The 56,082-nt window shown below is 50.3% G+C and carries 41 protein-coding genes; 19 read left to right on the plus strand and 22 right to left on the minus strand.

The features are described from left to right. The coding region (locus HOK28_02495; protein MBT6431931.1) for a hypothetical protein at window positions 1–3,523 on the plus strand (3,523 nt) is incomplete at its 5' end. A 61-nt stretch (window positions 3,524–3,584) separates the two neighbouring features. Here HOK28_02495 and HOK28_02500 read toward each other — a convergent pair. After that, window positions 3,585–4,667 carry a PA0069 family radical SAM protein gene (locus HOK28_02500; protein MBT6431932.1) on the minus strand — a complete coding sequence of 361 codons (1,083 nt, stop codon included), beginning with the start codon at window positions 4,665–4,667 and terminating at the stop codon, window positions 3,585–3,587. A 223-nt stretch (window positions 4,668–4,890) separates the two neighbouring features. Here HOK28_02500 and HOK28_02505 point away from each other — a divergent pair, with 223 nt between their 5' ends. After that, window positions 4,891–7,311 carry an MMPL family transporter gene (locus HOK28_02505; protein ID MBT6431933.1) on the plus strand — a complete coding sequence of 807 codons (2,421 nt, stop codon included), beginning with the start codon at window positions 4,891–4,893 and terminating at the stop codon, window positions 7,309–7,311. A 148-nt stretch (window positions 7,312–7,459) separates the two neighbouring features. Then, on the plus strand, window positions 7,460–7,906 hold the full coding sequence (locus tag HOK28_02510) for a MarR family transcriptional regulator (GenBank protein MBT6431934.1): 447 nt from the start codon (window positions 7,460–7,462) through the stop codon (window positions 7,904–7,906). Here HOK28_02510 and HOK28_02515 read toward each other — a convergent pair. Next, the gene (locus tag HOK28_02515; GenBank protein MBT6431935.1) at window positions 7,895–8,809 is read right to left on the minus strand and encodes an ROK family protein; all 915 of its coding nucleotides are present in this window, start codon (window positions 8,807–8,809) and stop codon (window positions 7,895–7,897) included. The two genes, HOK28_02510 and HOK28_02515, sit on opposite strands and share 12 nt — an antisense overlap. Window positions 8,810–8,886: 77 nt before the next feature. Between HOK28_02515 and HOK28_02520 the strand changes: the two genes are divergently transcribed. Genes HOK28_02520 through HOK28_02535 form a run of 4 tightly spaced genes read left to right on the plus strand, consistent with a single transcriptional unit; the run spans window position 8,887 to window position 14,732 of the window. Continuing rightward, window positions 8,887–9,624: a hypothetical protein gene (locus HOK28_02520; protein ID MBT6431936.1), complete on the plus strand. Its 738-nt coding sequence runs from the start codon at window positions 8,887–8,889 to the stop codon at window positions 9,622–9,624. A gap of 31 nt (window positions 9,625–9,655) precedes the next feature. Beyond that, window positions 9,656–10,639 carry a hypothetical protein gene (locus tag HOK28_02525; GenBank protein ID MBT6431937.1) on the plus strand — a complete coding sequence of 328 codons (984 nt, stop codon included), beginning with the start codon at window positions 9,656–9,658 and terminating at the stop codon, window positions 10,637–10,639. Between the two features lie 2 nt (window positions 10,640–10,641). Next, complete coding sequence (locus HOK28_02530) at window positions 10,642–13,782, plus strand: hypothetical protein (GenBank protein MBT6431938.1); 3,141 nt, start codon at window positions 10,642–10,644, stop codon at window positions 13,780–13,782. Then, entirely contained in the window at window positions 13,782–14,732 is a 951-nt protein-coding gene (locus tag HOK28_02535) for a hypothetical protein (GenBank protein MBT6431939.1), read from the plus strand. The genes HOK28_02530 and HOK28_02535 overlap by 1 nt, the downstream gene beginning before the upstream one ends. 5 nt (window positions 14,733–14,737) lie before the next feature. On the opposite strand, the gene HOK28_02540 is transcribed toward HOK28_02535, so the two are convergent. Genes HOK28_02540 through HOK28_02550 form a run of 3 tightly spaced genes read right to left on the minus strand, consistent with a single transcriptional unit; the run spans window position 14,738 to window position 18,784 of the window. Beyond that, a complete protein-coding gene (locus tag HOK28_02540) occupies window positions 14,738–15,439 on the minus strand; it encodes a hypothetical protein (protein ID MBT6431940.1) in 702 nt (233 codons plus the stop codon). 44 nt (window positions 15,440–15,483) lie between these two features. Further along, entirely contained in the window at window positions 15,484–16,554 is a 1,071-nt protein-coding gene (locus tag HOK28_02545) for a HEAT repeat domain-containing protein (protein ID MBT6431941.1), read from the minus strand. 4 nt (window positions 16,555–16,558) lie between these two features. Continuing rightward, window positions 16,559–18,784 carry a hypothetical protein gene (locus tag HOK28_02550; GenBank protein ID MBT6431942.1) on the minus strand — a complete coding sequence of 742 codons (2,226 nt, stop codon included), beginning with the start codon at window positions 18,782–18,784 and terminating at the stop codon, window positions 16,559–16,561. A 180-nt stretch (window positions 18,785–18,964) separates the two neighbouring features. Here HOK28_02550 and HOK28_02555 point away from each other — a divergent pair, with 180 nt between their 5' ends. Then, on the plus strand, window positions 18,965–19,702 hold the full coding sequence (locus tag HOK28_02555) for a nuclease (GenBank protein ID MBT6431943.1): 738 nt from the start codon (window positions 18,965–18,967) through the stop codon (window positions 19,700–19,702). On the opposite strand, the gene HOK28_02560 is transcribed toward HOK28_02555, so the two are convergent. From HOK28_02560 to HOK28_02590, 7 genes are all read right to left on the minus strand, one after another. Next, on the minus strand, window positions 19,689–21,425 hold the full coding sequence (locus HOK28_02560) for an acyl-CoA dehydrogenase (protein MBT6431944.1): 1,737 nt from the start codon (window positions 21,423–21,425) through the stop codon (window positions 19,689–19,691). The two genes, HOK28_02555 and HOK28_02560, sit on opposite strands and share 14 nt — an antisense overlap. Before the next feature lie 141 nt (window positions 21,426–21,566). Next, window positions 21,567–22,541, minus strand: coding sequence for a DUF72 domain-containing protein (locus tag HOK28_02565; GenBank protein MBT6431945.1), 975 nt, complete (start codon window positions 22,539–22,541; stop codon window positions 21,567–21,569). Next, the gene (gene msrB, locus HOK28_02570; GenBank protein ID MBT6431946.1) at window positions 22,528–22,935 is read right to left on the minus strand and encodes a peptide-methionine (R)-S-oxide reductase MsrB; all 408 of its coding nucleotides are present in this window, start codon (window positions 22,933–22,935) and stop codon (window positions 22,528–22,530) included. The genes HOK28_02565 and msrB overlap by 14 nt, the downstream gene beginning before the upstream one ends. Before the next feature lie 160 nt (window positions 22,936–23,095). Then, on the minus strand, window positions 23,096–24,367 hold the full coding sequence (gene fabF, locus HOK28_02575; GenBank protein MBT6431947.1) for a beta-ketoacyl-ACP synthase II: 1,272 nt from the start codon (window positions 24,365–24,367) through the stop codon (window positions 23,096–23,098). Between the two features lie 57 nt (window positions 24,368–24,424). After that, window positions 24,425–25,372: a heme A synthase gene (locus HOK28_02580; GenBank protein ID MBT6431948.1), complete on the minus strand. Its 948-nt coding sequence runs from the start codon at window positions 25,370–25,372 to the stop codon at window positions 24,425–24,427. Window position 25,373: 1 nt separating this feature from the next. Further along, a complete protein-coding gene (locus tag HOK28_02585) occupies window positions 25,374–26,036 on the minus strand; it encodes a thiopurine S-methyltransferase (protein MBT6431949.1) in 663 nt (220 codons plus the stop codon). Window positions 26,037–26,120: 84 nt separating this feature from the next. Next, a complete protein-coding gene (locus tag HOK28_02590) occupies window positions 26,121–26,960 on the minus strand; it encodes a response regulator (GenBank protein MBT6431950.1) in 840 nt (279 codons plus the stop codon). A 209-nt stretch (window positions 26,961–27,169) separates the two neighbouring features. Here HOK28_02590 and HOK28_02595 point away from each other — a divergent pair, with 209 nt between their 5' ends. Continuing rightward, window positions 27,170–27,628, plus strand: a complete 459-nt coding sequence (locus HOK28_02595; protein MBT6431951.1) for a hotdog fold thioesterase — start codon at window positions 27,170–27,172, stop codon at window positions 27,626–27,628. 24 nt (window positions 27,629–27,652) lie between these two features. Here the strand turns inward: HOK28_02595 and HOK28_02600 are convergent, their stop codons facing one another. Then, a complete protein-coding gene (locus HOK28_02600; GenBank protein ID MBT6431952.1) occupies window positions 27,653–29,371 on the minus strand; it encodes a serine/threonine protein kinase in 1,719 nt (572 codons plus the stop codon). Window positions 29,372–29,656: 285 nt separating this feature from the next. Between HOK28_02600 and HOK28_02605 the strand changes: the two genes are divergently transcribed. From HOK28_02605 to HOK28_02625, 5 genes are all read left to right on the plus strand, one after another. Then, entirely contained in the window at window positions 29,657–30,355 is a 699-nt protein-coding gene (locus HOK28_02605) for a histidine phosphatase family protein (protein ID MBT6431953.1), read from the plus strand. Window positions 30,356–30,428: 73 nt separating this feature from the next. Beyond that, a complete protein-coding gene (locus HOK28_02610; protein MBT6431954.1) occupies window positions 30,429–31,391 on the plus strand; it encodes an isopenicillin N synthase family oxygenase in 963 nt (320 codons plus the stop codon). A gap of 31 nt (window positions 31,392–31,422) precedes the next feature. Then, on the plus strand, window positions 31,423–32,655 hold the full coding sequence (locus HOK28_02615; protein MBT6431955.1) for a hypothetical protein: 1,233 nt from the start codon (window positions 31,423–31,425) through the stop codon (window positions 32,653–32,655). 38 nt (window positions 32,656–32,693) lie between these two features. Beyond that, window positions 32,694–32,954 (plus strand): acyl-CoA-binding protein, encoded by a 261-nt coding sequence (locus HOK28_02620; GenBank protein ID MBT6431956.1) that lies wholly within the window; start codon window positions 32,694–32,696, stop codon window positions 32,952–32,954. Window positions 32,955–32,965: 11 nt separating this feature from the next. Then, a complete protein-coding gene (locus tag HOK28_02625; GenBank protein MBT6431957.1) occupies window positions 32,966–34,465 on the plus strand; it encodes a DUF2779 domain-containing protein in 1,500 nt (499 codons plus the stop codon). Here the strand turns inward: HOK28_02625 and HOK28_02630 are convergent. The 3 genes from HOK28_02630 to HOK28_02640 all read right to left on the minus strand — a co-directional run bounded on the left by HOK28_02630 (window position 34,450) and on the right by HOK28_02640 (window position 38,340). Next, a complete protein-coding gene (locus tag HOK28_02630; protein MBT6431958.1) occupies window positions 34,450–35,262 on the minus strand; it encodes a hypothetical protein in 813 nt (270 codons plus the stop codon). The genes HOK28_02625 and HOK28_02630 overlap by 16 nt on opposite strands. Before the next feature lie 103 nt (window positions 35,263–35,365). Further along, a complete protein-coding gene (locus tag HOK28_02635; protein ID MBT6431959.1) occupies window positions 35,366–37,258 on the minus strand; it encodes a S9 family peptidase in 1,893 nt (630 codons plus the stop codon). A gap of 59 nt (window positions 37,259–37,317) precedes the next feature. Further along, window positions 37,318–38,340: a glycosyltransferase gene (locus tag HOK28_02640; protein MBT6431960.1), complete on the minus strand. Its 1,023-nt coding sequence runs from the start codon at window positions 38,338–38,340 to the stop codon at window positions 37,318–37,320. A gap of 87 nt (window positions 38,341–38,427) precedes the next feature. On the opposite strand from HOK28_02640, the gene HOK28_02645 reads away from it, so the two are divergent. Both HOK28_02645 and HOK28_02650 read left to right on the plus strand, forming a co-directional pair. Further along, a complete protein-coding gene (locus HOK28_02645) occupies window positions 38,428–39,642 on the plus strand; it encodes an aminotransferase class V-fold PLP-dependent enzyme (GenBank protein MBT6431961.1) in 1,215 nt (404 codons plus the stop codon). After that, window positions 39,635–40,180, plus strand: a complete 546-nt coding sequence (locus HOK28_02650) for an NUDIX hydrolase (GenBank protein ID MBT6431962.1) — start codon at window positions 39,635–39,637, stop codon at window positions 40,178–40,180. The genes HOK28_02645 and HOK28_02650 overlap by 8 nt, the downstream gene beginning before the upstream one ends. A gap of 40 nt (window positions 40,181–40,220) precedes the next feature. On the opposite strand, the gene HOK28_02655 is transcribed toward HOK28_02650, so the two are convergent. From HOK28_02655 to HOK28_02670, 4 genes are all read right to left on the minus strand, one after another. Continuing rightward, entirely contained in the window at window positions 40,221–42,761 is a 2,541-nt protein-coding gene (locus HOK28_02655; GenBank protein MBT6431963.1) for a DUF4215 domain-containing protein, read from the minus strand. Window positions 42,762–42,936: 175 nt separating this feature from the next. After that, window positions 42,937–43,464 carry a hypothetical protein gene (locus HOK28_02660; GenBank protein MBT6431964.1) on the minus strand — a complete coding sequence of 176 codons (528 nt, stop codon included), beginning with the start codon at window positions 43,462–43,464 and terminating at the stop codon, window positions 42,937–42,939. Window position 43,465: 1 nt separating this feature from the next. Further along, window positions 43,466–44,272 carry an SDR family NAD(P)-dependent oxidoreductase gene (locus HOK28_02665; GenBank protein ID MBT6431965.1) on the minus strand — a complete coding sequence of 269 codons (807 nt, stop codon included), beginning with the start codon at window positions 44,270–44,272 and terminating at the stop codon, window positions 43,466–43,468. 80 nt (window positions 44,273–44,352) lie between these two features. Continuing rightward, entirely contained in the window at window positions 44,353–50,733 is a 6,381-nt protein-coding gene (locus HOK28_02670) for a response regulator (GenBank protein ID MBT6431966.1), read from the minus strand. Window positions 50,734–50,990: 257 nt separating this feature from the next. On the opposite strand from HOK28_02670, the gene HOK28_02675 reads away from it, so the two are divergent. Together HOK28_02675 and sppA are read left to right on the plus strand one after the other, a co-directional pair. Continuing rightward, window positions 50,991–51,458 (plus strand): hypothetical protein, encoded by a 468-nt coding sequence (locus HOK28_02675; GenBank protein ID MBT6431967.1) that lies wholly within the window; start codon window positions 50,991–50,993, stop codon window positions 51,456–51,458. After that, complete coding sequence (gene sppA / locus HOK28_02680) at window positions 51,455–53,140, plus strand: signal peptide peptidase SppA (GenBank protein MBT6431968.1); 1,686 nt, start codon at window positions 51,455–51,457, stop codon at window positions 53,138–53,140. The genes HOK28_02675 and sppA overlap by 4 nt, the downstream gene beginning before the upstream one ends. Window positions 53,141–53,145: 5 nt before the next feature. On the opposite strand, the gene HOK28_02685 is transcribed toward sppA, so the two are convergent. Then, entirely contained in the window at window positions 53,146–54,288 is a 1,143-nt protein-coding gene (locus tag HOK28_02685) for an aminotransferase class V-fold PLP-dependent enzyme (GenBank protein ID MBT6431969.1), read from the minus strand. A 123-nt stretch (window positions 54,289–54,411) separates the two neighbouring features. Between HOK28_02685 and HOK28_02690 the strand changes: the two genes are divergently transcribed. Then, window positions 54,412–54,708 carry an oxidative damage protection protein gene (locus tag HOK28_02690; protein MBT6431970.1) on the plus strand — a complete coding sequence of 99 codons (297 nt, stop codon included), beginning with the start codon at window positions 54,412–54,414 and terminating at the stop codon, window positions 54,706–54,708. Window position 54,709: 1 nt separating this feature from the next. Here the strand turns inward: HOK28_02690 and HOK28_02695 are convergent, their stop codons facing one another. Further along, window positions 54,710–55,897, minus strand: coding sequence for a glycosyltransferase (locus tag HOK28_02695; protein MBT6431971.1), 1,188 nt, complete (start codon window positions 55,895–55,897; stop codon window positions 54,710–54,712). Window positions 55,898–56,082 lie beyond the last annotated feature (185 nt).

Consider the following 56,082-nt stretch of genomic DNA (forward strand, 5'->3'; position numbering starts at 1 on the left):
AGACGCAAGTGATGCGGCAGACGCAAGTGATGCGGCAGACGCAAGTGATGCGGCAGACGCAAGTGATGCGGCAGACGCAAGTGATGTCACAGACCCACTCGACGACTGCGACGGCAACGTGGCCTGGGTTGGTGATGGGTATTGCGACTCCACAAACAATACTGAGCAGTGTTTTTACGATGGTGGTGACTGCTGTGAAAGCACCTGCGTAGACGGTTCTTTTAGCTGCGGCGCTACAAGCTTCGATTGCGTTGACCCGAACGCACCAGAGGGAGATCCTTGCTTTGATGTTGTGTGCGAAGAGCCACCCGCTCCAAGCTGCGATGGCAACTCCATCATCGATTCGGCGTCATCTGGTGAATGCATTGAAGGTGATTGCTACTACATGGAAACCGCAACAGATTGCGGTGATGACACATGCTGGGATGGCGTGTGCTTAGACGGCTCTGATCCTTGCGTTGGCGTACTTTGCGAAGCGCCGCCCGAGCCTTATTGCGATGGTAACACCGCTTATACTTACGGGCCTCAGGGTTATTGCGATGAGTCCGGAGAATGCGTTTATGGGTTAACCGATATCGAAGAATGTGCCGAAGGCTTCAGTTGCGAAGCAGGTGCATGCGTTGACGACGACCCCTTCGCTAACTGCGGCGGTAACACCACCTGGATTGGAGATGGCTTCTGCGATAGCTCCACCAACAATTCAGAGTGCGGATGGGACGGCGGAGATTGTTGTGAAACAACATGTGTGGACGGCCCTCAATATACCTGCGGACAAGTTGGCTTTGACTGCCTCGACCCAAGCACCCCCGACAGCGACCCATGCTTTGAAGTTGCTTGCGAAGAGCCACCCGCTCCAAGCTGCGATGGCAATGAAGTCCTAAGCTTTGATGCTTCCGGAGCGTGTTTTGAGGGTGTATGCGAGTACCTTGAGTACAGAACAGATTGCGGAGACGAGGCACTGTGTACCAACGGCGAGTGCGTTGATGCAGCAGACCCTTGTGCGGGCGTTGAATGTAACGAAATCCCTGCAAACTATTGTGATGGAAACACCGCGGTGACTTACGGCGAGACCGGAGCTTGCTACGACGGCGTGTGCGATTTCGGTGAAACCATCACAGCTTGCGACGCAGGGTTCACATGTACCGACGGAGCATGCATCGAAGACGATCCATTCCCTGATTGCGGTGGCAACCTAACATGGCTTGGTGATGGTTATTGCGACTCAAGTAATAACAACGAAGGCTGTGGTTTTGACGGAGGCGATTGCTGCGAATCCACCTGCGTAAACGGAACCTATACCTGCGGCGTCATGGGCTTTACATGTCTTGACCCGGGAGCATCCGAGAACGACCCATGCGTGGGTGTGGACTGTACTGAAGCACCCGCAGATATTTGCGATGGGAATGAAGTGGTTAGCTTTGCTCCCGGCGGAACCTGCGATGCAGGAGACTGTTCATTCGAGGAAGCCAGTCGTACCGATTGCGGTGAGGATGCACTGTGCACCAACGGTGAATGTGTTGATGCAGCGGACCCGTGCGCCGGTGTTGAATGCTTCGAGCCACCTGCTTCGTATTGCGATGGCAACACACTCGTATCGTACCTCGCCGCAGGATCCTGTGTTGACGGAACTTGCGAATACACCACAGAAGAATCAGATTGCGGCGATGTTGCATTCTGCAACATGGGTGTTTGTGAGCCGTTTAACAATGTTCAGGTTTTGGTGAGTTCGGATACATACGGCTCAGAAATCAGTTGGTTTATTGAAGACTCTGAAGGCAACCCGATAACCGAAACCTACGGCATTACAAGTAACACCGACGAGGAATACATCTACAGCTTAACGCCGGGTTCTTACTGCGTGATGGTAAGTGACAGTTACGGCGACGGCGGTCTTTCGGGCACGGTCACCGTGGACGATGGCGAAGGCGTTTCTTGGGAGTCCGGTTCAGGTGCCGCTACCCAGGATTACACAACAGCTGGAGAATTTTGCTTTACTGTCGGCGAGGCTCAACCTCCCGTCGACTTAAGTGAGTGCGAAAACAATGGCGGCAACCTCGGATGGGTTGGCGATGGCTACTGTGATGGTACCAATAATATTCCTTCATGTGGTTTCGATGGCGGTGATTGCTGCGCAGACACGAACCCAAGTTGTGCGGAGTCCTCTGTCTATCCATGTGACTGTCAGACTGATGATGGTGATGGCGGTGACGGTGGTGACGGTGGTGACGGCGGTGACGGCGGTGATGGCGGCGATGGCGGCGATGGCGGTGATGGCGGCGATGAATTGACGTGTACAGATACCGATAACGGTGCTACGGATTCCTACGGTGATGCTTGCGCGGCCTACAACGATTTCCCAAGCTGGTGCGGTGGCTATGACGATGATGACTTCGACTCCACGGCCATGTGCTGTATCTGCGGTGGTGGTGAGACAAGCGGCGGTGATGGCGGTGATGGTGGTGATGGCGGTGATGGTGGTGATGGTGGTGATGGTGGTGATGGTGGTGATGGTGGTGACGGCGACGCCTTCGATCAAGCGGAGTGTGAGGCTGCCGGAGGTAACCTCTCATACCTGGGCGATGGTTGGTGCGATAGCGGGGCTAATAATACAGATGCCTGCGGATTTGACGGAGGAGATTGCTGCGAATCAACATGTAACCCTGAAGCTTCCTACACTTGTGGCTCAGCCGGTTACGAATGCGCAGATCCTAACGCCTCAGAAAACAGCGGCGGTGGTGGCGAGCTTGCTCAGTGCGGAGAAGGTCTCTATTGCAGCCCATTAACGGGGCTCAACGATGGCGGCTCCAACGGCTGTGTGACTGAAGCAGGTGATCCACCAGACGACGCTATCCTTTGCGATGACGACAGCCCTTGTGAAGACGCCAACTCAGTGTGCGTCCCACTGACTGAAAACTTCGGAGCCTGTATTCAGCTCTGCGAAGCCGATGACAATGAGAGCAGCTGTGAAGCGCAAGGCCTGATGGAGGACTGCTCTGGTATGTGTTTCTCAGAAGACACTTGCGATGGTGGATGCTCAACTTGGCTAGGCGATGAGTTTTGCGATGATGGAACTTTTGGCGTGAATTTTAACTGCGAAGCATGGAACTTCGATGGAGGAGCCTGCGAGCCAGCAGACTACCCTGCCTGCGCAGATGGCTTGCAATGTGCCGCGGCAGGTACTGGCAATGGCGCTGGATTTTGCATCACTGAAGATTCCGATCCACCAGCAGATGCCGCTGCTTGTGATACCGATAATCCATGTGCAGACGGCTACAACTGCGACACAATCTACAACGTGTGCCTCCAGTGGTGTACGGAAGATGGCGGTGGTGACGGCGGCGATACCGGAGGTGACGGTGGCGACGAACTAACTTGCTCCGACACCGACAACGGTGCGGAGGATGCTTATGGCGATGCGTGTGCGGCCTACAACGACTTCCCAAGCTGGTGCGGCGGCTACGACGATGATGACTTCGACTCTGTGGCCATGTGCTGCGTATGTGGTGGTGGTCAAAGTGGTTAACACACTTCGGGTCTAGAAAAAATCAGGAACTCTAAGGTGCGCCAAGCGGCGCACCTTTTTTTTATCCAGCGAATAAAGACATCTGGTGACCCGATTTTTCGGGGCGCTCAAACAAATCAGTTCTTAGATTTCGTTGTGTCTTATTCAAGCCAAAGCGCTTAACTCCAGCGGCAAACCTTTTCCCAATAAGTTCAGCGTAAGGTCCACTGCCGTGCATCCTTGAATCATACTCCGCAGTATTGAGCGCCCCTCCCCTAATTCCTCGAATGCCATTCAACACTTTCTGAGCGCGCTCAGGATAATTGGCATCGAGCCAGCTCTCAAAAAGACCTTTGAGTTCATGGGGTAGACGCAGCATTGTATAACCGGCATGGGTTGCGCCAGCTTCGGAGGCGGCTTCAAGAATCCGCTCCATCTCCCAATCATTTAATCCTGGTATCATTGGCGAGGTCAGTACTCCTGTTGATACACCAATCTCACTCAGAACTCCCAGTACTCTCAATCTTCCACCAGGAGAAGATGCTCTCGGCTCCATCCGGCGTGCAAGTTCTGAGTCCAAAGTGGTTACCGATAAATAAACATGAACCAGATCTTGCTTAGCCAAAGCTTCAAGTAAATCTGAATCGCGGAGTATTGTTGTGGACTTCGTAATAATGCTGACTGGGTGGCGATACTCTAAAAATACCTCGAGTAAATCACGTGTGATCCACAGCTTTTTCTCAGTGGGCTGGTAGGGATCGGTATTGGCTCCCAGTGCAATCACTTCTGGTACATACGAGGGGTGTTCAAAGGCCTCTCGCAACAAATCACCAGCGTCCGGCTTGCTAAATATCTGGGTCTCAAAATCAAGACCGGGGCTCAGCCCGAGGTAACTGTGGCTCGGCCTCGCGAAGCAATAAACGCAGCCATGCTCGCAGCCCTTATACGGGTTAACCGAACGACCAAAGGGTATATCCGGCGAGTCATTTGTGGAGATAATCCTGCAAGTTTTTTCGGGCCGAACGACAGTATCCAGCCGCGGCTCCGGCTCATCACAGGTCGACCAACCGTCATCTACTGGCACAGTCTGTAGTTTTTCAAATCGCCCTGCGGGGTTGGTCACGGCGCCCCTTCCCTTGATACGTGTTTGGCTGATGCGTTCCATGGTCCCTCCTGGCACTGAACACATTTACAGTATCACCTTTATAAGTTCGCGCAAGTGATTAAAATCACAGAGTTGTAGGTAAGCTCCACACATTCTCCACATCCAAGCCTTAAGTCAGTAAGGGCAAGAGGAAAGCAGTGGGTTTCCTCCTCCCCATCGCAACAAAACAATAACTTCAGGTCGCCTTCTAGATATTCGGCGACTGATGATATGGACCCGAGCCATGGCACCAAAAACGCAAGATTCTCCAGTGGAACAATTCTTTCGCAACATGACCGCGAAAATTTTGGAACATCGTCTACTGACCCTCACGGCTTTGGCCATTATCAGTGGTGTATTCATCAGCGGATTTCCACAAATCACCATCAATAACTCCAACAGCCAGTGGTTTGAAGACAGTGATCCCACGATTACGCGGTACGAAAAATTTCAAGAATACTACGGAACCGACAAGTTTATCTACCTTCTCCTCGACACGCCCGGCGGTAAAGCCTTCAGCCCGGAGACTCTCAGTCAACTCCGAGACATTGAAAGCATGCTGCGCACCATTACCTTCAAGGATGCTGAAGTCTTCGAAGAGGTTGTTCACATCGCCAACGTAAAATTCATCGATGGGGATGCATCAGGTATTGAGGTCATTGAGCTTGCCGACGGCCTCGGTCAGTCCGAGGAAGATCTCCAACTCTTTCAAGAACGCGCCGAATCCAATCCAAATTATGAGGGACTCTTATTTTCTCCCGACAAGAATGCAGTGGGTATCCTCGCTGAGGTCCGTGTTGTTATGGACGATGATAAATACCATACAGCCATCGTCACCGAACTTAGAAAAAATCTAAACCAAGCACCCTTCAAAGATTCCTCGATTCACATTGGGGGCGGGCCCATCGTCGACACTGAAATGGATGCCCTGACCATTGGGGAATCACAATTGTTTGGTGTGTTGGCAGCGATTCTAAATATGCTCGTAACACTCTTTCTCTTCAGGAGATGGCCTGGTGTTGTCATCCCCATGCTCACGGTTGCACTCACTATCGGTTGGACATTTGGTTTAATCGGCTTTGGAGGACAACCTCTCGGAGTGGTTCACGTTATGCTACCGATGATGCTCCTCGTGGTTGGCGTAAGTGATTCTGTCCATATTCTTAGCGAATACCAACGTGAATATACTCATGTAAACAACAGACGTGAGGCCATTCTCAACACGATGGCTGAGGTCTCTTTACCATGCCTTTTAACCAGCCTGACCACGGCTGCTGGTATGCTTAGCTTGAGCCTCGCTCCTATTCCACCCATTCGAACCATGGGTATCTATGCGGCGGTTGGAGTAATCTTTGCGTACATCATCAGCGTCTTTCTTGTACCGGTCGTACTTAGCTATACGGGCCTGGAAAGCTCACAAGCCAAAAACAGCGACCGCTTTGAGGGCATCCTCGCATCGATAAGCTCTTTCACCACACGGCGAGCCAAAATCATAACAGCGGCGACTGCGGTACTGATTGGTCTCTCTATCTGGGGAGCAACCTACATCAACATCGAAAGTAATTTTATGGAGAGCTTTAAAAAAGACTCTCAAATTAGGATATCGGCCAGCCACATTGACTCAACCCTCGGTGGAACGGCCAGTCTTCAAGGTATGATCGATACCGGTAAAGAAGGCGGTGCCAAAGAGCCTGAATTTTTGCGTAAACTCGAAGAGTTCGAAAACTATCTCGCCGAAAGTGAAAGCGTGGTTAAAGTGGTCAGCATGACCAGCTTGGTCAAAGAGCTCAACCAAGTCATGATGGACGGCGCACCAGAAGAGTACCGTATTCCAGATAATAGAAACATCATCGCTCAAGAACTGATGCTTTACGAAAACTCCGATCCCGACGGGCTCTTTAAAATGGTTACGGACGATTACCAGATGGTTCGTCTCGATGTGAAAACAAAAAGCGGAGGAACTCATCAAGCCAGTTTGATGATGGAAGACGCGGCAGAAAAATTTGAAGAGCTTTTCGGTGATACGGCCACGCTCCAATACTCGGGCATATCCCACCTCTTTGTACGCATGACTGAAAACCTGAGCCGGGGACAAATATACAGCTATGGTGCTGCTTTTATCATGGTTTTTATTATGATGATTGCCGTCTTGAAGAGCTTTAAGCTGGGGCTTCTAAGTATGATTCCCAATCTACTCCCAATCTTAGTGACCTTGGGACTTATGGGTTTCTTAAAAATAAACCTCGACTTCATCACTTTGCTCATCGCCTGTATCGCCATCGGTATTGCCGTAGATGATACCATTCACTTTCTCGTACGATTCAAACGTGAATTTGAAAAAAGCGGCGACTATGAAACCGCTTCAAGAAGAACGCTACAAAGCTCCGGACGCGCCATGCTCTTTACCACGCTGATTCTTTGCGGTGGCTTCTTGATGTTTCTTCCAAGTAAAATGGTAAGCATCGCCCTCTTCGGTGGTCTCGTCGCATTCACTGTATTCATGGCCTTGGTTTCCGACTTCATCATTTTACCGGCCATACTTGAGCTCACACGGCCCTTGGGCGCTGTAAACCGTGGTCAAACGCAATCCGTTGAGAACGCCCCGGACACATCGAGTTCTGGTCCTCTCAATTTTTCTGCCCAGATTGAAGCCGCCAAAAGCTAAGCCTGTCGCAAAGGCAACTTGTCCGTGTCGCATATATGGACACGCTGCTTTCTGAACTCAGTGACAGGCCAACGAGGCCTGCTAAATCCCTAATATTGTTAAGCCTCAATCATGAGACCTCTGGCATGTGGCATGCATTACAACTGCCATGAACACACAAATCTACAATACAAAACCAGACAGCAACGACGACCAGAGTTCTTTTGCCCTTTACGCAGCCGCACGATTGGTCGTCCAATCTTACAGGCCCTACCTCGATAGACTCGGAGTCACATATCCACAGTATATGGTGATCCGGCATCTCCACCGCTTTGGGGCACAAACCGTCACCCAAATCGCTGACCAACTTTATTTAGATGCGGGGACCGTTACACCCATTCTTAAAAGGTTAGAAAAGCGAGACTGGCTAACAAGAGAGAGAAGCGGAGAAGACGAACGCATGGTCTTTAATCGACTTACGCCCAACGGCCATACTCTGGCCCTCGAAGCCAGTCAGGTAAGCAGAGCGGCGCTAAACCGCGGAAGAATGCGGGAGGACTGGGTGAAACCATTGGTGAGCGAGGCCAAAACGCTATTGAAGCACCTAGCTGCCTGAGGCCTTCATATCCTCAACCGACCAAAGGAGGGCGGCGCCTCGGACGCCGCCTGAGTCGCCCCACTTGTTTTTAACGACCGGAGTTTTAAATTCATCGTTGAAAATATTAGCCAACACCGCCTCAGGGAGTCTCTCGTAAATCTCATCTACGTTAGACAGTCCGCCACCAAGCACAATCGCATCCGGATCAACAATGTGGAGCAGTGGGCAAATTGCCTGACCAAAGCGCCGAATGTATTCATCAAATGCTTTATTGGCCGCGGTATCACCCGCCCTCATTTTTTCAATGACCGTTTTACCGTTGGCTCCAGCTTCGCCGCCATTATTCTCATAGAGAAGAGCTAAGCCGCCGCCGCAGAGATAAGCTTCAACTGGGCCATGTTGACCGTCAAACCACTTTGGGCCTGTGCCATCTAGAACGTTATGCCCCCATTCCCCGGCGATACCATGTAAGCCTTCACGGACTCGTCCATTGATGACCAAACCACCGCCAACGCCGGTACCAATGATCACTCCAAATACAATGGGCTTACCCGCTGCCGCCCCATCAATCGCTTCAGAAAGTGCGAAACAATTGGCATCGTTCGCCATACGAACAGTTTTACCGAGACGCTCTTCAATGGCCTCTTTAAGAGGCATATCGTTTAAGCAAAGCGTGTTGCTGTTTTTCATCCGGCCCGTCACTTGAGAAATGGCGCCGGGTGTACCAATGCCTACATAGCAAGACTCGCCGCATTCTTTTTCAAGATCTTCAATCAGACCACAGATTCCAGCCACAACAGCTTCGTAACCGTCCTCTTTAGGGGTTGGCCTGCGCATCCGATGAAGCTCTTTCATCTGTGGATCAACCACAACAGCTTCCATCTTGGTCCCACCTAGATCAAACCCAATCCTTAACGACATATTGCACCTCGTGTTTATACCGTTATCGGATATCGAGCCTGGGCCTTCGGAGCAACCCGCGGTAATAATATCAGTGTATGTGCTCCATTATTCTCATCCACAACGTCCTACCGGGTATACCGCTTTTGGTGGCTGCCAACCGGGACGAGAACAAAGACCGTCCAGCCGCCGGCCCCGCTCAAGGCCTTCAGGGCGAACGCCGAATTTTAGCGCCCAAAGACCTGAAAGCTGGAGGAACCTGGCTAGGAATAAATGACGCGGGGCTCTTCGTCGGTATTACCAATCGATTCGCTGCCCCCAGAGACGACACACGCCGCTCTCGAGGTGACATTCCCCTCTTGGCCCTCCGACAACTCGGCCCTCAACAAGCAGTAGAAGCGCTCCAAGCTTTCAAACCCACAATGTTCAATGCTTTTCACCTCCTGGTGGCGAACCGCGATGAGGCCCGAATCCTCTGGAGTGATGGTCAGAGCTTTCATCATCAACTTCTGGAGCCAGGGGTTCACACCCTAACCGAGAGCAGCTTCGAGGCAGGTCCGCCCGACCGGGAGCAATGGGTTGGAGAAACCGTCAACCACCTCATACAAACCCAATCTCTGACCGCTACCGCCCTTCAAAAGCTTCTCGGCCAGAAAAAAGACCCCTCTTTTCACGGTCTCTGCGTGGATATCCCGGAGATTAACTACGCCACCCGATCGGCGGCAGTTTACGGTCACCACGCCAATGGCGAACAAGAGTTTTTATATTCTGAAAGACCACCTGACACCGGCCCATGGGAAGAACTCAGTCATCTAATACCCACCCACCCTTTTTGAAACCCCCATCATCGGGTAAGGTGCAGCCGTTATGACTAAGCCGATTGTTTCACTGATAGTAAGTATGCTTCTCGCCAGTTCTGTGGCGCATGCCAGCCCTTATGAAAATCGATTTGAAAAAGTAGCAGCCACCTACACCTTTAAAATCGAAACATCCCTTCACAGTAAAACCAGAACGCGGTTTTATAGGCCGGTATTTCTATTTGCGAATCGGCTGGAAAAAGTTCGCGCAGAAACAATGCTCACCTCGATGACCCTTGACGTTCATTGGACAAATCAGCTGGCGCTGCAGTTCAAACTGCCCTTGGTTGCTCGAAAAGTATTCGCAAAATTCTCGCCGGTTAAAATATCAGAAACTCAAATTTTACCCAGCCAAACCCGGGACTATCTAGACTTTGGCCCTGGAGATCCTACTTTGAGCCTGTCTTGGTTGGCCTGGGAAAAATCCAGCTTTAACTTCTACACCGAAATCGGAACCACGCTGCCGCTAGACGACAATTCCGGTTCTACAATCTTACCTACAAAAATTCCGGCGAGTACGGGCCAGAATTCAATATTTGCAACACTTGGTACCAATATCTCTTGGTCTTCGCTGCGAATGAACCTCCAATACCAAGCCCACTACTTTCCAGGAAATGCCGCCAGCTACCTCATCCACCAAGCGGCCACCCAAACCTGGCTAAGCGGTGCGCTCAGTGCTTTTCAAAAACATCATATTCACGCTAGGTTTCACGCATCCCCCACGAAGCAACTCACCTTAGAGCTCACGCCGGGCTGGACAGTCACCCAAGTACCAAAGCTAATTATCCGCGGCGCAGCGGTAGAGGACACCAATGTCCAATTCCTAGAAGACCTATACCTCACGGGTGCGTTGGTCTGGAATCTATCAAAGCGCTACTCACTCAAGGTTTGGTACCGAAGCACCCTCATCGACTCAACCGACGTCAATCCATTTTTTCCAATCGATGTGCCCCTCCAAGGTGGTGGTCTCAGCTTCACAGCAAAGAGGTGGTGAAAATGAAATATTCTATCATCATCACGCTTATTCTTTGCAGCCTTACTGCCGTGTTGGACCCAGCTGTGGGTCACGCCACACCTTACGGAAAATATAACCAAGGCCATCTTGAATGGCAGGTGACTGAAACTAAACACTTCCGGTTCTACTCAACTCCCGAGAGCCAAAATACGCTGGCCTACCTAACACAAATTGCAGATGACACCTTCGAACGACTCAATGTGTTTTACGGCTGGCAACCTAAAGATAAAATCAAGGTGACCGTTCTCGGCTATACTTCTTATGCAAATGGATTCGCTGAGTATTCCAAAGAGCGTATCACCATCTTCCCTACCGCTCCCGACTTCCACAACCGAAGCCGTAAACCATGGCTGGAAGGCGTTTTCACCCACGAACTCAGTCACATCATTTCGTTAAACGTATCAACCCACTGGCTCAGCCAAATGCCCCTCTTTCTGATGAATGGGCTGTCCCGCGCTGGCGACCATGTACAAATGTCTTTCAAGCTTCCACTATTCGGGCCCAACCACCCGCACTGGTATAAAGAAGGCATTGCTCAATTTGATACATGGCTCTTAGATCGCGACGACTACGATGAAAATCGCCGAGCCTACCAGCGAGCCTCCATCGAAGACGACACCTTTTACCCCATGGCAAAATTGGCATTCTTTGGCGGAGAGAAGTGGTACAACACAGGCTTTGGTTTTCTCATCTACTTAGAAAAGCGCTTTGGTGCAGGTACGGTGCATAAGGTCGCTAAAGAGCTGGGTGAAAGTTATTACTTCGTATTTGAAAATGTCTTTGAGAAAGTAACCGGCGTACCCTTTGAGGAGCTGGAGAAAGATTTTCGGACACGCGCTCAAGCCAGCTACACCGCTCACCGCATGAGCACCGAAGACGGCGCCTACGATGGTCAGCCACTTCGTATCGAAAAACAAAATACCCGCTATACAGAGCTCAGCGCCGACGAAAAAGAATACGAAGGCAAACACTATAGATTAACGCCGCTTCGATACTCCCGTGGGAAGCTTTTCTTTAAACGGTACGGTGCGGTTCATCATGCCGAATTCAATCAAGAAACGCTCGAACTCACCAACATCAAACGCATTGGCTCCGCAAAAAGCTTTGGCCCGCGCACCAACGATAGCTATTTGATTTTAAAGAATGAAGGAAGTTCGCCTTCACTTATTCCGAGCTTCCACCGTCAAGACTTTGAGAGTGCCTCAATCTTCGCAGTGGATGAAGACGGCGCTGAGACCCTCCTACTTTCCGAGTCTCGCCTGATGGCCATCGATACCTGCGCCTCTCGAAAAGAAATAGCCGGCGTTTACAACGACGGCGATGCCAGCCTTAAGCTCGCCTTGATCCCTGTTGAAGGATTTGATGAAGCCGACCACCGGAATATAAGCATCAAGCATGAGGCCATGACCTTTCCTCTCACGGCCAGACCTCTCGATGAAGTTCGCAACCCCCGCTACAGCCCGGATTGCAAACGGCTCTATTACTCAAGGCGTATGGGCGACGACCACGACATCTATTACTACGATTTCACCACGCGCCAAGAGGTAGCCGTCAGCACAGAAGAGTCCTTTGAACTCTACCCCGAGCCAACCAACCACGGCGTCTATTACGTGTCGGCCCGAGATGGCTCGATGAATATCTACTATCAAGAAAACGAAAAACAACCTGTCAACATCACGCAGGCAATAACCTCTCACCACCATATCGTGCACACGCCGGCCGGTCTCTTGTTTGGAAGGTTCTACAGCACCGGATTGCAAACGCACTTCTTGAGCAATCAGGCTGCTGCCAATGAAGCGCTTCGTTCCACGCATCCAAAAGAGCAAACGCCTCCGCTCACAATTGAGGCTGCACCAAAAGATGGCAAGCCTTACACCGGACTTCTAGAATGGGTCCCACCTACTTTTGTCCCCATTATTTCATGGGAGTTCGACACATCTAGAGCCGGCGCGCAGTCACTGCGCCTACAGGGCGGCCTCGAGTTCACAGTAGAGGACCAACTCAAGCAACACTGGTTGTTGGTACGTGCTTTCGCCGGAAACCGCAGTAATCTTCATGCATCGTATTGGAATCGAACTCTTCCGGTAAACCTTTCTATATGGGGCGGTATCTCAAAGATTAAGAGTCTTTACACATGGACCAACAACGACTCGGTTTATGACCGCGTCAGCACCTATCACTGGGCCTATGCCGGCGCCCTTGCAGAACTACCGCTCAACCTCTTTTACGACATCCAATTTTCAGCCAGCACCATTCGAGATACCGGAACGATTTATGGAGCGGGCGAGCTTCCCGCAACCTGGCTCAAGCCACGGTTTGGACGCGACCTCGTGGGGCTGACCATAGAGTATGCGGGTATAGACCAAAGCAGCCCACTCTACAGTCCGCGGACCATCAATCGGCAAGGCTATCGAAAATTCGAATTGGAACTCTACTTTGGTCAAGAATATATCAATCCATGGCTTGGTGAGTTTGACTCTACCCTGCCTCTGGGCAATTCACCGTTTTTTAAAGGTGAGTTCAATTACACGGAATACATTACACTTCCCAAACTGGCTCATGGATTTTTCGACCATACCCTGCAGATCGATTTCCAGTTGGGCTATATAAGCCGCGACGTGCGCTTCTTGCCCTTCATAGGCGGCGGACGCCTCTACTCGATGTCTCTCCCAGAACTTAATACGTCGGTGGGTTTTGTAGGCTACCGTTACTTTTCTCTACGCGGCGAAACCGCGCTCAACCTTGGCCTGACGTACCGTTTTCCTATTATGAGAAAGATAAGTAAAGACGTCGCCAATTTCTTCATCGAAGATATCTACGGCCAAGTATTTACCTCTTGGGGCAACATCTGGGGCTATAACGAAGACGGCACCCGGCAGATACCATTTAAAGATAAGGCCTCCAACGGCCAACATATTTTAGGTGATATCGGCTTTGATTTACGAATCAATCACTTTACCGGTGAGCTCAATGGTAACTTTGGAACAACCATTCGCACCGCTTATAGAATCATGCCCTTTCTCGATTGCTCAGGGGATGACAAAGACGCCGAGGGTTTATGCCCTCTTGAAGATGGCAAACGAGCCCTTAGTTTTTATTTGATGTTCGGAGGTGGTTTCTAATGTGGCGACATCTAGCGACTCTCATACCCATAGCAATCTGTCTAAGTAGCTGCGGTATACAAACTGATGTGATGCACTCTGGGCAATACAACGCCTTACCCGAAAGCGAAATTGCCGATACAGGCCTCTACCCAATGAAGCACTTTCTTCTGGTGGAAGAAGATGGGCTATCCGGTAAAACCTTAATCTACCTTTTTTCTGGGGATTTAGCTTCTGCGGGCATTGGCATCGAAGACCTTGACCGCGTTGCCCTGCGGCACGGCGCATACAATATTGCTTTTCGCTACCCACGCTCGTTCTTTTCAGAGCAAGCTATTGAAAGCAGCGGCCCAGCCATTGACCTCCAAAGCGGCGACCTCTCCGTGGGTCAACTCAAACCCTTGGAAGAAGACGACGACTTTTTTCTAAGCGGCGCTTATAGTGTTCTACGAACAACTTCTCTGGATGTTCGTGGATGGTTTGGCACTTTTGTAAATAACGAAGTGGATGGCCCTGTTACACTCCAGATTGGAGACGACACGTTGGAAATCAATTCCCCACTCCAATTGCCAGTCTTTTCGATTACCACCGAGGAAGACAGAATCAATATGAACACTGGGGAGCTTGCAGGCATTGATTACCGAACGATGGATATCTTCCAAGTCGGATCAGCCATTGCCGACGGCAGTCCCCGCGAGTTTACCGTCGTCACATCTTTAAGCCCTGACACTGACTATTTCGCCAGTCATCTGCTCCTCGAAGATGCTTTCGGCAAATCTTGCTGGACAATGGAGAAGTCACTTAAATTACGTGTGACCCAAGTTGCTCGCCGCTACCATGACAATGATGGAAACCCATGGGGCGTCATTTACCGCAGAACCAATGCGCGGATTATTGATTCAGATGACTGGAAACCAACTCTAAACTTAGACAATGTTGAGACCGCTGATTACTGCGCTGATTACGAGTAACCCCTTCAACCCGCAGGGCTCTCCACCGCCCAATAACCCAACCCCAATTGCTCATTAAAAGCTTCCAGGCTTTCTCGGTTAGGCGTCTTAATATCAAGAGCCAGCCTCACCACACGATTGTCATCAGATATAAAAGGCGGCTTGGGCTTTGTTTTAAAAACCTGCGGCCAAAGCCGAACTGGTGTGGCCACGAAAAGGTTTTGACATAAAGCGATTTGGCGAGAGCGCAGATGCAACTCCTTGGATATCTCTTGAAAAAATTTTGTGGTTTCTCTGCGTCTTAGCTGAGAGCCGCCGCTGCTAACTCTCTTTTTAGAGTCGAGCGTTTCTTGGGCTACGCCCTGCCCCTTACGAATCATGTATTTACGTATAACCTTCACATCCCGAAGCTCATCCACGGTGCCTAGCCCGAGAGCGGCATGACCCGATCTCACGAGTAGGACCAAATGCTCACTGAGTTCCAGAGGAAGATGCCTCAAATAGTCTTCAGTGGTTTCGTAGATAGGAAGGATGGGATGGATGCGAGGCGGCACAAACACAATGCGCTCATCTGGGTGATCGCCCTCTGCCACGAATCTACGCCGGTTTTTAGATGGCCTAAAAGCGTAACTACGCATGAGGGATTCAAGTGTAATCCCAGCGCTTCGCCAATCGAAACGCTCCATCACCATTTCTTGAACCGACTGCCCCATGGCAGAATCTAACACGCTCGTTTCACAAAGCGTAAGATTACCGACGTGAAAGTCTGGAATTAACGACGACGACGTTCGGCTCTTTCAGCCAACGCCAAAGCAGACTGCAAGCGGCCGCGAGCCGCTGCGCTGAGACTTTTATCACTGACACGGTTTTTGAGCGAGTCCACGGCAAAACCTCCTCCAACCAAAGACAGCGTCTCACCAATGGTTTCCAGTGACGTATGAGGTTTACCCACTTCAAGGAGTCCCACCAATACCGGTGTCACCTGCTTGCGCAGCAATGCAAGCTCCTGCTCTCTTCCACTCCAGTGCCAGCGGCTTAGAAGAAGACGCGTGCTGCCCATTGCTGCAGACTGAACTTTCCTAGAAGGATCACTGAAGAACCGTTCTATCAGTCCCCACGCACTTGCCACACGAATATGTCCCACAGACCCGGCCAGCCATGCTCGAAGCTCTTCATCCTTTTCGGCCTCGGGCAGCATCGCGACCAAAACCTCTAACGCTTCAGGAGACCCCGTTTTCGCGAGAGCCGCCACTGCGCTTAAACGCACCGCACGCGAACTAAAACGAGACTCAACGATATCCCTTAGGAAGAAGACGCGCGCTGGGTGCTCCGACTCGCCAATCGCGTGCAATAAACCCATTTGCAATGCCAGTCGTTCAGTACCTTCATAAGCCGGCCCTGACCATGGATAGCTATTAAAGCCCATGTGATAAAGTTCCATCATAGATGCAGCGAGTTCAGACATTTTTTTAAGTTCACGTAGAACTGCCGGCTGCGGGCGACGCCACTTGAGATAATACTCAGCGCGAATCCCCTCTAACTGATAGAGGCGTTCGACTGAATCAGGGCTTTTCTCTTTTAAAAGGGTGGCCTCAGCAATAACCAGCTTTACCCAAGTCTTACTGTCATAATCTGATGCAACGCGAATACTCTGAGCCCACTGCTCCACGTTGTACTCACCGGACAACATGTCATTTTGCGTGTGAGCATAAATCGTATCCTCTCCGCTATTCCAGGCATCCATCAAGGTACCTGCTGAGTCTTTGGCGAATACTACCGATGTATTCAAGAGAGAAAACAGAAGCATCATCCATACGTTTGCTAACATTTTTTTCATATTCATCGCCCTACTCCTGATTCCACCAACGAAGCGATTCCGCTTCACGCTCAAAATTTGTTCCACAGTGAGCTTCGCCCATGAGTGTGTGGTAACTGAAAAAGACGTCAACAAAGTGTGCTTCAAGACCAAGTCCTGAGAGAGCTTCCAGTGTCGATGTTTGCCAGATATCTTCGCCGTTTACGTTCGGCCCTTCCGGATCGGGAATAAACAAAACCGTATCTGCCATCACAAGGTTTTGAATCCCTGGATTATAAGCAATCGCTTCATCCACACCGCTCCAGTTTTCGTACTCATAAAGAACTGGCACGTACCGAAAATCTTCTTCTGTAAGCCCTATTTCATCCATTAAAATCTGTTGGACACCGTCGATCCGCGCCTGCGCCAAATCCTGATAAGCCATGAGATCTTCATCCCCGAGCACATCACTCGTGGTGGTTTCGTAATCCTGATTACCCCATCCACCAGAACTCGCCCGGCCTTCAAAAATGGGCGCTTGCCCTGCCCCAGCCGCTTGAGCCTCTTGCAACTTCTCAATCGCTAGCGAAGGCGATGCCATCAAAACGACCCACGGCCGCTCCCCTGCCGTCGCATTCCTATTGGGGAGCACGAGAAAAATCTCATCGATATGACCCACCGCCAACCACTCACTCGAAACCTCGAAAGTTGGTCCTTGCACCACTTGTGAATCGAAGAAGTCTCGTTGGCGCTGCGCCATTCTGCGCGTATTATCATAACCATAAAGCGAGCCAGCCTCGCCGCCGCCAACCACAATTCTCCCATAAGGAAAGTTTTGGCCCCCTACCCGGTGAGCCGGAATCACTTCTAGGTTTCCTCCAGAGTTCAATGAAGTTCCGGTCCCGTGCGGATAAACATAGCCAACCACATCATCGAGAAGCTCATTGGGAAGAAAGTTCGCCAAGCCGCCATCACGCTCCAGCTGCATATGGACCTTCATGCTTTCAAAACCAGATGCCCCAGGCCATTGCGTGAAGCCTGTCTGCATACTGTCTTGAGCCCAGCGGTCCCAGCCGTAGGTCTGGCCCCCAATCTTATAAAGCTCAACTGAGTCCGGTAGATGTTCTTCAAAAGCACTCACCAGCGCCATGTTGTTATCGGCCTCACCCGGATAGGGAATGTCTAGTACAAATAAACGCTCCGCAGCCGCCATGTGGTGGCTTAAAATAATCGGGCTGCCTCTGAGCTCAACAACGTCACTGCTGATTAAAGTGTCACCATCGAACAAGTTCAGTGTAAGCGTCACTTCTCCGCTAAAGCCAATATAGCGTCCCAAAATGCCTTCAAGGTAAAGCTTCGTAGCGCCCTGTGCTAACCATTCCACCGAGATCTCTGCGCTGGATTCTCCGGCCTCGATAAGAGTCGAGATGTCTCCATTGGGCGCTTCTCTAAAGATGCGGATAAATCCTGCCCCATCAACATCGGTGCCGCCCGTTAATTCCAAAACCGCTCGGTGGGAACCATTGAGGCCGCCTACTTGGCTAAGAAGGACGGGTGCCATATCCAAGAGATCGTCCTCACCATCATGGCCCGGTTCAAGGCCATCTCGGGTGCCGTTGTTGTCATCGTCATCTAGGTTAGGTGGAAAAATTGCGCCGCCCTGCGCGCTCCAGCCGTCCTCAAATGCTTCATCCGCAGGCGTTACAACACCATCGCGGTTTGCATCCACCAAGATATTTGCGGTGAGTTCCTCACTGGGTAGCTCCGGCTCAGTGACGGTTACCACCTGTCCTAAAGCGATGTCCGTAAGCTCTTGCGGGTCTTTAACTTCAACCCGCGGCGTGGATTCGCCCACCGTCCAAACGGTATGGCTGACCACCGCAGCTGATTCAAAATCAGTATCCCACGTGCCATCTCCATCATAATCCCATCGAAACACCAACGCTTGGCCTTCAGGATCGGAACTGAGGGAGGCATCCAACTGAATCTCAAGTGGCAAAACACCTGACACGGGTGTTACGACCAAATCGGCTTGGGGAGCGATATTTTCTGGCTCTGGCTCTGGCTCGGGTTCGTTACCATTGTCACCGGAACCATCATCACCTGGGGGGCTCGGGGTATCGGGCGTTGTTTCCGACGATTGGTCATCGGGATCTTTCTCTACGCCCTCCAGGGTCGACTCAGAGCAACCCGCACTGAGAGCGATAAAAAGAAGGAAAAGAACTGAATGTCGAAAATTGGACGCAATATGCCTATTGCTTAAGACAAGAGTTTGCACCGATCGGCCTCCACTATGTTTTTTAACGAGGAAAGTTTAAAAGACTGTGGGCACAATCTCTGCAACTCGATAGCAAACCTTAGCGATCAGGAGACCAACTCGTCAAGAGAATCTGACCTTTAAATACATCAGCAGAGTCATCCTACTTGCACCTACATCAGAATAAGGCAATATCAGTCCATGGAATTCAAAGTATTCACTCTATCTGTCGCTCTCGTCTTCGTCTTTCTAATTGAAGGATGCCAGACCATCCCGGTAGCTCAATCAACTCTCAAAAAGCCGCGCCAAAACGCGGCACTCGTGCTCGATGGCAAGGAGCTTGATGTCTACTGGGACGACGGCGACACATTCGAGTTTCGTGAGCATGGCCGAAAAACGCGGGCAAGACTGCGCGGCTTTAACACACTCGAATCTTATGGACCCGTGCACAGTTGGGGGCAATGGAAAGGCCGCGAACTCTATGAGGTCGCCTTTCAAGCGACGGCCCACGCTAAAAGCGAAGTTTGGGAATGCACACGCCATCTTGGCAGTGGAGGCTATGGCCGCATACTCGTAGACTGTCCCAAATTGAGAGAGACTCTATTGTCAAAAGGCTTGGCCCATGTATTCTGGATGAACGGCGCTGCTCCTGAAGAAATTCTAAAATTTCAACACCAAGCTATCAAAGAGAAGATCGGGATGTGGAGCAAAGGAGCTCCAAGCTGGGTACTCACGTCTATTCACTCCGCCAGCGAAGACAACCTACCCAATCCTTACAATCGGCAAGTTTCAACCCAGACGGGTGAAGCCATGGCCAGTACACATTCGAAACGGTACCAAACGTGCCAGAACGTCTGCGAGCAAGGCTCTTGCATGCTCTACGTTCCCTACCGGATGCGCTACGGTAAAAACCGAGCCAAGTGCCTTATAAGCCGATAGGCTTAACAGGATAGGAACCCACCTCGGCAACCATGTCTGCAATCGACTTACGAAGTTCATCCTCATTCTTCGACATCTCATAAAGGCTGGCACGAATTCGGCGTTTTGCCTGCTGGAGGTAACCTTCGGCAAGTTCCATTTCCAGCACACACTTTTCAACACCGCGTTCCTCGATGAGTGCCGTCGTTCTCGCTAAAACACTGGTCAATCCAAAGAGATCGATTGCAACATTAGCCAGACGCTTCTGCGCAAATTGCATCAAGAAAATCTTTTTGCCGTGCTTACGCAAAATGTTTTCGACATGACCTGCAAATTCGACCGTTTCCTCTTCAATGACGCTGGCCATTTTCTTTAGAGCAGGATGAGCGTTCTCAATCGATTCGCCCATGACGCTGCGCTTGATTCGCTTGATTGCAAAATCAGAAACTGGTCCCAGCCCCTTCAAAGGATGCTTGATGGCTTCCGCAAGACCTGCGAGTTCCTCACCGGGTCCTTGCATGCCACTCAAAGCAATAAACGCACGTAAGACCTCATTGGTGCCTTCGAAAATTCGGAAGATTCGAGCATCGCGAAGCCACATCTCAAACGGATATTCTTTCATAAATCCGTTGCCACCCCAGATTTGAATATTCTCATCAATGGCATTCCAAAGGGCTTCTGTGGCAAAGATTTTCGCCGCCGCGCTCTCCAGGTAGTAATCGACATCACCGCGGTCGATGAGGTGTGTGGTTAGATAGACCATACTCTCGGCTGCGTAGAGGTCGATGGTCATCTGGGCGATTTTATCTTGAATCATACCAAATTCGATAAGCTTCTTTTGAAACTGCCGACGTTCTGTTGCATGTTCTACGGCCGCTTTGATGCAGTTTTTGATACCACCAACACAACCCGCAGCAAGTCCCAAGCGACCATGGTTTAAAATACCCATCGCCACTTTAAAGCCCTTACCCGCTTCCCCAACGATATTCTCAACGGGGACTTTCACATTTTCTAGGTGAACTTCATTTGTCCAGGACGCCTTAATTCCCATCTTCTTTTCAGGAGGACCTACCGTGACCCCTTCCGATGGTATTTCGAGAACAAAACAGGTGACCTTCTCTTTCTTCGCACCTTTGTGTTCAACTTCGACTTTTGCAAAGACCGTAAGGAAAGTAGCGATCCCCCCATTGGTAATCCAAATCTTGCTTCCGTTGAGGGTGTAATGTTTCCCATCTTCGGACAACACTGCTTTGGTCTGGATGGATGCAGCATCTGAGCCACTGCTTGGCTCCGTAAGACAAAACGCTGCAATCAATTCACCCGTTGCCAGGCGCGGTAAAAAACGCTCGCGTTGCTCCTCATTCCCATAAAGAAGCAGCGCTTTGTAACCAATACTTTGATGCGCCCCGACGGTCACTGTGAGCGCGCTATCGTAAGTGGCTAATTTTTCAAAGATATGACCGTAAGCCATCATCGGAAGACCCAAACCATTATGTCGTTCTTCGACCAGCAGTCCCATGAGGCCGAGTTCGCTTACTTTATCAACGATTTCACGCGGCATTGCCGCATCCTCATCCCATTTCGTAGAATCGATGTGTTCGTCGGCAAACTTACCAACCGCTTCTTGCATCATAGCGACCGTTTCAGCCACTTCGGGCTCTAACCTCGGAAACGGGAAGACCATGTCTTCTCGAATATTTCCGAAAAACAATGACTTGATAAAACCTTCTGCATCTTCCTTCATAGCACTCTCCCGCACTTACATATTATAACGCACCACAGCATAATGGACTGAACGAAAACAATTCGCAAAGCGATTTGAAAAAGAATTCGGTCCTACCAGCCATGGCGAACCACTGGTGAACGTCACGCCCTGACTAAGAAATTATCGTAACATACGGGCGAGGGCGAAAATACTAAGGGGCGAAGAACCCTCTGCCTTATTATTGACGATAAGCAGCCCACCTTTGCCGAGCTTGAGCGCACGCTGAAAAATCGCGGTCAAAGTCTGTCGTACGTCAACATCTTGGTCCAAGATCTTATTAAACGGCGCATAACGCTTCGCGGCCGATTCAAAGCTCAGACCCTCACGGAGCATCCAGCGAACAACCAATTGCTGATTATTCTCAAGTGGCATCACCCGCAGCTGACGATCCAAGCTCGGCATCGTGGGATGAACATTGTAGCAATGATCGACCCTAAATTTATTAAGCACATCTCGGTATGTACGGGTAAGAAACTCCGCATTACGTATCTCCACCGCGTAGGGCACGCCGGTGGGTAAAGCGCCCAAAAACTTATCGAGCCGCTCTACAAACTTATGGGAACCTCCCAGGCTCCCCACCACCATCGGGGGAAATTGAAATAAAATGACTCCAAGCTTTTGACCCAACCCCTCGGCGGCAGGCCGAACAACATAATCTCTTGCCCATTCGGGATTGAGAAAATGAGGGTTCATGCCTCGTCCATAAGGCTCGCGCGGACTCACGACCGTTTGCCCTGCTTTAACTAAGAAACGAAAGTTGTCTGGTACTTGGCTGGCATAGTCGCGGTAGTCATCTAGGGGGACAGGGGCATAATAACTGCGATCGATGCCAACAGTTCGCAGGAGCGGATGCGATGCATAAGCCGCCAAACCCTGCCCCGAGAGATTCTTCTGGGACGTCTTGCGGTCGTAAACAATTCCTTCCCAGCCCGGAAAACTCCATGAAGAAGTGCCAAAGCGTATCGATGGGTGCAGCGCTTCCGCGCTTGTCGCATCCTCGGGGTCCACAGATGCGGGCCCAACCTTCGGTGCTTTTGGCATTTCAGCATCAGCAAACAGACTGAGCTGATCACTTGGGTCTTTACGCTTTGTCATCATCCGCTTCAAAATTAATCGATACCGAGTTTACGCAATAACGCAAACCACCTGGCTTCGGGCCATCATCAAAAACATGGCCCAAGTGAGCATCGCATTTCACACAAAATATTTCGGTTCGCACCATACCATGGCTGTTGTCGGGACGGGTTCCCACCGCTTCACTCTCAGCTCCCCAAAAGCTTGGCCAGCCACACCCAGAATTGAATTTATGATTGTCTTCAAACAAAACGGCATTACAACAGATACAGGTATATTTACCCGCCTCTTCATGAACGTTGTACTTACCCGAAAACGGCGCCTCTGTACCTGCCTGACGAGTCACTCGAAACTGCTCGTCGCTCAGGGATTCTCGCCACTCTTCATCGGTCTTTTCAATCTTCTCTGAACTCATTAAACACTCACTAAAAAGTTCGGACTCCACAGGATAACGCGCAGCGGGCTTGGGTTATTCCGAAAAGGAGACATCAGGTTGATAAGAATATGAACCAGACTCGATAGATTTTAAAGGGGTATCTCAAAAAGAATCGTTAGATTTATGACTAAAACTGCCCTTAAGAAGCACTGAATTTCTTAAATATCAGTGACGCATTTGTGCCGCCAAATCCAAAAGAATTACTCATCACCGCATCAATTTCGCACTTTTTGGACTCATGGGGTACGAAATCAAGCTCCCAATCCTCTGAAGGCTCGTCCAAGTTGAGCGTTGCCGGTACTTGTTGATCCCGAAGGGCTAAGATTGAGAAGATGGCCTCCACACTGCCCGCACCACCCAATAAGTGGCCTATCGAACTTTTCGTCGAAGAAACCTTCAATCGAGTGCGGTGGTCTCCGAACACTGAACAAATAGCCGATGCTTCTACCGAATCGCCAAGCGGTGTCGAGGTACCATGAGCATTGATATAGCCCACTTGCTCGGGCTCAAGTTCCGCGGTGCGCAGCGCGGCCTTCATTGCGCGCGTTGCTCCCCGGCCATCCTCAGCCGGCGCTGTTAAGTGAAATGCATCCCCCGACATCCCATAGCCGCAGATTTCACCGTAAATTTGCGCCCCTCGATTTTGGGCGTGCTCAAGCTCTTCAAGTATCAAAACACCGGCTCCTTCGCCGACAACAAAGCCGTCACGCCGCGTGTCCCATGGCCGAGAAGCTTTGGTTGGTTCATCGTTGAAACCGCGAGACAGTGCCCGGGCTGCTCCAAAACCGGCCAAAGTCATCGGACCCACAGCAGACTCCGTACTGCCAACCACCATGACATCTGCATCCGAACGGGCAATCATCCACATCGCGTCTCCCAGGGCGTGAGCCCCGGTTGCGCACGCTGTTGAGACGCAGTGATTCGGGCCTTGAAATCCGTAGGTCTGAGCAATCAAGCCTGATGGGATATTCGTAAGAATGGATGGCACAAAGAACGGACTGATTCGGCGGTGGCCCCGCTCTTTAACCATGAGCGTGGTCTCGCATATTGTATTAAAACCACCAATGCCCGAGCCCATTAAAACGCCAGTTCGCTCCTGGGCGTCTAGCTCCTCTGGAAACCAACCCGCATCGTCAAGAGCCTCCTTGGCCGCCGCAAATGCAAAGCCAATATAATCTGAAAAACGTCGAGCTTCTTTATGTCCTAATACGCGACTTGCCTCATAAGAGGAACTCTCTTCACCTCGGGGGACTTTACAGGCTATCCGGGTGGGTAGATTCTTGTATTCTTCACCCTCTAAAGCGACCGCACTGGAATCACCAGCTAAAAGCCGCTTCCACGTATGCTCAACTCCAACCCCTAAAGGGGTAACACACCCAAGTCCAGTGATGACTACTCGTCGCCGTTTCATGGAATTATCCTCAAAAGACCCGTACAGGATCGTTGCGGGCTCTAGTCCACCCGATTACTAACTCGAAACTGGTTGTATAATGTTTTGGTCCTTGGCCTCAACACACGTCAAAATAGCAGCCACCCAAACCAAATCTGCAACCAGCAAATGAACCAGCTGCATCCATCCCGGGGCATGCAATATGACATTCAACACACCGAGCATCATTTGCAGAGCAGTGCTCCAAACAAGGGCATTCGCAAGGTAACCCAAGGCACCGGACTGAGTCGTCCGTTCAACCGAAAGGCCCCATACCAAAATCCCGAGCCCTACACAGAGTGCAAGCAATGGGTGAACGATGCGGAGGCGAACCAAAATGTGCTGAGCCATTGAGATGTCGTTTACAATGGTCGCAATAAGCCCTGAGCCCTCAACCACAGGTACGGGAAAGAGAGTATCGCCAAGCGCTGTAATGGCTCCAGTGGCTCCAACCAAAACAAGACCGGTGACTAAGGCCAAGAGGCTACCCCGCCTTACACCTGTACCAAATGACCGTGGCCGCTCAACTGACCACCAAGCCGTAAGCGCTCCGCCGCCGACCAGACCGAGAGTGTTTACAAGGTGCAATGCAACCACAACTGCACGCACCGAAGATGTGTCTTTAGCGACCAGCCCCTTCAATACCAGAATCGCGCCGAGCGCGGCTTCTAAGAGAATAAAAACCAAAGTCACCCAAGCCGCAGTGCGGGCTCGATGACCCTTTGCAAAAACACGCCTTGCTATAACCACTAAAATAATGCCGAAGATGAGGGTCAAACCACTGGTGAGCCGATGAGAAAACTCGATTATCGTTTCTACACCAGGACTGCGTGGTATTATCTCACCACCACACGTTGGCCAATGGTCCCCGCAACCAGCTCCCGAGCCAGTAATACGCACCCATGCACCCCACAAAATCACTGCGAGATTGTAGACCAATGCGGCCCAAGCCAGGCGTGAAAACTTTATGTTCGATTCATTATTCAATCTAGCGTGCCCTGGCTTTCAGAATGTGGGCACGCTCGACCAAGGAGTCTAAACCCCATTCTCGATACTTCGGCCGGGTGTCGATCACCTCGTTTTCAACCAACATTTCAAGTTCAAAATAGTGACCAAAATTTTTCTGTATTTCCGCAGGTGGCACAGAAAAGGGAGGGCCATCGTGTTTGGCTTGGTCATAGTCGATACTCAGGAGCAATCCGCCTGTGGTGGCGCTGATGAGTTTACCCACATGCGCCCCATAGAGGCTCCTCACATCAGGCGGCAGAGCGATATGAGCGGCTCGGTCATAGATAAAATCAATATCGCCTAACCATTTCGTATCGGTCTCGAAAAAATCACAGCAATAGATTGTAATCGAACCAGAGCGCATCAAACGAAAGCCATGCTCCTGCTCCCACTTGGCCTCCATCTTGTTTTCTGTAAAGAAAGACTCGATAGCGATTTCGCTAAGCTCAACACCCACCACTTGGTGTCCCTGCTCCGCGAGCCAAATCATGTCTAAGGTTTTACCGCAAAGAGGTACCAAGACCAGGCCTTTGCGCTCCCCGGCGACGCGTTCCCAGAACTCCACGAGCCGTGGATTAAACTTTTCCTGATGCCAACCAATCTGATTGTCAGCCCAGCGTTTACGCCATGCATGTCCTTCCATCGCAACCTCCTGCAGAGCTTCTACCCAGCTGAGGAAAAGGTCACAAGGAAAAGATGGAGCTTTAAAAAAACAAGTAATATCAGGCTAGTGGGATTGCCTCTTGTCGGACGAAAGCCATTTCTCAAGAATCAATTTCGCCGGGCCGCTCAGATCGCCAAACTGCAGCCCAGCTTCTTTGTGTGAACCAACGCTCACCCAAGCGATGCTGCAAGGCCCCTTCACCATTCCCCAAGCGGTCGCAAAGCGAATCTCGGCCGCGCCACCTCTTTCGATGGCACTGCCATTATCCTCGCCAATGATCCGAAACCTCGCGCCCCCCAATGACAAATCAACCAGACGGCCGAGAAATGTTTGACCATCGATTTCCAGATCACAACTGAGTTGCATGGGCACTCTCATGTGACGGCGCTTCTGCGGTTCTTGACGCTCACGCAATTGTTCCGAAGTGACTTCTAATTGGCTGGCCGCCTCTGCCACCAAAAGCTTAGAAATGGCGACACTCAATCGCCGAAAATTCACTGGTTTTGCGAGCATTTCGTCGCCGCCAGCCTGCACCAACTCGCTTCGAGAGTAGCGGGCTGAGTAGGCAGTTACGAAAATGATTCTTGCACCCTTGCAGTCGATGTTTTGCGCGAACACAGGAACTTGTCCGATTCCTCGACCCCGTAGAATTTTAGTGATGTCCACTCCGTTTAGGGTGGAGCCCGAAAGCTGGATATCCATCAGAATGAGGTCGAAGTTTTCTTTCTCAAGAAGCTCAAAGACCTCGCGGTCGTTCTTTGCCCGTGTGAGGTTAAACTTATCTCGCAACCAAAGCTGCGCCACCTCCCAATTCGTATCCTCGTCTTCCACGTAGAGAATACGTTGATGGTCTTGGGCCTTACGACGCCCGAGAGGTACTGGATTTAACCGCCTAAACTCCATGTTCCCCCCGGATAAAAAGAAGCCCCCAAACGACAACTTGTTAAGTATAGCCGGATAGCCCATTGAAACGATAGCCAACAGCACCTTCTCTAAACATCATCCTAACCACAAAGTACGCTTTGATCTCTTACCTCCAACCATTATGTAAGATTCTACTCACCTACCGTTCAGGCATTGATCCCGAGACTAAAAACGCATTCACTTCATCTATGACTGACAAGAACTATTCGAAACTGAAAATGTTGATGGAAGAGGAAGTCCCTTTTAATAAACACCTGCAGATGAAGCTTGAGAGCATCCGTGAGGGTTATTGCTTGGTACGTATACCCTGGGCGACACACCTTACAGGCGACGCGAGTCGGCCAGCGGTTCACGGCGGGGTTCTTGCTACTCTTCTCGATGCTGCCGGCGGCGCAGCCTGTTGGAGTCTCTTGGAGAACGAGAGCGACCGGCTCAGCACCGTGGACCTCCGCATCGATTACTTACGCCCAGGGCCCGCACAAGCAATGATCTGCGAAGCTAAAGTGGTTCGGATGGGCAATAAAGTCTGCGTTGCGCGAATGGAAATATTCTCAGAAGGAGATGACCCAAACGAAATTGGTCCCATCGCTACCGGGCAAGGGGTTTATAATGTAGCCAAGCCCAAAACTCGTTCTAACAAAGTTTAAACTCAACTGAAGAGAATTGTTGATTTAGGAATACCAACCATAAAGATGCATCAGTGCATCTCCTCGTACCCTGAAACCAGCCCGTAAATTATTCTTACTGGCTTCAAGCCAAGCATCGCGAAATTGCTCTGCACTCTGGAACCGGTTCACAGGGTTTTTGCATAATGCGACGGCTAAAACACGTTCGATATCTTTTGGAATATCTACAACATAAGAAGATGGCACTGGCGCATGCTCGTAAACAATCTTGTACAACACACCAGGAAGCTCTTCAGCAGCAAAAGGGGTTCGTCCCGTTAGCGCCCGATAAGCAATGGCCCCCAGTGAGAATACGTCGCTTCTCGTATCTACATCGATAGAGCGCGCTTGTTCTGGAGACATAAAAGCCGGTGTTCCCACCAGTTGGTTGCATGTTAAGGTACCCTGGCTTCCCTCAAATTTAGAAACCCCAAAATCCAAAAGCTTCCATGACTTCACGCCATTGAAGGTTGTGCAAAATAGGTTTTGCGGCTTCAAGTCTCGGTGAACGATGCCCGCACGGTGAACCGCGGAGAGCCCCACCGTGATTTCGTCAAGGCACTGGGTGACCTCATCAACACTCATTACACCAGATTGACGAAGAACTGCGGCCAGGTCCTCGCCTTCGAGGTATTCCATGGCAATAAAATGCGATGAAATCGGCCCATCCAAGCGGCCCACTTGATAAACCTGAACCACGTGACTGTCTTTGACGGCGCGGAGCATATCTCCCTCGCGTAAAAAACGAGCCAAGTTTGAAGGGTCACACCCCTCTGTTTCAGATAATATTTTAACAGCCACGCGTATGCGGCTGTCTCGGTGATAGCCAAGATAAACCTCGCCCATGGCACCGCGGCCAACCACCGCCTCAAGGCGAAAAGGTCCAGCCATTTCACCAGAAAAACGCCCCGATTTCCCCGCCCCATAGCGGCGGACAGCATTAATCTCTTGATTGACCTCGTGAAGTTGAAACTCACGTGCCTCCGCTTGATAGGCCGATGAATGCGCCTTCTCTAAAGCCCCTACCAAAGTTTGCCGTGACTTCTGCGCACACCAAAGCGTGCATAAAAGAACCAACGGCACCATCACGGTCATAAAGATACGACCCGTATCGTCATAGACCGATGTCGCAAGCATTCCCATATCCGGAATAATTCCCAGAACGACACCAAGCGCCAAAAGGAAATACCCCAGTGTTGCGCTAAGCGGGATAATCCATGCGTAAAAGGGATCGCGGGCCAGCCCAAAAAAACTAATGCCCAGAGTAAGTGTTAAAGGCGCTGGTGAAAATACCCCTAAAAAGTAAATCACGGGAAGTGAGCTAAGAGATGCCGTCCAACCGAATGCCCGGTAAACAAAACGGGTATAGCCACTTGGCTGTGCCGCGCGCTGAGCAACCCAGAAACAAACAGGTACTAAAACAAAACAGGCAACCTGAGCGGCGAGCTTTAAATCGGGGTGACCTTCAACCAAACCAATCAAGGCTCCCGTAATCGCACACAAGAAGCCTAATACTTTGGACCAAGTTTGGGCGTGAATCATTTCTTGCGCGTCGAACGACTCGGCTGCACGAAGTTCTGGGCTCAGCACACGCGATTGCAGCACTTCGTTGGACAAATCTTGCCGCTCAGCCTTAGGGGGAGGTCCTCCGGGAACAACCGTTCGTCCTGCCCCAAGTTCCTTGGAATCAAACGTGCCTGCTGAAAGGACCGAATTCGAATGCATAGCTTATCCCCTGACAAGTTCGCTTAAGCGCCTCATCAACGTGTCCAAAATACCTGCGCGCCGTCTCCTTACACACAAGGCTCATTTATTTAGGAATCGCTGCTCGGGTCCCCATACCCATTCGTGAGCAAACTACCAATGCCGCTATCACCCACAAACGGGGCTTCAGTCAACGGGCACAAGCCGCCTAAGTGACCTAAAACTACCTTATATTTGATACTTTTTCGTTGCCTTTTGAAGTTCTCGCTGTCATCAGAGCAATTCGATAAAACATAGGATATTCAGTTGAGTACACTCATTCTTATTCGGCACGCGCAGGCATCTTTCGGAGCCGACGACTACGACCAGCTCTCAGAACTTGGCTACCAGCAAGCGGCGCTTCTCGCCAAATGGTTTGCCAAAGAGCCCCACAGCATCGACCGAGTGGTCTGTGGTCCCTGCAAAAGGCACCAACAAACCGCTGAAGCTACACTGAGCCTCTCCTCAACAACTCCCCAAGATGCCGAAATAATTGAAGAACTCGATGAGTTTGATGCATTTCGTCTCTTCGGCTGGTTTATGCAGCGCGAAGATGACCCGCGCAGTGAAGAGATTCGCAATCTCATGGTGGCTCAGGATCCGGCTCAAGCAGGTCACTTGGGCAAACTCTTGGAGCAAGTCACGCTTGAATGGGCGCGCGGTGAACACGTGATCCCCGGCATGGACACATGGGCGCAAACACGTAAACGAATGGAAACCGGTATTCGCAAAGTCACCGAAACCATGAAGTCATCCCAACGGGTCGCACTCTTTACATCGGGCGGTCCCGTAGGTGTTGCGATCGGCATGGCTCTTGAGCTCTCCGACGAGAAAACGATGCAAATGTGCTGGGCTGTGTATAACGCCGCGTTTTCCCGCTTCTTCGTCAACGACGGTCGTTTCAATCTCGATAGTATGAACAACCTGCCGCACCTTGAGGCCGAAGAGCTCATCACAAGGCGCTAAAATAAAAATAGTCCATGACAAATAAAGGCCAAAGCTCATACGCTATGGCTAAGTAGATAAAGTGAGAATAACGATGTCTGAACAAACGATACCGGTCGTAAACCTTAGCCACTTCCATGGCGGTAGCTCTGAGCAACAACAACAATTTGTTCAAACCCTTGGCGATGCGCTGATGGACCTTGGTTTCTTTGCCGTTACCAACCATGGCGTTGACTCAACGTTGATCGAGCGTTGCTATAAGCATGCCGAGTTGTTCTTCTCAAAATCAGAAGAGACCAAAAAAAGATATGAGTTTGAAGAGCTCAATGGTCAGCGTGGTTTTACAAGCTTTGGAAAAGAGCACGCCAAAGACAGCCCTGCGCCCGACCTTAAAGAGTTCTGGCATGTGGGGCGTGAACTCACTCCAGACCATGCACTCGCAAAAGTCTATGGGCACAACATCTGGCCTAAGCAGGAAGATGTTAGCCTGGACTTTCAACCTGACTTTCTCGAACTCTATAAACAACTCGAAACATGCGCGATGACTCTGCTTCAGGCTTGCGGTATCTACCTGGGAGAATCGACAGAGCTTCTTTCCGACATGGCCATCGACGGTGATACCATTTTGAGAATCATTCATTATCCACCTATTGCAGATGATGCAGAACCTGCATCCATTCGTGCCGGTGCACATGAAGATATCAATCTCATTACTCTACTGTGTGAGGCGACCAATGGAGGGCTTGAACTACTCCAACGCGATGGCACCTGGCGTGCGATACATTCGCTCAAAGGCCAAATTGTAGTCGATGCTGGTGATATGATTCAGAACCTCACCAATGGAGTTCTCAAAAGCACAACTCATCGCGTCGTGAACCCCAATAATGCTCGAGAGCGGCGCTTTTCGATGCCCTTCTTCGTTCACCCAAGGGCCGAAGTGAGCCTTCAACCTCTGGAATCATGTGTCCGTAAGATGGGGCCTAATTCAGAGTTTAAATCCATCAGTGCTCGAGACTTTCTGATGCAACGGCTGAAAGAAATCGGCTTGACTGTTTGACTCTCCGTATCCCCTGTGGCCGAATTAAGGGGTGAAGTATTCTATCTGTATAATTACGGCCTTTGTTGGCCTGGCGGGCTGCCAACAACCCATCGCTGACGGCACAGAAAGTGTCTTTGACGAAAACCTAGTCAACACCTACCGCAACGCCTTACCGACCTACCCTAATCTTATTCCACCCACCCCCATGGAAACCATTGTCGTTTCCCCAGGTACACCGCAGGCTCTTGCTCCAGCCTTGGCCGAGCAAAGCTTAGCGCCGGTAAAATATACCTTCAATTTGATGAATGAGACGCTCGTCGAACTTACCAGTTTCCCTCCGACTCTCTACAATGAGGACACCACGCAACTGGTTTGGGGTCCCTTTGAAGCACGAAAAGATTTCGGGACACTCGCCCTCTTCGTAAGCAAAAACAGTGACTACAATGCCGACTATTTTGACGAGGACGAACCGACCGGCTCGCCCCTAGAATACATCTTTGCCTTGATGCGAGGCGCAAATTACGACTTGAATACACTCACGCCGATTGTACTCGGTGGCTCAACCCCCAATGCCGACAACCCTGAATGGGGCCTCACCCTGCTGGTTTTTGATTTTGATACCAACAAAAGTTTTGTTGAAGCCTATGGCAAAGTTTCAGACCCGGGCTGTTTAGCTTCAGGGAGATTCGTAGCTCTTCGTAATCACGGACCCCATCTTGATGAGAACGGAGTCCCCACCGACAAAACGCTTACATCCGTAGCTGGTATTTTTCGAAACTTTGTTCCCAAAAACGCGCCCGGCGCGCCACCTATCGACCTCGACTACCTCTACGGAGATATTGCATCCTCCGATACCACCCTCTCCTATTCCAACTTCGGTGCGCAATTTGACTTTGATGGTAATCCAGACACGCTCGAGAACGTCGCTGTAAAGATGGCATTTTGGAGTTATCTCAGACGCAGCCCGGCTGGCAGTGGGCGCGCTGAATTCGTGGCAACCAATGCGGAGATGGCCGAAGGTCAATTCCTCCAGGCAACCGAGTGCTGGGATTACAATCTTTCAAAAAGCTATTTTACGATGGCCAGTATTTACGGTGAAGAAATCACACCCGTTAGTACCATGGGAACACCCATTACCAGCTGTGATGACAGCCTAGAAAACGGGTTAGATGTGATAGGTTTACCGTCAGCGAACGAAGCGGACCCTAGAATCAAAGAGCTGCTCGAGGATATCGCACAAAATGGGCTTCTAAATGATACTGGCGAAGAGCCTGCGAATTAGAGTAAGGTCTGGCAACTTCAACATCAGGAGCGCTTCATATGAGTGACCTAACAAGTAAATTCGAACAATCACAGGTTGATGTGAAAACCCTCACCTCCAATCCTGGCAACGAAATGCTGCTAAAACTTTATTCGAATTTTAAACAAGCAACTGTTGGAGATGTTCAAGGTAAGCGACCCGGTATGATGAATATCGCAGGCCGTGCCAAATATGACGCATGGGCAGGCTTAAAAGGTCATTCTAAAGACCAAAGTATGGAAACGTATATTACGCTCGTTGACCAATTACTTGGCCGCTGAAGTTTAAAACGATGAATCCGGCACTGCTTTCAAAAAGACGTTTCCTTGCCGGGCACCAATGTCTTCTAAAAATGTGGAATCAATTTCACCGAAGAGAATTGGCCGCTCGCTTCTCAGGCTTTCAAAACGTTCTGTTCAAAGGCGGCATTCAAGTTGAAGAGCTTGCCAGAACAAAATATCCCAAAGGGGTTCAGATCCCTCACCGCCAAATCACTTCAGCTGAAGCAGCGCACCAAACCCTTGATGCCCTAACCGACCACAATACCAGTGCGATATTTGATGGCGCATTCACTTTTCAAAACACATTTATTCGAACCGATATTTTGGCCAAGACCCCCGAAGGCTCGTGGGATCTCCTTGAGGTTAAAAGCACCACTCGAGTTCGTCAGAGTCATCTCGTAGATCTGGCTTTACAACTTTGGATGCTCCGGTCACTGGGCATTGATGTAGACCGTGCAGGCATGCTCACCGTCAACAAAAACTATCAATTTCAAGGCGGTGATATTGAGCTGGAAAAGTATTTCAACTTCACCGATTGCACCGACGACTTAGATGATTTGATGACTCAGGCTGAACAATCCGTCAAAAAGTTTAACATCATTCTCAATGACGAAGTTCCCCCAATTGTGCGCCAAGGCAAACAGTGCTCCAAACCACATCCGTGTGCGTTTTACGACCACTGTCACGATGAACCTGTGGAAGAACTCCCGTATCCGATTACTCTACTTCCCCAGCTCTCGGGGCATCTACGTAACCGATTAGAAAAGCAAAACATCACCGATGTACGGGAACTAACGGACTCCAAGGACTTGGGACCAATACAGATGCGAGCGCTTCGCTGTATCAAAAGTGGTCTTCCCGAGGGATCCGACAAACTTGCTTCAGAGATATCCAAGGTTCAATACCCTATTCACCATATCGACTTTGAATCTTTCATGAATGCTATTCCATCTTATCCGCATTCTCGGCCATACGACTCCATCCCATTTCAGTGGTCTAACCATATCGAGCACGAAGACGGGACCATCGAGCATCAAGAATTTCTTTGGCCACATAAAAGTGACCCACGCGAAGCGTTTACCAAAAGCCTTCTAAAATCCTTGGGCGATACAGGAACCATTTGTATCTATTCAAACTATGAAGAAGTTGAAATCGCGCAAATGGCAAAACTATTCCCAGAACTCAGTGTACCGCTCAAGGCGCTTTTAAAGCGCACCTGGGACGTGATGGTTCTTTTAAGAGACCACTTTTATCACCCCGGATTCTTGGGTTCATTTAGTATAAAGAGAGTACTGCCTGCGCTGGCACCTCATCTACGTTACGAAGAACTTGATATCTCGGACGGTAAAGCGGCGATGCACGAATACCTGCGCAGTATTGAATTGGAGTCAGATGAGGAACGTGAAGAAATTCACAAGCAGCTTCTTGTTTACTGCGCGATGGATACGCAGGCACTGATTGAGATTAGAAAATACTTAAAGACCTGGGTTGAGTCTCAACCCACTGCGTGAAACTCAACTGTTTTCAAAAGCTCGCCGCGTCCTGCGGGTAGGTCTACATCCGGCAACCGATTAAGCACCGAGCAAATACCCTGAGCATGAACGACCGAAGCATCACAAACTTCTTGTGAGCGATAAAAGCTACCACGTCGTTCCAAATTATTACGGTCACCATGAATATGCATGCGCTGCGCATAAGCGTAACCTAAAAAGAGGTCTCGCATAATTTCAGCTTCGGTCGGCACTTCGGGAATGCTCAAACCATCTACCCGCTCTACAACCGCACTCAGCGCCATCAAGTTACCGCCTGCCTCGTGAACCTTTTGGACAAGGCCAGAGCGTACAGTTTCAATGTCGTGAAAAAGTTCTTCAAAGCTCTCATGCAGTACATCCGTGAGCATCACCTCAGCAGCCTCGGCAAGTTCGATCCCCATCTTCGCTGATTCAGCAACAACGTGAGGCATCATTTGAGCGACCATCGTGGTGCGAACAGCCGGACCACCGCCCCACACAATCGGTTGGTCAACATGGCGAGCTGCATTGGGTGCACCTGCCTGCTCTCGTAATTCTCGGATATAATACATGCCCGCAATGTGGCTGTTGCCTTCGAGCTGTATCATCGCGGAGCGTGAACGTTCTGCCCAGCGGTTGATTCGGTCGCGTAAAGTACAGCGCAGCTTCAGGACACGCGTTAGACTCACGGTACCGGGTACCGGAAACTCACCCGTCGTCTCTTCGGCAAAAACCGAATCGTCGTTGGCTCCAAAGCTATTTTTCGTGAATTGAAATTCTGGAATGATTGCTGTCACCGCCGCTCGCCTCCTCAGAACCCTAACATCGGGTTCACCCACCTAAGTCATCGTCGGGTATCGCGAGCACTTGAGGCAAAAGAGGCCTTGGCGAGGTGTTATTTTAGGTGTTCATGACTCGGAGGACGTATTTGCTTAAAAAGTTTTCTACGGACTCGTAAAAGTCTGTAATTGTTTCACTTTTTCTAAACCCGTGGCCCTCACCGGCATACACGCGGTACTGATACTGCACCCCATTTTTACGTAAAGCTTGAACAATACTTTCAGCCTGAGCCAAGGGGACGACTCGATCCTCCTCACCCTGGAAGATCGCCAGAGGGCGTTGAATCTTCTCCGCATGAAAAATTGGGGACCTCGCCTTAAAGATTTCCTGGGCCTCTGGCAACACACCGATCAAGCCATCGGGATAATGCGCCTCGAATTTATGGGTGTCGGCCAAGAGGCCAAACAAATCGGTAACGCCGTACAAAGAAACACCTGCACAAAAAACATCGGGTTCATGAATCATGGATTGTAAGACGGTATAACCCCCCGCACTGCCACCCATGACAGCACATCGACTGCCATCTACCTTGCCTGCCTCGGTAAGAAACCGCACACCCGCGACCACATCTTCAACATCCACGACTCCCCATTGGCCTTGCAACGCATCCATATAGGCACGTCCATAGCCGCTGCTCCCACGATGATTCGGTAGGAACACTGCGTATCCACGAGTTGCGAAGTACTGCGCTTGGACATTGTAACGTGCGGTCTCTTGGCTCGTCGGCCCACCATGGACAATCACCAAAAGCGGGGGTGGACCCTCCAGACCCGGAACGGAGCCAACCGGTGGATAATAAATCCCGTGGGCTAAGCATCCCCCTGCGCTCTCGTAAGTCATCGGCTCGGCTTTACTAAGGGCATTCGCCTCAGGTGCTTGGGCTGCCACCAAGTAAGTTTCTAATTCACCCGATGGACAATCCCAGCCAATCAGACGGGATGCCAAAGCACCACCACTTGCAATTGCCGTGACGCGAAGACCGTCCGGGGAAATACTCAAATGGGACAGATCACCAAAATGCGATAGAGAATCGAGGTCTTCCTGAACCCCATTCTTTAAATCAATAAGACACACACGCATAAAGCCAGCGCGATTCACGATGGTCAGTGCCTTTTCATCATTATGAATCAGAGCATAAGTTCGCAAATCTTGAACCCATGCCGGCTGGCCGTACTCCTCTTGCCCAAAAGTGAGCTGCTTTCGAGAGCCGGTCTCAATCTCCACATTCCAAATTTGTCCGAAACCTTCTCTATCGCTTACATAGTAAAGACTCGTCCCGTCCTCTGAAAACTCTGGCTGAAAAACCGAAACATCACCGGCCCCATCAAGAGCTTCGGCATTTTCAAGAGTAGGTAGGACCTCACCGTCAACAAGAACTTGACCACACTGAAGCACTGAGCCATCCCAAGGCATATTGGGATGATTCCAAGAAATCCAAGCGACATGTTTTCCGCAGCGGCTCCAGCGGGGCTGCATGTAGAAGTCCCAACCTTCACTCAGAATACGCGGCCAATGACGACCCAGAGTATCCACAACCGCTAAACGGTCCTCTCCGTCATCGTGGTGAACGTAAAGCATCCACTGCCCGCAAGGAGAAATCGTCATCGATGCGCTTCGTCCGAAATCAGGTGTGATGGCCACTGGCTTTCCACCCTCAAGGCTCATTCGGTAAATTCGACCCGAGCCCTTCAAAACGAAATATACGTGACCGCCGTGAACCGTAAAGTCGCCTCCGCCGTAACCGACCTCCGCATGAACATTCAATTCACCGGTTAAATCCCGTGGTGCTTTTCCCGGCCCTTTAACAACCAAGACACCTTGGCCAGAACGTCCTTCTAGCCACACCAGAGTTTCACCATCACTGTCCCATTTAGCATCACCCAGCCTTAAAGAACCGGCGACATCTTCTGGCATGATTGGACTGGCTTGAATATTCTTACGACCGTGTACCATTGGCTTATTCTCTTCTCTGCTCAAAATTCGGTTGGGGCTTCATTTCATCAGAAATGGCACTAAAGCACACACCAATAATCTTGACCTTCAACGTAACCGATGTCCTTGAGCCGCTCTCTAATCAAACTGCGCGCACCACGACTTCCCACACAAGACACCAGCGGGCAACCCGAATGGGCCTCCAGATCAGCAGGACCAATCACGGGAACCCCCAGCCGAAGATTCCCAATCTTTCGTGGGTCGATATCTACGAAAGCACGCAGCTTCACACCCTCGGCAACAAGAAATCGTCCCAATTTTCCGCCCATTTGTCCCGCCCCCCAGAGCACCACATGCTCGGCCTCCTTCAACGGACCACGGGCCATGAAATGAGCACGGCATCTTAAAAAGGCCTCCGGGCTGTAGCGGCTATCTTGTCTCGACGTTCGGTTCGGATAATCACGCCACCGCAAAAGCGTTTCGTTAACCTTAGCAAACCGCAGCCCTGCCTCTGCCGCCCGAAGCCAAAGGTCATAGTCCTCCGGCCAATCAAGATCTCGGTATCCACCCAAATCTAAGATTGCCTGCCGACGAAACATCACAGTTGGGTGCGAGAGCGGGCTTTCTACATAGCGCTCTCTCATGAAATCCTCATGCGTTAACAAGGTTTCCAGCCAGGCATCGTAATGCCGGTACCCGCCACCTAGTTCACCCTCACTAAAACTTTGTACCTGACAGGTTGCTATCGACACTTCAGGCGAGCTCTTCATCAGCGCATATTGAAGTTCCAAGCGGCGCGGCAATGCAATGTCATCGCCGTCCATTCTAGCGATGTACTCGCTTCGACTGGCATGCAAGCCAAGCTGCAACGCGGGAACCAAACCTGGCTTGTCTCCTGTGTCTAGGAGTCGCAGCCTGGTGTCTCCCGCAAAACAACGCTTTGCGATCTCTGCCGTATCGTCTGTGGAACCATCATTCACTAAAATGAGTTCGAAATTCTCAAACGTTTGAGCCTGAAGACTTAAGAGCGTTTCTTCTAGAAACTCCCCACCGTTACGCACTGGCAACAAAATAGAAATCTGGGCTTCGCTTTGGCTCTCCATGACTAGTATCTAATGCATTTACACTCTGGTCGCCAGCGCCGGGATACGTTAGAAATTCTTCAATCGGTGATTAAGAAGGAACCTGCCATGACAAAATATTCTAGTTTGATTCAACATTGGCACCTAGACCACGAAACAACGTTTATCAATCACGGGTCCTATGGAGCCTGCCCTAAAACCATCCTGGAGCAACAAACTCAAATAAGACAAGAACTTGAAAGGCAGCCCGTTAGGTTCTTCACCCACGAACTTCTTCCTAGAATGGATGCTGTCAGGGTTCGGCTCGGCAGCTTTCTAAAAACTGAGGCAAATACGCTCGCCTTGATTCCGAATGCCACCCAAGGGGTCAATACTGTCCTGCGTACTTATCCACTCGAAGCCGGCGACGAAGTCATTGTCACCAACCATGGTTACAACGCCTGTAATAACGCTGCCTCTTTTATTGCCAAGGAACGCGGAGCCTGCATCAAAACCGCGACACTCCCCTACCCCGTGCAATCCAGTGACCAAATTGTGGACGCCATTGAGTCGGCCATCACACCGCAAACAAAGCTAGCCATCATTGACCACATCACAAGTCCAACGGCGGTGGTCACGCCGATACGTGAGATTGTTGAGTGTTTAGACAAGAAAGGGATCGATACCCTCGTCGATGGAGCCCATGCTCCTGGTCAAATTCCAATCGACCTGCAAACAATCGGCGCAGCCTATTACACGGGTAACTGTCATAAATGGCTTTGCACTCCTAAAGGCTCTGCTTTTCTCTATGTGCGTGAGGATAAACATCATGAGGTAAGGCCACTTGCTATCAGCCACGGTGCGAATGCGCCCGTTGGAGAGCGTTCATTCTTCCGCAACGAATTTGATTGGCAAGGCACCCATGATCCGACTGCACATATGGTCATCCCTGCAGCCATCGATTTACTGGGAAGCTGGATGGAGGGAGGATGGGATGAAATTCAAAGCTCCAATCACGTACTCGCCCTTAAAGCACGTGATGTACTGTGTGAAGCTCTGCAAATCAGCCTTCCTGTACCCGACACCCTCTTTGGATCCATGGTCGCAATTCCCCTAAACCCTGAGGTCTTGCCTGGCGGTTTCCCCAACGCTGGGCTCCAAAAGATTTTAATGGACGACTATAGGATAGAGGTCCCAGTCTTTGACCAGCCCTACTCTCCAATAAAAACATTACGAATATCGGCCCAACTCTACAATCATCTTTCTCAATATGAACACCTAGCGCTTGCGCTCTGCGAAATACAAAAATCACAAAACATTCAGTTGGGATTTGGTCATGAGTGAATACAAACGTTTAGATAGAAAGACCGGCTACAGCGGAACATTTCTTAATATGTTTATCGACAAAGTCCAGCTACCAAATGACCATGTCGTGGAATTAGAGTTCATAGACCATCCGGGTGCGGCTGCGGTGGTAGCTTTAGATGACGAGGGCTGTATCATTATGGTACGTCAATTTAGGTACGCTGCGTCGGGCTTCATATTGGAAATACCCGCAGGAAAACTTGATGCGGGTGAAGAACCACACACCTGCGCCGAGCGTGAACTTCAAGAAGAGACGGGGTATACCAGTAACTCTTTTGAACCTTTAGGGTTTATTTGGACAACGCCGGGATTCACCAATGAAAAAATATGGCTCTATCTGGCTACAAATTTGAAGAAGTCCACTCAAGCGTTAGAGGATAACGAGGTTCTGACAGTTGAGAAAATCCCAGCCGCTCAAGTTATCGAGGATGCTAAATCAGGACGTATCAATGACGGGAAAACAGTCATCGCTTTACTGCGCGCTGAGCCGCTGCTCAAAGCATCGGGTGTGATTTAAGAATGCTTAACCACCTCCCCCTCGAGGTGGTCTTGCACGCTTAGTTAGATGGCTCCACTCCATCAGGCATTGGCTGCCCTGCCATCTTAATAACGCCTTGTACGGTTTCAACGAGAGCTGGTTCCATCACAACCGCCGCGCCGCGCTCGATGTCAAACATTGCTGCTAAGTCAAACGCCACACCTGGTAAAGCCGTAATCACTGCATCTGCATACTCCAGCGCAAAGTTCGTACACAGCGCTTCCATACCTTCAGGTAAAACCTGCGGCGCCTCTGTACTGGCTTCTCCACCGGTTACTTCCCAGATCATTGATTTGGCTCTTGCCGGGTCGACCTTAAGCTCAGGCACGCCCAAGTTTACCTCAACCATGACGGGGATACTGGCAGAAACAAAACCGGTGAAATCAGTTTCAACACCATTTTCATCCATGGTTCCTGCTACCTGCATGTCGGCCCACTCCAGTCTTAAATCACCGCCGCAATCATTTAAGATTGGCGAGGTCATTGGAGTTAACGATGCAGTTATGCGCTCAAGCCCCGCTACATTTTCAATCGCCGAAGCAGCGAACGAAGTAGGCACCGAGCCACTAAGTTCACCTGTCCAAAAGGCACTGAAGAGGCCCTGGTTCACAACATCTAAGTGCTTCATCGCATCCATCGAGTAACCCGAGTTCCAGACATCTTCTTCAAGTATTTCGCATGACCGCACCAGCGAGCCTAAAGGCTCTCGCACCGTCCCACGCTCAGAAGCTGTTTTCGTTTCGAATCCAATAAACATTCCACCGGTGCGTAGGTCGCCGCTCTCCGGTGCCCTAAAAGACAGAGAAGATATCTGGGTATCTAAGGTCAGCTCTGGACTCGGTAAACCTGCTTCCAGACTTGCACCCAAGGCCAATGGACCTGATGTAGACATTCCCATAATAAAATCTTCAACTACATCACCGACACTAAGTGGATCTGATGGGTTTAAAAGTAGGAGGTTGACCGCTGGTTCCAAGAGAAATTGAAGGTCGTTTAAAAACAGCCCTAAGACGCCGTCTGTAAAAACCGTGATTCCAGAAGCTAAGAGACTAAGGTCTACCTGACCTAAGTCAAAAACTTCGAGTCCGCCCAAAATGGATACGCCACCGAGGTCAATCTGGATATCTTGAACTGGCGTCAAGTCCACTTGCCCACCCAGCATATCGATGGTCCCGTTTACGAGCTGAACATCAACTGAACCAACTTCAGTCGTTTGAATATTAAAACCTGTTTCCATAAGCATCCGCTCAATGGCTAAGCCTGAATCAACCCACGCTGTAGGATCTGGCTCCAATGCTCCTAGAGGTGCAAGTGGGCCGCCTGCAGTAGCGGGGCAAATTGTGTTGAATGGTGGCCCTGGCGGGATAAACAAGCAAACCAAGTCGAGTGAATTAAGCGTGATGAAGCTGGTTTCTAAAACCGCGCTCACGTTGGTAAATCGAGCTTCGATGTTCACAGTAGCACTTGTGCGCACAGTTGCCGTGAAACCTGGTCCTTCAACATTCGAGTCAATCGATACATCGGCATCAAGTCCGCCATCGCGTGCCTCTAAGCGCAGTCCAACTTCGTTCATGTCCAGTTCAATCACTTCACTCTTCATGACTACGCCGCCGAAAAGTCCGATGTCACCAGAGAGTGTAATTGTGCCGACACCTTCAATCTCAATTGGAGGCAGAGACATAGGAATCGTTTGGTTGAGTAACTCGAGTTCTTCCTCATAGAGTCCAATCGAACCACCAAAATCATCGACGCTTAAATCGTTTAGGATAATTTCACCAACAGTTGCCAGATCGTCTACTTCGTCACAGACGTAAACGCCATCTACGGTAGAGCATGGGTGGTCAAAATCATCGAATGCTTCTTGGCCAAGGCGAAATTCAATTCGGTCACCAAGTCCAGCCATTGCTTCCTCTTCTACCAGAGGTGCATCCCACCACTGAGTCGAGTAATAATAACCACGGGTCGCCGTGTCTTCTTTACCGCCGAGGCTTAAAACACGAGCATCGATTTTATTAAGACCTTGTACAGATGACATCTCGTGCTCAAATGAACCGTCCACTTTTACTTCAACCGTTTCACCATTCACGTAAAGAGCATCGACTCCGACACCTTTATCATCCACACGTCCCAAAACAGTTAGAGTCGTATCGCCATCAAATGTTTCACCGCGATTAGGGAAATCGATGATTAAATCAGGAGCATCATGCGTACAGTCCGCAGCACAGCCATCATCATCAAGGGTATTACCATCATCGCACTGCTCGGCGGGGTTGAGTCGGTCATCGACATAACCATCACCGCAAATGGACTCTCCACAGGCTCCGGCCAAACAAATCCCAGCAAATGAGCCCCCGTCGCAGATGTCACCGTCTTCTAAAGAAAGGTTCTTACAGCTGAAGCCGTCAGCGGCACATGAGTCCTGAGTACATGGGTCTTGATCGTTACATTCAGCATCGCTCTGGCAAACAAACTCAACACCTTGGAGCGTCTCTTCTGCACAACCGACGACTATGAGGGAACAACTTACCAGCACTGCAAATAAAGCCCGATTACTTCTCATTAATTTCGTATCCCGTTTTCCACAACCAGAGAGTTAAACTGAACTCCATAACCGAAAGACATGGAGCACATTCACCTACACACTATTCGAGGCCTTGGTTAAGATTTGGATAAGAAAACCGTAGAATGGCGGATACAGAGCCCAAAGAGAAATGTAAGCCGCTGATTATGTTGAACTATTCAACAACAGCTAATTTATGAAAGCGCCAGCTATTGTTGCCATGGTTGTGCAAATGTATCCGGATGGGTTCACCTGCATCGAAAGCCATAGGAGCCGTTAGCTCCTGAGAATAGGCGGCCGCAGGGCTTGGGATGGGCATCGTTCTCTCCCAAAGCAGCTCATCACCAATGGTCATTGCGACATAAGCCTCGGCTGGTTCGAGATATACCAAAGTTAAATGCCACAGAGACCACTCAAGGGTATCACCTGCCTTAAGACTTCGAGGCAGGGGTTGCTCCAGGGTCACGAAGTTACAAATACCTGTATCGATCTCCAAAATTTGGTCTGAGCCTTCACCCTCTACTTTGTAGCCACCTTCTGGGCACGAGGACTCTTCAGTGGCAAAGGCACTGTAGGGGTCATTCTCTAATGGAACATATTCCCAAAGCGTATGGTTGACGAGACTACCTACCTCAGTTTCATCTGAGCATCCCACTAAAATACAAACCAAAATGGATAATGCCAAATTGAGAACTGAAAACATATTAAGGTCGCTCAACCTTCACGAAACGTGTCATCGCCCAATGTAACAAACCGGGTGTATGCTGCCCCAAAGAGGCTAGAAAAACACCGTGACCCGTAAATGTATATTCACGCTTTCTTCGCATAATCGCCGTCGCCATCACTTTGGCAGCTTTGTCAGCACGCCACATCAACTTGCTGGGCCGGCGGTCTTCTCGATCCGGGTGAAATACTCCGTTGTTATCGACTTGATTGATTTCACTTGAAACCAAACCTGGGAGTAAGTTGGTAAGCGTTACACCGCTACCATGCAGCTCAAGCTGAAGTGAGCGGCAAAGACCAACCAATGCAAATTTTGATGAGACATACGGCGAGGACTTAGACATCGCGATTTTGCCCATGACACTCGATACAACAGCCAAGCGCCCATTCGTTTTCTCAATCTCAGGCAATGCCGCCTGGAGCGTATGAACAACGCCAAGCACATTGGTATCAAATTGTCCCTTCCACTGTTCGGGACTGATTTTTTCAAACTTGCCAGCGACACCAAAACCAGCGTTCGCAACCACAATATCAAGCTTGCCAAAATGCCCGACGACTTCAGCCACCGACTTTTTAACCGCCTCGGAATCGGTCACGTCACAAACTACGGACAGAACGCTCTGGGAATCACTGCTTAATTCCGCCGCGGTCTCCTGAAGTTTTTCCAGCCTTCGACCAGAGATCGCAACTTTCGCTCCGCGGTCTAAAAACTCCTTGGCCAAAGCCTTACCAATTCCAGAACCACCGCCAGTTATCCACACTACGTGCTCATTACAGTCTATAGCCATGTGACTACCCTTTCATTATGAAAGGCTGCATAACCCGTGAATTGAATATTTAGAAGTGCTCTGGAGCAATTGAGGTAAAATTATGACACCAAACTGGTGATCGCCTCCGAAAAGTCCAATTGCTTGAAGGGCTTCGTTATATAGTGGTCCATACCTGCCGCGAGACAATTTTCACGATCTCCAGTCATAGCGTTGGCTGTCATCGCCACAATCGGCAATCTTTTACCTTCAGCCTCGTTACCACGAATGGTTCGCGTTGCCGTATAGCCATCCATTTCAGGCATCTGGCAGTCCATAAATACGATGTCGTAATCTTCGGCCTTTACTTGGTTAACGGCAAGCAAGCCGTTGGACACTACGTCGACACGGTGGCCCAGCTTCTGTAAGAACTTCGATGCCAGTTTTTGATTAACAACGTTATCGTCTACGACCAAAACCCGTAATCCTTCGGTATTTTCTTCCGCTTCTGCTTTCGCAGGCGGTGACGCTTCAACCGAAACTTTCGGTACCCATGTTTCAATATTACGTTCAAAATCCGCCTTCTTAAACGGCTTTGTCATGTAATCATCCATACCGGAATCTAAACATCGCTCCCGATCACCAGTCATCGCATTGGCAGTCATCGCAACAATTGGCAGCCGCTTATCTTTTGGTTCCCAATTTCGGATACTCTTCGTAGCGGTGTAACCATCCATCACCGGCATCTGACAATCCATAAACACGATGTCATATTGGCTTTTTTGAACCTGCTCAAAACCCAGCTGGCCGTTCACAGCAATGTCGACATGGTGACCCAGCTTTTGGATCATCTTCGCCGCGAGTTTTTGATTGACGAGATTATCATCCACAACCAAGATATTGAGACCATTCCCACGCGCCTCTTCGACTATAGGCTTCTTCGCCGAAGCCTCTTGAACCTTAGCCTCAACCACCGCCTCAGCTTTTGGAGTTATCCTCGGGGCAGGTTCTAAGCAAACCTCCAAAGCAGCCAGTAGACGTGCAATACGGGCAGGTTTTGCGAGTACAGAGCGGCAGCCAAGCTGACCCAACCGCTTACGCTCTGTAAGGCGACCAGCACCGACCAAACCGATAAGCTCCGTGCCCATCGAGCGAGGGTCCTTGCGTAATTTCTCGAACAACATGACGTCATCGACCGGAGCTTCAAATATAACAGCTAAGAATTTTTCGTCGTTCTCACGTGCTTGATTGATAGCATTTAGAATTTGGTCTAGCTCGGGCTCAATCGCCACGGAGCGGATCTCGTGATAGTTTAGACTGCGGACCATGGTCGCAACTATCTCAGGATGGCGACTGGCAATAAGTACAGAGCTTTGTTTCAATTTCTCAGGAATCAAAAGTGCTGGCTCTGGAGAGTCGGCCAATTCGAAGGGAACCTCAATTGAGAATACAGAGCCTTTGCCCAGCTCACTCGTCACGCGAACATCACCGCCCATCAAACCAGCAAGGTGTTTGGAGATAGAAAGACCGAGCCCTGTTCCACCAAACTTACGGGTTGTGGATTCACTGGCTTGACTAAACTCCTCAAAAATTGCGTCCAAGCGGTCTGCTGGTATTCCTATTCCAGTATCTACAATATCTAATCGAATCAGCTCCTTGTTGTCGGATCGAGCTTCACTGGAAACACGAATTGCAACATGGCCATTTTCGGTAAACTTGATGGCGTTGCCCGCAAGGTTTGTAAGAATTTGCCGGATACGCCCAGGATCTCCAAGCACACCTGAGGGGATAGAGGGGTCATAATCAACAACCATCTCAATCGACTTTTCATCGGAACGGCTCGACATCAATTCGGCAACATCTTCTACCGCCAATCTTAAGTCCATCGGAATCGTTTCAATCTCAAGCTTACCGGCCTCGATTTTTGAGAAATCGAGAATATCGTTGACGATACGCAGCAGAGTTTTCGCGCAAGAATCTATGGAGCCGAGGTATTCACGTTGTTCTTCCCGTAAATCCGTATCACCCAATAAAGACGCCATTCCCAAAACACCGTTCATCGGCGTTCGAATCTCATGACTCATATTGGCCAAGAACGTACTCTTCATATGAGAGGCCTGCTCGGCCATAACTCGGGACTGCTCAAGGTCATATGCTTTACGCTCGAGTTCATGACGCTGAAATTCACCTTGTACCGAACGGGCCGTCTCTTGAGAGATTGCAATAAAGCTGGCGATGATACTCAGTACTTCACCGTCTTTCTCAGTAAAGACGCCTTTCGCAGTTCGGTTGTCAAAATAGACAACACCAAGGAGACGGTCATGCAACATGAGTGGAGCAGCCATGACACTGCGCAAATCGTAAGTAATGATACTGTCTGAAGCTGCTACAGGACCTCGTCCTGTACCCGTAACAACAATCGTGGTGTTGGACCGTGCAACTTGTTTAACAACACTCGTACTGTAATCCGTCGGCTTAACGATTTCTTGTTGTGCTTGATCTCGGCCCACATGGAAAGCCAAGTCCCCATCTTTGTTCGTCAGAAAGAGCAGACCTCGTTCCGCATTCATCAAACGAATGGTTTCATCCAGGGCAACTTCCGCCTGCTCCTCAGGGTCTAGAACGCGAGCCGTCGCTGTACCAACCTGCATAATTGCATCGAGCTGTTGCTGAAATCGCCAAGTCCCAACTGTATTGGAATCCATGACCTGAGTTGGGACCACAGTTTGCCCACCACTTAACTGTGGGAACTCCATACGTAACCGCCGAGCACGGTCAGTCCAACTGTTATCAATACATAGAGCAAGCGCCGCTTGAGATGCCAACATCGCTCCTGCGGTGTTGCCTCGGCCCCATAAGAGATGTGCTTTTTGCCGTGTTGACTCATAAAGGGACCAGGCCCCATTTACCTCGTGAGACATCTCTTCACAAAGAGCGATTGCTTGACGTGACTTCTTCACATCCCCGTCTATCCGGGCAAGGCCCGCCACAACCGCATGATAGTGACATTTGAAAAAGGGGACGCTCGCCGCCTCCTTTAAGAGCTTCAGCGCTTCAACCAAATCTCGTCTATCGGCAGCACGGGTGTCTCGAGTTGTAATTTCGTAACGTCTCAATCTGAGATAAGCCAACGAAACGTAAAAAGACTTAATATAGTAAGGTACTTTTCGTGGCCTCGGGGCGACTGTCAAGAACGCTTCGACACAGGACAATAGCCTTGGATTCGTATCTCCCGTTTCAGCCAAACAGAGTGCAACTGCGCCGTAGATGCGGCACAAAGAATAACGGTCTCGTGGCGATAGGTTCTTTGTACGCCGAACAGCCTCCTCGGCCACCGCAAGAGCTTCACGGTGTTGCCCCAAGAGTGCCTTTGACTGTGCTTCAAATAAATCAAAAACGTGGAAAAACTCGGGATCGGAATCTTCAGATTGCCCCATCTGCTCTAACTGCCAGCGACCCTCACCGATGGCTTGAAGGGAAGCGCTCGCCCGGCCTTGCATCAAGAAATGAAATGCGCGAACCACATGAGTCGCATTGAGAAGCCAAGGGTCCAAAGTACCCGCATAGCGGCGCAATCTTTCAGATTCAGCCTGACTTGCTCGAACATCTCCGACATACGCGCTCACGAAAGTAATTGTAAGGCTGGTTCTGGCCCGCAGCGTTGGCATATCGAGCCAATCTGAAACTTCCTGGGTTCTGCGAATAAAACTAAAGGCCGCTTTCTTTAGCCCCATCACCGCACACGCTGCCGACAGCGCGGAGTAACCTTTCACCATCTCGAGTGACGGCCCTAAACGCTCAGCAATAACGAGTTCTTTAAGAACTTGGTGCAACATACCTGGACCGTTAAATTCATAATAGGACAGGGTTGCAGTGCGATCTAAAAGGTCCGCCAATAAACGCAGTCGCCCTTTTTCGCTTTTACTGGTAGGTTTTCGAAACCAACCCAATTTTTTAAATAACGGAATTGAAGCCCAGCGAAGAAACGCACCCGCCAAAGTGAGAGGCGTGGTATGGGGCATACTGGTGCCAAGTTCTTTGAAAGCTGCTTTGATATCTGCTCGCGCTTTATCAAATTCATAACGACTACCTGCCAACTGGGACGATTGAACCAGTATACGCGTACGCGTCAGGGGATCTTGAATTCCTGCCAGTGCTTGGTCAAATAACTCTCGTGCTTCTTTGAGCCGCTTCGTCTTAACACAAGCTTCACCCATCCATCGAGCGAGTTCCGCTCCTTCGGGCACAACCTCATAACCCGAACGGGGAAGGAATAACCGGGCGGTTGTGAAGTATCTTAACGCGCGGTCTGAATCGTTATCGATGACGGCACGGCATCCAGCTTGTTTGTTGGTCTCATAAACACGTGCAGGCGCTTCCTCAGTATACCCTGCAGCATAGTGCTCTGCCAGAGCGTAGATATGGCCGGGAATTGAAATATCCATTTGCTCAAGGGCCAGCGCCAAGTCTTGATGCGTTCGCTTAATCTGTTCATCGGCTTGTTGCTCTAAAAGAGCGATGCGAACCCTATCGTGAATGAAGACATAGTGGTCTCGTTTGCCCGTTGTATCCAGTAAACGAGCTGCAGAGGCTTCCGCCACTGCATGGTAAACGGCATTTTGTTCCTCGGTATGCAACTCGTTAAGTAAACGTGCATCAAAACGAGCACCAACAACTGCCGCTTGACGTAAAACAACCAAAGTGTCCTGAGACAGCTCACGCAGGCGATGCAGACTGATATCGAGCACGTTATCGGGTAGGTTTAATTTCTCAAGCCCAGCAGTATCGAGTTTCCATTCTCCCCAGTGAGGCAAAAGAACACCTTGCATCAGCATAGCCCGCAAACATTCCCCAACCGCCATTGGGTTTCCTTCGGAGCGAGTCATTAACTGACTTACCAAATCGGGCGGCAACGTTTCACTGGCAAGCTGCTGAGAGACCATTGCGCTTACCTGCTCTGCATTGAGGTTACCCAAAACAACCCGGCTAAAATAATAACCACCTACAAGGTCTCGGAGTTTTTTCGCGGTCGCATTAGAGATGTCGTCTCGGCGAATGCTTGTATAAATAACAAGACCGGTCCCGGAGAGTTGCCGGATTAGTCTGGTTAAGAATTGCCAGGAGCCCTGGTCACACCACTGCAATTCATCGATCACAACACAAGCACCGCGGCCACCACCGGCAAGTCGGAATAGAAAATCGGCAACAGCTTGGTGCTCCTGGGCATCGTCGCTGCTGTCGCCCTCTTCGGCCTGACCGGTCTTTCCAAACAACTTCTCTAGTTCATACGAAAAGCCAACCAAGTCACTCCGGCCATCTTCACCCGCTTCGACGATTCGCTCACGTAGAGCTTGAGCTGCGGGGTTTGAGCCCGCGGCTTGACATGAAATCATGCCATCAATGGCCCGCCTAAAGACTTCCAGGGGCAGACCACCTTCAGAGCTGCACCGGGCAACCATCACTGGCACTCCAGCGTCGGCCAGCTGCTGTAAATGGTTGTTTAGGAGATGTGTTCGCCCCGCGCCGGAATCTCCTTCAATCATGGCTACGGCGCCACTTCCAAGATGCCCACGGTCCCAAACTTGTTGTAACTGCTTGAGCTGTTCTTTTCGGCCGACGGCCACAGCTTGTGGCGTCCGAAAACGAGAATCGATTGAATCAAGATAAACAGTTTTATTACCATCCAGTAGCTCGTTGAGAAACGGCAATTGAACAAGGTCACTCGCTAAGCCAGCGGCATTTTGGTAGCGGTCGTCTGGGTCTTTTGCCAAGAGCCGCGCGACAATCATCGCGAGACCATCGCTTACATCGCCTCGTAGCCCTCGAACATCCGGCGCGGCCACAACTGCATGCATTCTCAATAAGTCACCAACATCCTTCGCTTGAAACGGAAGTTGGCCTGTGAGGCATTCAAAAATCAATACACCGAGAGCGTAAAGGTCAGCACGTCCATCGACGGGTCTTTCGAGCATTCCCGTTTGCTCGGGCGCAGAATACTGAAAAGTTCCTGCAACAACAGAATCAGCGGTGCCTGTAGCGACCGAAGAGATGCCATAATCGATGAGGCGAGCTCTGCCCTTGTCCGACAGTATAACGTTGCGTGGTTTCACATCCCGGTGAACAAGATTGGCGAGGTGCAGGGTGCCCAGTCCGCTGGCCAAATCGATTGCAACGCGGACAACCTCGCTTTCGGAAAGTGGATTTTTTTCAATTTCTGCGGCTAAACTTGTGCCGCCCATAAATTCCATGACGAGGTAGGGACAATCATCGGCCTCGCCCACCTCATACACTCTCGGTAATGCCGGGTGACGAACCTGCGCAACGATAGCTGCTTCCCGAATAAAATTAATTCGCCGGGATTCGTCTTCTAGATCTTCGATCCTGGGTAGCTTAACTGCGTAATCTTCATCACCGCGCTTGGCTTTGTATACAATGGAATGCGCACCCTGCCCCACCATGATGTCGAGCTCTAAACCTGGGATATGAACATTCGTTTGGGCCATACTTTACATTTCTTTCCAGTAGACCAATAGGTTGGTCGTGGCAGTCGTGGATGAGAATATCAACCACTTAAGAGCGGTTCCAGCGCCTTGACGCCTTTAAACCCTGAAAATTAAAGAATTTTCTGTATTCGATACCGCTTTTAGCCCGTGAGATGAGTCTTGACATCGAATCGCAGAGCACCATATCCAAGGCAGACGTTTATCTTAGCAGGGTAAGAAGAAATGGACTTTCTCTGCTTTTAAAGGGGTACACCGCGTTGATTCACCGACTATTGATTTATCTATCTTTTACCTTCTTGGCCCTTACCCAGGCTGGGTGCACTCCAAGCACACCTACAAGCCCTCCACCTCCGGAGGCCCCAGCTAAGGAAGAAGTCGCATCGTCCTCATCCAAAATGGTTCGTGTACTTCGTGACTCCCTGCCAGACGGCGCACCAAAATGGCTCAAAACGCGCATCACGACCTCCACTCAGAATAAGCAGCCAACGCTTATCGCCACGGGGGTCGTTTTCGGTATTCCCAATCGTGAGCTGGCAATCAATGCTGCATCAAGTCGCGCTCTGCATGAAGTCAGTGCTTGGCTTCAATCATCCAATATCCAAGGGCTCAAAGTGACCGATACCGCGTTCTCAGCGGAAAAGCATTGGGCTGCTGCGCGGGTGCAGGTGCCACTGCCCAAAGACTGGACCGCTCCAACACCACTTCCAGAAAGCAGACTACCATGAAAAAATTTCTATGGGCGATGGGAGTATTTGGGTTCATCGTATGCTTGGCCGTATCCCTGCGTGTTACACAGGCCAAAGGCGACAAGGTTCTCAAGCTCGAGTTTCATGGGGCCATTGAAGAGCTCCAAAGTAACGATATTTTGGGAGCACTTTCTGGAAACGCCAGTCAGTCCATCCATACCATTACGTCAAACATCCGGCGAGCAGCCAAAGACCCAGAAATCCAAGGAATCTTTTTCCACATCAGCAATGTGCAAATAGGAATCGCCCAGCTTCAAGATGTTGCCGATGCGATGGCCGTGTTTAAAAAGAGCGGTAAATGGAGTGTGTCCTACCTTGATACCGCCGGGGAATTTTCATCGGGCAATGTACCTTTCTGCCTGGCATCTACAACAGACTCGATTACCATTTCGCCCACCGGCTCCGTTAACCTGATGGGGCTTCGAGCAGAGTCAGCGTTCTTCAAGAAAACGCTTGAACTCATGGACATCGATGTACTCGTCGAGCAACGTCACGAATATAAGAATGCCGCTGCACCCTTTGCTGAAGAAAAATATACAGAAGCTCATCTTGAGGCGACCAAAAGCCTGCTTGAAGATGTCCAATCGGCACTTATCCAATTGCTTGCCACCCATCGCGGTATTGATAACAACGTCGCCAGGGCTTGGTTTGAAGAAGGTCCCTACAGCGTCGCTCAGGCACGCGAAAAAGGAATCATTCAAACTGCTGGCTATTACGACCAAGTGCTCGATGACATCGAAGGCCGTATGGTTGACGACTGGGAGACTGTCTCACTGGATAAATACCGTGAAACGGGCAAACTCTATCAAGGCGCTGTGCCTGTAGCCTTGGTCATAGCCGAAGGTTCCATTCACCGCGGGGAAAGCAGCGCAGATCCAAGTATTGGGTCAGATACGCTTACCCGAGCTATCCGCAATGCTCGAAAAGACGGCGTGGCCGGCTTACTGCTTCGAGTCGACAGCCCCGGCGGGTCGGTCATAGCCAGTGACGTCATTCGACGCGAAATCGAACTAACCAAAGCAGCTGGCATCCCAGTCGTGGTTTCAATGGGTAACTTAGCCGCATCCGGTGGGTACTACATCAGCCTGGATGCCGATTATATCGTCGCACAGGCGGGCACGATTACGGGCAGCATTGGAGTCATTGCGATGCTCACATCGCTGCACCGTACGCTGAAGAACAACTTCAAGGTGAGCTTCGACAGCTATCAAACGATGGAAAACGGAGATGCGTTTTCGATGACCGAGCTCCCGCAAGGCCAACGCCTGAAGCGGCTCCAAGAGTCCATCGACTTCATTTATGATGATTTCTTAAACAAGGTGGCCCAGGGCCGAAAAATGGACATCGAGCAGGTAAAAGAGGTTGCCAAAGGCCGGGTCTGGTCGGGATTAGCGGCTCAAAAAAACGGACTCGTTGATGAACTTGGTGATGTTCACCTTGCCCTCGTTCGTCTCCAAGAGCGCATGAAAATCTCAGAGCAGGAAGGTATCCACCTTAAAGTTTATCCTGAAGATGATAACCCTCTCGCCATGCTTCGCAGTCTAATCGGAGCAAATATCAACCTACCCGAAGAAGTTAAAGTTACATTGGATGCACTCAAACTTTTATCGAATACGGGCGATTCAACGCTCCGCGTTCCGACGGTCCCAACGATCCGGTAGAGACTCTAACTGAACTGCTTGACCAGCTCAGACATTCTTCTCAGTACTTCATCGATTTCTTCGTCGAGCGTATAAAAATGGGGTGAAAAGCGGATCCGCCCGCGCCTCAGAGAAGCCCTCACACCACTTTGCTCCAGTGCTTCATATATAGAACCAGTTATTTCACCTGGCCATTTGACAAAAATGCTTCCGCCCCGTGAACCCGCAGGCGGTGATACTTCTGCTCCCAAATCGACACAGCCTTTTTCCAGCCTCTCCTGCAACTGACCAAGGCGAGTTTCAATAACGTCAAGACCGACTTCATGCAAAAGGTCCAAACAGGCACCGAAGCCGGCAATGAGAGGATAAGCGCTGCTTCCCTCTTCAAATTTAGATGCGTCTTCTCGAATATCAAATCGCACTGTATCGAAATCAAAAGGCGCGGTCGTACTTTTCCAACCAACGAGAACAGGCCTTAATCGCGAGAGCTTGGTTTCATCAACAAAGAGTAAACCGATACCACACACTCCCAACATCCATTTATGACTGTCGGCCGCCAAAAAGTCGATTCCAAATTCTTTCACATCTAAAGGTGCCGAACCGAGCCACTGAATCCCGTCAACACAGAATAAAATATCATGCGCTTTACAAAACTGTCCCAAAGCTTTGAGTTCGGTTTTATGCCCGGTAGCAAACTGCACTGCACTTACCGCAAGTAACTTCGTTTTATCGGTTCTTGCTTTCTCCACTGCCGCTAAAGTCACGCCGCCGCCTTCAGGCGCAACCTCCACCACACGGACCCCGTAGTGGGATAAGTGCTGCCACACATAAACGTTGGATTGATACTCCACTTCAGGACAACAAATGACTTCATCACCTTGCTGCCAATCGATTCCCTCAGCAACCAGTCCCAAGCCATGGGAAGTGTTACGAACGAAGGTGATTTCATGGGCCTCTGCCCCAACAAGGCGGGCCGCGGAATCGCGAACCTTGGCCGCATCCTCTTCCCACGTGGCTCCCATGTGAATGCCACGCCGCGCCAGCTCCAGCATCCAAGCCTGAACCGCCTCGCAAACCGGTAAAGAGGTCGGGGCCACGCCAGCGTGGTTGAGATAAATGCCCTCTTCACAGATTGGAAAGAGCTTTCGGTAGTCAGAAAGTTTTTTCATACCAGTTGTTTAGAGCAAATCAGACAAGATCTCAAAAAGGGTGGTCAGCTCTTAACCGATAAGGTATGAGCAGCCTTGAATGGAGATTTTAGCCTCCAATACGGGCACATCGAGGAGTACCAAATGACACGCATCGTAAACTGTAAAAAGCTCGGTAAAGAATTACCTGGTCTCGAATTTGCCCCGCTGAAGAATGAGCTCGGCGAAAGAATTTATCAAGAAATCTCGCAAGAGGCGTGGGGAGAGTGGCTCAAGCACTCAACCATGGTGATCAACGAATACCGCCTCAATCCAGCCGAAGCTAAAGCTCAAGATATTCTGAGCGAGCAAATGTTTAATTTTTTCTTCGGAGAAGGTGTGGAAGCTCCACCAGAATTTATCGATATTCAACCCGCCGCAGAAGCAGCTCCTGAAGAATAATCTACAACGGTTTCAGCCAACCTCGTTCATAGCAAGCATCTAATATCACTTGAAAACGGTGCTCCATCGTATGCTCCCCAACAACCAGTTTATGACCGTTTGAGGCTACTTCTCGGCATTTTTCCGGCTCAGCTAAAAGCTCTTCTACTCTAGTGGCTAAGGACGTTGAATCGGCATAGGTAAACAAATGCTCTCCCGGTGTGAAGAGCTCAAGTAACTCCGAACACTCCTCGGCCAGTAACGCGCCGCCACTGGCAAGCACATCAAAAACCCGCATGGTGATGATATCTCTTTGGTACAAGCGCGGAATGTCGAGGTTGAGCTGGCTCGCGCAGTAAATTCGAGTCAGTTCCTCACCGTGGTTTGCGACACCTCGGTAGGTCACGCCCGCAGTTTCCCACCCAGTATCTCCCCAAACTTGGATACCCGCATCGCTCAAGCTTTTCACACGCTCCATGCGTAAAAGATGAGCCAGGCGGCCATTCGCGGCCTCCAGACATTGAATACGTTCGCTCTGCGCGGTGACGTAAATCAAGAATTCTTCCGGTAAAGCCTCTGCTGGATCCGTTAAACCGCACCAATTACTATGACCCGCCCGGGCATCGAATATGCCTTGGAGAAACGCGTCCAGCTCCGGCACTCTTCTCTCCAGCTGGTGTTCGTCTAATACCGGCATAAAACCGGCCGAGTCGCCTTGCAGTGAATTACCAACAAAGCTTACCCGCGCTGAGTAAGGCTTAAGTGACTCGGTATGATCAACCGGTGCTCTCCTCTCATGAGGAGCTGCCAACTTAAGCGGCCGCACATCTTTGATCTCAAGGGCTTTAAAATCCTCAACCGATGCCTCGCGGTGACTGAAGACCATACAGGAGGCCAGTTCGGTGCCGTTACGAACCGCCATGCGCCCCGCAGGAAGGGGATCAATGGTCCAGCTCAAATACGGCTTACGAACAAAAGTAGCCAAGAGGGCCAAATCAGGGCTGTAGTTAATACTGATGATTAGATCGGGGTTCCACTCACGACACATCGAGCGAAAAGGACCCACTTTCAGCTCCGCCGCGGGCAAAACCTTGACCTCGAAACCCGAACGCTTAAAAAGTGCCACCAAATCCTTCTGAATAAGACGGTACTCAATAACAACGATACGCCCTCGCGTGTCTGCATGCTGAATCGAAGATGTACTGCTCATAGCAACCCCTCCACCCGCAGTATAAGGACATTCGAGGTACACGCCAACGATTGATTCTACGGAGCGCGCGGTCTATTGTTGAGCCGCATTAAAGAAGTTGTAAAAGCCAACTTAGGAGACTTAAGCATGGGACTATTCGATAAATTACGCGGCGAACTGGTTGATATTATTGAGTGGATCGACGA

Source organism: Deltaproteobacteria bacterium, assembly GCA_018668695.1.
Classification (GTDB): domain Bacteria; phylum Myxococcota; class XYA12-FULL-58-9; order XYA12-FULL-58-9; family JABJBS01; genus JABJBS01.

Bases quoted from the DNA above. Each gene is read 5' to 3' on its own strand.
- HOK28_02685 (MBT6431969.1), bottom strand. From the start codon at position 54,288: ATGAAAAAACTTTCTGACTACCGAAAGCTCTTTCCAATCTGTGAAGAG.
- sppA (MBT6431968.1), top strand. From the start codon at position 51,455: ATGAAAAAATTTCTATGGGCGATGGGAGTATTTGGGTTCATCGTATGC.
- HOK28_02565 (MBT6431945.1), bottom strand. From the start codon at position 22,541: ATGACAAAGCGTAAAGACCCAAGTGATCAGCTCAGTCTGTTTGCTGAT.
- HOK28_02560 (MBT6431944.1), bottom strand. From the start codon at position 21,425: ATGAAGGAAGATGCAGAAGGTTTTATCAAGTCATTGTTTTTCGGAAAT.
- HOK28_02535 (MBT6431939.1), top strand. From the start codon at position 13,782: ATGTGGCGACATCTAGCGACTCTCATACCCATAGCAATCTGTCTAAGT.
- HOK28_02600 (MBT6431952.1), bottom strand. From the start codon at position 29,371: ATGCATTCGAATTCGGTCCTTTCAGCAGGCACGTTTGATTCCAAGGAA.
- HOK28_02515 (MBT6431935.1), bottom strand. From the start codon at position 8,809: ATGTCGTTAAGGATTGGGTTTGATCTAGGTGGGACCAAGATGGAAGCT.
- HOK28_02645 (MBT6431961.1), top strand. From the start codon at position 38,428: ATGACAAAATATTCTAGTTTGATTCAACATTGGCACCTAGACCACGAA.
- HOK28_02545 (MBT6431941.1), bottom strand. From the start codon at position 16,554: ATGAATATGAAAAAAATGTTAGCAAACGTATGGATGATGCTTCTGTTT.
- HOK28_02695 (MBT6431971.1), bottom strand. From the start codon at position 55,897: ATGAGCAGTACATCTTCGATTCAGCATGCAGACACGCGAGGGCGTATC.
- HOK28_02650 (MBT6431962.1), top strand. From the start codon at position 39,635: ATGAGTGAATACAAACGTTTAGATAGAAAGACCGGCTACAGCGGAACA.
- HOK28_02590 (MBT6431950.1), bottom strand. From the start codon at position 26,960: ATGGAGTTTAGGCGGTTAAATCCAGTACCTCTCGGGCGTCGTAAGGCC.
- HOK28_02595 (MBT6431951.1), top strand. From the start codon at position 27,170: ATGACTGACAAGAACTATTCGAAACTGAAAATGTTGATGGAAGAGGAA.
- HOK28_02640 (MBT6431960.1), bottom strand. From the start codon at position 38,340: ATGGAGAGCCAAAGCGAAGCCCAGATTTCTATTTTGTTGCCAGTGCGT.
- HOK28_02665 (MBT6431965.1), bottom strand. From the start codon at position 44,272: ATGGCTATAGACTGTAATGAGCACGTAGTGTGGATAACTGGCGGTGGT.
- HOK28_02655 (MBT6431963.1), bottom strand. From the start codon at position 42,761: ATGAGAAGTAATCGGGCTTTATTTGCAGTGCTGGTAAGTTGTTCCCTC.
- HOK28_02520 (MBT6431936.1), top strand. From the start codon at position 8,887: ATGTGCTCCATTATTCTCATCCACAACGTCCTACCGGGTATACCGCTT.
- HOK28_02625 (MBT6431957.1), top strand. From the start codon at position 32,966: ATGAATCCGGCACTGCTTTCAAAAAGACGTTTCCTTGCCGGGCACCAA.
- HOK28_02670 (MBT6431966.1), bottom strand. From the start codon at position 50,733: ATGGCCCAAACGAATGTTCATATCCCAGGTTTAGAGCTCGACATCATG.
- HOK28_02610 (MBT6431954.1), top strand. From the start codon at position 30,429: ATGTCTGAACAAACGATACCGGTCGTAAACCTTAGCCACTTCCATGGC.
- HOK28_02635 (MBT6431959.1), bottom strand. From the start codon at position 37,258: ATGGTACACGGTCGTAAGAATATTCAAGCCAGTCCAATCATGCCAGAA.
- HOK28_02585 (MBT6431949.1), bottom strand. From the start codon at position 26,036: ATGGAAGGACATGCATGGCGTAAACGCTGGGCTGACAATCAGATTGGT.
- HOK28_02525 (MBT6431937.1), top strand. From the start codon at position 9,656: ATGACTAAGCCGATTGTTTCACTGATAGTAAGTATGCTTCTCGCCAGT.
- fabF (MBT6431947.1), bottom strand. From the start codon at position 24,367: ATGAAACGGCGACGAGTAGTCATCACTGGACTTGGGTGTGTTACCCCT.
- msrB (MBT6431946.1), bottom strand. From the start codon at position 22,935: ATGAGTTCAGAGAAGATTGAAAAGACCGATGAAGAGTGGCGAGAATCC.
- HOK28_02555 (MBT6431943.1), top strand. From the start codon at position 18,965: ATGGAATTCAAAGTATTCACTCTATCTGTCGCTCTCGTCTTCGTCTTT.
- HOK28_02620 (MBT6431956.1), top strand. From the start codon at position 32,694: ATGAGTGACCTAACAAGTAAATTCGAACAATCACAGGTTGATGTGAAA.
- HOK28_02530 (MBT6431938.1), top strand. From the start codon at position 10,642: ATGAAATATTCTATCATCATCACGCTTATTCTTTGCAGCCTTACTGCC.
- HOK28_02690 (MBT6431970.1), top strand. From the start codon at position 54,412: ATGACACGCATCGTAAACTGTAAAAAGCTCGGTAAAGAATTACCTGGT.
- HOK28_02660 (MBT6431964.1), bottom strand. From the start codon at position 43,464: ATGTTTTCAGTTCTCAATTTGGCATTATCCATTTTGGTTTGTATTTTA.
- HOK28_02500 (MBT6431932.1), bottom strand. From the start codon at position 4,667: ATGGAACGCATCAGCCAAACACGTATCAAGGGAAGGGGCGCCGTGACC.
- HOK28_02505 (MBT6431933.1), top strand. From the start codon at position 4,891: ATGGCACCAAAAACGCAAGATTCTCCAGTGGAACAATTCTTTCGCAAC.
- HOK28_02510 (MBT6431934.1), top strand. From the start codon at position 7,460: ATGAACACACAAATCTACAATACAAAACCAGACAGCAACGACGACCAG.